Below are 50,974 nucleotides of genomic sequence, written 5' to 3'. Positions count from 1 at the left end.
GTTGAGGCAGCTTTCGCGGACTTGCGGGACACGGACTGGACGGATCGTCAGACCACGACCGACCGCTCGTCCGCCACCGACAATCCGTCGGCCACCAGCACGTCCTCAACCACGGACAAGACCTCGACGACGGACTCTCCTGAAGGCACCTCGACCGGCGACGGGACGTACGACGACGACCCACCACCCTTCTGAGGCCCACCCGCACGTGGGGAGCTCGCAGCTCATCTCGGTAGGTGCCGACCGTGAGGACTGAGCCAGGCGCGGTCCTCGCCGACCTCAGTCTTCTTCGGGCTCCGCTGACGCGCTATCGTCATCGGTCTCCGCGGCACCGTCGGAACGGTCGTCATCCGAATCCGACGAGGCAGCCGTCCCACCGCCACCATCCGCACCTGGATCTTCACGACCGTCCGCACCGGGTTCCTCATCGCCCTTCGCACCCGGAGTCTCCCCCTCGCGACGGCGAGCGCGATCGCGCAGTGCCTCTTCGATGAGAGCCGAGACGTCGAGGCCGCCCGGGGACGCGGTAGCGGCGTCGGGCTCGGACATACCCCCTGAGTCGGCCAGCACGTCGGGCAGAGCATCGGACAGATCGCTCGACTCGTCCTCGGAGGCGTTCGCCGCGTCGGGCTGATCCTCGGAAGCGTCCTCCCGCTGGAATCCAACCGGACGTCGGCCCGCGCCACCGCGCCCGGCACCGCGTCGACCAGCGGCACCACGTCCCGCGCTGCCGTCTCCACTGCCCTCGCGCCCAGTGCCGTCACGTCCCGCGCCGCCGTCTCCGTCCTCCATCGACTTCTCGATCTGACTGCGGATCCAGTCGCCGATCGATTCGATGTCGCCAGGTCCGCGCCCACTGGTGAGACGACGCATGACCTCGGGCGGAATCAAGCCTTGCAGACGTCGCAGCACACGAGGGTCGAGCCCACTCACCGACACATCCTCGGCAGTACTGCCATCGCCCAGCCCGGTCGGAAGTCCCAGCCGGCGCAGGATTGCGGCCAGATCGCCCGCCGCACGTTCCGGATCGGTCGGTGACTCCTCTCGTCGCACCCCGTCCTGCGCAGCCGCCTCGTGAGCCCGGGCCAAAGCGCCCTGCGCACGGAAGAGATCCGTCTGGGCCCTCGCAGTCTCCGCCTGAGACTTCGCGGCCTCCGTCTGCGCCTTCACGGATTCGAGCCTCGCCGTCGCCAGCTCTTCCTCTGCGAGGGCCACGCGACGCTGGATCCGGCGCAGGTCCAGGACCGCTTCGTGCTCAGCCAGCTGGCGCGCGGCGTCACGATCGCGCTCAACCGCCGCCCGGACTGCCGCAACCGCCTCACGCTCGTCCGCAGCTGCCTCACGCTCGTCCGCAGCTGCCTCACGCTCGTCCGCAACCATGTCCCGCTCGCGCCGCGTCGTCTGGTCCTCCTCGACCTGCAGGGCGATCCGCCGCAACCAGCGCACCGCGACGACACAGACGATCGCACACCCCACCACGACCAGCAGCAGAACGATCATCACCAGGATCTCGAGTGGACCGGTCGTGTTCACGGGGGTGTCCTCCTCAGGAGCGCGCGGGAGTCAGTGCGGGCGACTGTCCCGGTCCCACCAGTATGAGGGGTACGGCCCGAACGCCCCGCGATCACACGGGCGGACCGGCCACCAGCATCGCCGTGAAGATGGCCGCGACGACCACCAGCCCCAGCACCAGGGTGAGCACCGGGCGCGTGATCGCCCACGCGATGACCCGCTGCACGGATCCGCGGGGCTCGCGCCCGTTCGGGCCCAGCCCCCAGCCGCCGGCCAGTTTCCCGCGCCGCACGCTGCTGATCTCGAACGGGATCGTCGCGAACGGAGGGATGGCGCTCGCCAGACCCAGCAGGATCCAGCCCGCGCCCCACTTCTGCGAGATCCCCACGAACACGGTCGCGAAGCAGAACGCGATGAACATGAAGCCGTGGACGCCTCCGCCGATCGACACCATCACCTCGGTCGTCTTCGTCACGTACTTGAGGAACATGCCGATGAGCAGGAGGGCCCACGTGATGGCCTCGCCGATGGCGAACAGGGAGAAGAAGCGCTGCGGAGTCACCCCGCCATCGTTCCCGCCAGCCGCCACGGCCGCATTCCCCATCTGCATCGCGAGAATCCTCTGCTCACCCCGTGGTCGCCACGCTCAGCCCGTGGTCGCCACGCTCAGCCCGTGGTCACCACACGACTGAACCCCGGCGCCTCCTCACGGAAGCACCGGGGTCCGGTCGGGTCAGCCGGTCACGGCCTCGGGAGCCTCAGCTCCGGCACCGCGCCAAGCCGGCGCCGTCGCTCAGCTGCGACGACGGTTGCGCGTCGTGAGGACCAGTGCGGCACCACCCACCAGCAGGGCGCCTGCGCCAGCGACCAGGGGCAGCAGGTCGGAGCCGGTGCGCGGCAGGTCATCGCCGTCGCCGTCGCCTCCGCCGTTGCCGTCGTCACCGCCGCCGTTCCCGTCGTCGTCACCGCCGTTCCCGTCGTCGTCTCCTCCGTCGGCCACGACGGAGAAGGTGCCGCTCAGGTCGACCGCAGCCGAGGCCTCGGTCCCGGCCTGCTCCGCACCCGCGGTCGCGGCCTCGGACTCGAGACCCTCGACCGTCACGTCGTAGTCGCCCAGGTAGTCCGACGCAGAGCCGGCGTTCGTGCCGTAGACGCGCGTGCTGGCCACGCCGTCCTCGTCCGCGGTCCCGGTGAGGACCGCGGCCTCGGTGTTCTGGCCCGAGGCCGGGGTCACCTCGAAGTCCACCTCGTCACCCGGCAGCGCGCCGGTGACGGTGAGCTCGACGCCCTTGTCCTCGTCGACGAAGTCGGAGACCGCGATCTCCTCCGGGGTGATCGTCAGGCCCAGCTCATCCGTCGGCTCATCCGTGGGCTCGCCGGACGGGTCGTCCGACGGGTCATCCGTGGGCTCACCGGTCGGATCATTGGTGGGCTCGCCCGTCGGATCATCCGTGGGCTCCTCGGTCGGCTCGTCCGTGAGGTCGAACGCCACCGTGTGCGCCGCGAAAGCGATCGCCGGGGTGAAGATCCCCACCGACTCCTCCGACAGGTTCTCGATCGTGTCCGTGACCTGGTGGTAGTTCCGATCGTGCTGGACCCCCTCCGTGCCGCCGAACATCTCGACCTCCTCGGCGGTCTTGATGCCGTCCGCACCGGAGAACAGGCCCGAGGCCGGGATCCCGTTGTCGATGAACGCCTGGTAGTCGGACCGCCCGGAGAAGTCGGTGCCCACGTGCGGCTGCTCGATGCCGTCGAAGTAGTCGGTGAAGATCGCCTCCAGCTGCGCAGAGCCCTCCGGGACGTTGACGCCCGGGGGCACCGGAACGTCGGAGCCGTCGGAGTCCAGCGTGCCGACGACGTAGTTCTCGGACGCGATCATGTCGAAGTTGAGATACGACTGGATCTGGCCCAGCTCCGTCTCGGACAGGGAGTTCACGTAGTGGGTGGACCCCACGAGGCCCACCTCCTCCGCGCCCCAGAAGCCGAACCGGACCTTGTGGTCGACCTCGGTGGGCTGCGCGACCAGGGCCTCGGCGACCGCCAGCAGCGCTGCGGAGCCGGAACCGTTGTCGTTGGCGCCCGAGCCCTCGGGGACACCGTCCAGGTGGGCGCCCAGCATCTGGACGCTGTCCGGGTCACCGGCGGTCGTCTCCGCCATGACGTTCCAGGTCTCGACGGTCACGAACTCGGTCTCGAGCGTGAGGTCGCCGGACAGCTCGACCGGCGGCTCCGACTCGGACGCCGCGATGAGCGCATCTCGCAGCCGCTCGCCGTCCGCCTGGAGCAGTGCGACGGAGGGCGCACTGCCCTCGAAGCGCTCGCCCAGCGTGCCGTTGAGCGGCCCCGCCTCGTTGTTGTAGATGACGACGCCGGCCGCGCCGGCCTCGGTCGCGTTCACGGTCTTCTCGCCGAAGGCGCACTCGCCGCGCTGCACGAGCACGATCGTGCCCGCCACGTCGACGAAGTCGTCGACCGAGCAGCCCAGCTCGCCGCCTGTGCCGTCGCCGTACGCGTCATCCGCCGGGAGGGTGACCGTCGCCCCCTCGACCGGCGGGTCCGCCGCCTCTGTGTACGCGAGCGGTTCGATCTCGTAGGCCGTGCCGTCGACCGTCAGCTCCACGTCGCCGAAGGTCTGATCGTCGACCTCGAACATCTGCCGGGTGACGTCGTAGCCGCCCGTGGCCTCGAGGGTGTCCTCGACGTACTGCGATGCCGCCTCATAGCCGGGCGTGCCCATCGCGCGGTATCCGTCGTCCGCGTGCGCCAGCGAGATGTCCGACAGCTCCTGCAGGTGCGCCATCGTGTCCGCGCCGGTCACACCCATGTCCGTGTGCTCCGTGGGCCCGTCCGGGGCCTCCGGTGCGGCGAGGGCCGGCGCCATCGTGGCGACCCCCAGTGCCGCTGCGGCGGCGATCCCGATGGTCCCGCGCAGCGCCTGTCGACCCGCTCGCGCCTCTCCGGCGCCGCGCCGTCGGGGCGCTGCGCTCCAGTGTGCAGAGTCCATGGTCATCCTTCCGATGCCGTGTGCGACGGGGAAGTTCCCCGGTGCCACGGCGCACAGCAGTCTCACTGAACGCCCAGTGACCTGTGATCGCACTCACATGGGATCCACATGTAACGGAATGGTCACGACAGATGGTCACGGAACGATAACGACGTGTTGCGCGCGTCACCATTCCGATGCGACTGCCGCATGAATGGCGGCGACACCCGCTGCACCCGGGCCACGCGCTCCGCTCGTGCGCTCCACCCGCAGTGACCGGCTCCACATTTAAGTTCTTGCGCAACTATTGAATTAGATCCCGCTGATTCCTAGACTCGTTCCGACGACAGAGCAGACCTGACGACCGATGAGGCACACGGCCGCTGCGGCACTACGCCCCCGCCCCGCGGCAGGCCCCAGGAGACGACCACATGAACGACATGACGAAAGGGGCGAGCCCGGCGACCCCCCCGGAATCACCGGACGAACGCGAACCCATCACCGGCCCCATCTACACGGTGTCCGACACCCTGTCCGGACCGGACCGCGCCCTGGTGCGCCGCTGGCAGAAGCACCTGGCGAACGAGCGGCTGGAGGAGCGTCTCTACCGGACCCTCGCGCAGAGGCGCGAGGGCGAGGAGGCGGAGATCCTCACCGCACTGGCGAACGCCGAGGCCCGCCACCAGGAGCACTGGATCATGCTCCTGGGCGACTACGCGGACACCCGTCGCCGCCCCTCGTTCGGCACCCTCGTCCTCGCATTCCTGGGCCGGATCTTCGGCTCCGTCTTCGTGCTGGCGCTCGCCCAGCAGTCCGAGTCCCAGTCCCCCTACGCGACCGACCGCTGGGCCACCTCCCGCATGGCGGCGGACGAGACGATCCACGCCGAGGTCGTCCGCGCCCTCGCACAGCAGTCCCGCGCCCGTCTGTCCGGCAGCTTCCGGGCCGCGGTGTTCGGCGCGAACGACGGGCTCGTCTCGAACCTCGCCCTGGTCCTGGGCGTCGCCGCCGCCGGCATGACACCCAGCGCCGTCCTCCTCACCGGTGTCTCCGGCCTGCTGGCCGGCGCCCTGTCCATGGGAGCCGGCGAGTACGTGTCGGTGCGGTCGCAGCGGGAGCTGCTCGAGGCCTCGGCTCCGGATCCCGAGTCCACCCGAGCGCTCCCGCACCTCGACCTCGACGCCAACGAGCTGGCCCTCGTCTACCGGGCCCGCGGCATGGGGGCGGACGAGGCGGACGCCGCCGCGCACCGGCAGATCCGCTCCGCGCAGTCGCGCGTCCACCCGCGTCCGGTGGCCGGACACCGCCGGGAGCTGCCGTCGCCGCTGGGCGGTGCCGACGAGCACGAGGAGCTGGGCACCGGCATGGGCGCGGCCGTCTCGAGCTTCTGCTTCTTCGCCTCCGGTGCGATCATCCCGATCCTGCCCTTCGCGTTCGGGATGACCGGGACGACCGCCGTGATCCTCGCGGCCGCACTCGTGGGCGCCGCACTCCTCATCACCGGCGCCATCGTGGGCGTGCTGTCCGGCCGCGCACCCCTGCCGCGCGCGCTCCGCCAGCTGGCGATCGGCTTCGGCGCGGCCGGCGCGACCTACCTGCTGGGCCTGCTGTTCGGCGGCACGGTGGCGTGACGGGAGGGGCGCCCCTCCCCGCCCACCCGCATACGATGGGCCGCATGCACACACCTCTCGCGCTCATCGACGTGACGGCGGGGACCGTCAGGACCGCCCGCCTGGAGGACGCGCAGTTCCCGGTCGAGGATCTGGCGATCCACCGCGGCGAGGGCATCTTCGAGACGGTCCTCGTCTCCGTCGGCCCCTCTGCCGGTGACGCAGCCCCCGCCGCGACCGCAGCAGCAAGCACGGCACCCGCCGCACCTGCCGCCCCGCGCCCCCACCGCATCCACAGCGAGGAGGCGCACTTCGAGCGGTTCCAGCAGTCCGCGGCGATGCTCGAGCTGCCGGACCCGCCGCGCGCGCTCTTCGATGAGGCGGTCGCTGCCGTTATCGACCAGGTCGTCGCCGGCCTGGACGACTCCGTCACCGAGTTCTCCGTCCGCTACGCGCTGTCCCGCGGCCTCGACGCCCACGCGGACACCGCCGCACATGCGGCGGCGGGAACCCCCACCGGCGCCCGCGGCTGGGCATTCCCCATCTCCGTGACCCCGGTGCAGGCCGCTCAGCGCACGGACGGCGTCCGCGTCATCACCCTGGACCGCGGATACGACGCCTACCTGGGCGAACGGGCGCCGTGGCTGCTGATCGGCGCGAAGACCCTGTCCTACGCGGTGAATCAGGCCGCCGCCCGCCACGCCAAGGCCCAGGGTGCGGACGAGGCCCTCTTCGTCTCCCGGGACGGCCTCGTCCTCGAGGGTCCCACCGCCAACCTCGTCATCCGCCGCGGTGACGCGCTCCTCACCCCGGACCCCCGCGCCGGGCTGCTGCACGGCACCACCCAGCGTGCCGCCTTCACCGGCGCCGAGGCCGCGGGCCACCGCGTGCGGTACACAGACCTGACCGTCGAGGACGTCCTCGCCGCGGACGGCGCGTGGCTCCTGTCCTCGACGCGGACGGCGGTCCCGATCCTGTCCCTCGACGGTCGGGAGCTCACCGTCGACGCCCCGCTGACCGCGCAGCTGCACGACTGGATCCGCGCGGCGTGAGGCACGGCCCGCCCGCCTGAGGCGCTAGGCTGAATCCGCAGGCTCCCACGAGCCACGCAGGCTCACGCAGACACGACCACCAGCAGGAGGACGAGATGGGCAAGGTCGCTTGGCAGATCATCGGTGTGGGCGGAACCGCCCTGGCCGCTATGGCAACCCGCAAGGCGCTCACAGTCGTGTGGGAGAAGTCCACGAAGCGCTCAGTCCCGATGAACCCCAACGACGATGAGATCGGCCTGGGCGAGGCGCTCGCCTGGACGATCGTCTCCGGTGTGGGCGTCGCGGTCGTCCGACTGACGATCCAGCGCTATGCGGCGAAGAACATCCGCAGCCGCTTCGGCGATGAGGCACTGCCCAAGAACATGCAGAAGAAGACCTCCAAGCTGGAGGCCTGAGCCTCAGCGCTCACGCGCGCTCTCCTCAGCGGGGCAGGTACGACCGGACGACGGCGACCTGCTCCGCTGTCATCTGTCCGGGCGCGGACCCCTCGCCCACCGTCGCGAACGTCGCCGCGGACCCGAACTCGCCGCCGCACAGCCGGCTGACCCGCCCCAGCTCCCCCATCGCGATGCCGATGACCGGCACGTCCAGGCTCTCCGCCGCCCGCGCCGTCGCGCCCAGCAGCGTGAGGACGTCCGCCGTGGACTGCGGCGTCACCGCGATCTTCACGACGTCCGCCCCACTCCCGGCCATGACCGCGAAGGCCGCGTCCAACTCCTGCGCCGTGGGCGTCGCCTCCCACGCGTGCGCGGACACGACGGTCGACACCCCCGCGTCCGAGGCCGCCGCCAGCAGCCGTCCCGCCTCCTCCCGTCCCATCTCGACATCGACGGCGGCCGGCCGCAGGGCGATCGCGGCTTCGACGGCCTCGGCGTAGCGGTCGTCCGGGCAGTGGCCGCCCTCCGTCTGCGAGCGGACGGTCACGAGCACGGGCACGCCCGGAGCCGCGATCTCGTCGTAGGCGGTGCGCAGCTCCGCGGACCCGTCGACCTCCGGCGTGCCCGCCGCCTCCCGCACGCCCGCATCCAGCAGCCCCCCGGCCACGTGCTCGTCGATCCGCCACTCCAGCACGTCCACGCCAGCGGCGGCCGCAGCCGCACGGGCCCGGTCAGCGGCCTCGGCGGGGGTCGGGGCGAGGATCGGGACGATGATCGCGGGACCGGTCCCAGGGGAGAATGGGAGCGGGCTCAGTGGGGTGCGCGACGTCATGCGGGCACTCTACCCAGACACGGGCAGCACTCAGGATCCGACCGATCAGCGGGGAATCCGCGGCACCGACTCCCGCATCGTGGGAATCTCGCGCGGCCCCCATCCCCCGTTCTGCCGGTTCCTGGCAACGATCCGCAAGAATCCTTACAACCACCCTAACGATAGGGTAACAAGCACTTTCGGGTGTTTTTGCAGGTCAGATGGCGTGTCGCACATCACAGTCGCATGTTCAGCCACTTTCCAGCCCGGATTCCACATGGTTTTCCACATACCCGCGTCTAGACTGGGACACCGGAAATCGTGGCAATACGGCGACCCGCCGAGTCCGCCCTTCGGGTCGCCCCGGAGGGCCTCGCCGGTGCACCGGGCCCACTGTCCCCGATTGGAAGGATGCGGTCACGTGTCAGCAGTCCGCGCCTCGCACGTCTGGAAGGTCTTCGGGCGTAACGAGAAGGAAGTCGTCAAGCGCATCAAAGCGGGCGCCGACCGTTCAGAGGTCGCCGACCTCGGTACGGCCGCCGTCATCGATGCGAGCTTCGAGGTCAGCCGTGGTGAGATCTTCGTGGTCATGGGCCTCTCGGGCTCCGGCAAGTCGACCCTGATCCGCATGATCAACGGCCTCTGGGCCCCGTCGGACGGCACGATCGAGATCGCCGGCAAGGACATCAGCGCGATGGGGCCCACCCAGCTGCGCCAGGTCCGCCGCGACAGCATCTCGATGGTCTTCCAGCACTTCGCGCTCCTCCCCCACCGGACGGTGCGAGAGAACGCCGCCTACAGCCTCGATCTGCAGGGCGTCCCCCGCAAGGAGGCGCGGGAGCGCGCGGACGAGTGGCTCAACACCGTGGGCCTGGGCGGCTGGGGCGACAAGTACCCCAACCAGCTGTCCGGCGGCATGCAGCAGCGCGTGGGACTGGCCCGCGCCCTGGCAGCGGAGACGGACATCCTCCTCATGGACGAGGCGTTCTCCGCCCTCGACCCGCTCATCCGCCGCGAGATGCAGGACCAGCTGGTGGAGCTGCAGAGCACGCTGGAGAAGACGATCGTCTTCATCACCCACGACCTCAACGAGGCGATGTACCTGGGCGATCGGATCGCGGTCATGCGCGACGGCCGGATCGCGCAGATCGGCACCTCGGAGGACATCCTCACGCGCCCCACGGACGACTACGTCGCGAACTTCGTCCAGGACGTCGACCGCACGCGCGTGCTGACGGCCTCGTCGATCATGCAGGACACGACCGCAGTGGTCCGCCACTCGGCCGGCCCCCGCACCGCGATGCGCCTGTTCGAGCGCGAGCGGGTCTCCGGCCTCTTCGTCATCGACAGCACCCGGCACCTGCTGGGCGCGGTCGACGACCGCGCCGCTGTCCGCGCCGCCCGCGACGGTGCCACGGTCCTGAGCGACTACGTCGAGACGGACGGCATCCTCACCGTGGGACCGGACACCCCGCTGTCCGAACTCTTCGCGCCCTCGTCGACCGCCCGCGTCCCGCTGGCCGTCGTCGACGGGGACAACCGCCTGCTGGGCGTCATCCCCCGCATCGCGGTCCTCTCGTCGATGTCGCAGGTCGGTCCGTCGACAGGGGAGATGCCCGCCGTCACCCCGCTGCCGGCGAACGTCGAGCCGCAGGACGACGCCGAGGCCTTCACCGCCCAGGACGACGACGCGCCGGAGCCCAAGCCGGGCATCGCCGCGGCCGGGGCCGGCCACGTCGATGAGCCCGACGAGCCCCTGCCGGGTGATCCCGCCTCCGAAGGACCGACCGACGACACGATGGGAGCCGACCGATGAACGCCGTCGCTCTGAGTCTCCTCGACTTCCTCTACCCGCGGATCCCGCTGGGCGATTGGGCCGACAGCTTCATCACCTGGTTCGGCAACGTCTTCGGCTGGCTGCTGGACGCCTTCACGTGGCTCATGCAGAGCACGTACCAGCTCCTCTTCCAGATCCTCGCGTTCCCCAAGATCCTCGTCGACAACGGAGCGATCGCGGATTCGAGCGTCCTGCGCGCGCTCATCATCTTCGCGATGATCCTCGTCTTCGCGGGCATCGCCTGGATCGCCTCGAACTGGAAGGTCGCGCTCTTCACCGTCCTGGGCTTCTACGCCATCTGGGCCCTGGCCCAGTGGGAGAACGCCATGTCGACGCTGGCGCTCGTCCTCGTGGCGGTCATCGTCGCGCTCATCCTGGCACTGCCCCTGGGCGTGCTGGCGGCGAAGTCGCAGATCGTCTCCACGATCCTCAAGCCGATCCTCGACTTCATGCAGGCGATGCCCGCACTGGCCTACCTGGTCCCCGCGATCGTCATGTTCAGCGTGGGCGTCGTTCCCGGCGCGTTCGCGACCATCATCTTCGCGATGCCCCCGGGGGTCCGCCTCACGGAGCTGGCGATCCGCCAGGTCGCGGAGGACAAGGTCGAGGCCGCACAGGCGTTCGGCGCGACCCCCGCCCACATCCTCTTCAAGGTGCAGCTGCCCCTGGCGATGGCGACCATCATGGCCGGCATCAACCAGGTCATCATGCTCGCGCTGTCGATGGTCGTCCTCGCCGGCATGGCCGGCTCGGGCGGTCTGGGCGGCGAGGTCGTGGGTGCGATCAGCCGCCTGAACGTGGGCATCGGCGTCGAGGCCGGACTGGCGGTCGTCATCCTGGCCGTCTACCTGGACCGCGTCACCGCCGGTCTGGGCAGCAAGACCCCGCTCGAGCGCGCCAAGCGCGCGTCCTGAGCGACACATCCAACGTCACACAGAAAGGGAGTCCAGACATGAAGAAGTCAACACTCATGCCGCTCACCGGCGCTCTCGCCGCCGGCCTGCTCACCCTCACCGCGTGCGGTGCCACCGACGCCGACACCCCGGAGGCGGAGGCCTCGGAGGACACCGGCGGCGGCGAGTGGGCGGAGTGCAGCCCCGGCGCTGAGTCCGCTGAGGTCGACCTGGCGTCGGACGAGAACACGGACATCACGATCGGTGCGTTCAACGGCTGGGACGAGTCCTTCGCCGCCGCGCACCTGACGAAGCACGTCCTCGAGGAGGACGGCTACACCGTCGCCGTCGAGTCGTTCGACGCGGGCCCGGCGTTCACCGCCGTGGCCGGCGGCGACATCGACTTCGTCATGGACGGCTGGATGCCGATCACCCACGAGGACTACCTCGAGCAGTACGGCGACGACCTGGAGACGGCCGGCTGCTGGTACGACAACGCGAAGCTCACGATCGCGGTCAACGAGGACTCCCCGGCGCAGTCCATCGCGGACCTCGCGGACATGCAGGACGAGTACGGCGGCACGCTGTACGGCATCGAGGCGGGCGCGGGTCTGACCCGCGTCACCGAGGACGAGGCCATCCCCACCTACGGCCTCGAGGACTGGGAGTTCGCGATCTCCTCGACCCCGGCGATGCTGGCGCAGCTCCAGTCGTCCACGGATGCCGGCGAGAACGTCGCCGTCACCCTGTGGCGTCCGCACTGGGCCTACGACGCGTTCCCGGTCCGCGACCTCGAGGATCCCGAGGGCGCGATGGGCGAAGCGGAGACGATCTTCAACTTCGCGCGTCCCGGCTTCGCGGAGGACAACCCGCAGGTCACGCAGCTGCTGAAGAACCTCGTGATCGATGACGAGAACCTCGCCAGCCTGGAGAACGTCATGTTCTCCGAGGAGAACTTCGGTGGCGAGGACCTGGACGGCGCCGTCGAGGAGTGGGTCGGCGACAACGGCCAGTTCGTCGAGGACTGGAAGGCCGGCGCGCTGGGCTGACCAGTGGCGCAGACCGTCCCCGGGCGTCCCTGACGCCTGAGACGCACGACGCATGACGATGGCCGGGAGCGATTCGCTCCCGGCCATCGTCGCGTCCGGCTGCGGACATGCGCGGCCCTGTCATGCCCAGGGCGTGCGCGGCACCGTCACATCTTGAGCCACACGTCCGCGCCTGCGGTCAGCACCGCACCGGCGGCTTCCAGCTGGGCTGGCCAGTCCGCTCCCGAGGCCGCGGCCGGGTCCGCTGCCCCCTCACGATCCGCTGCGCCCTCACCCAGTCCGTCGCGCACGACGACCAGCTCGAAGCCGATCGCCAGGGCCGCGTACCCGGACTGCTCGAGCCCGCCGCGCACGTTCGAGCCCGCCAGGATGATGCGGTCGACGCCCAGGTCGTCGAGGCCCTCGGCCAGGTCTTCGACGCCCTCGAAGGCGTCCGGCACCGCGGAGACGAGCACGAGCTCGTCCTCCCGCGTCCCCACGAGGGAATCGATCCGCGGCGGGGCGACAGCGTCGTCCGACTCAGCCGCGGCCTCGGCGGCGGTGCCGTCGACCTCGACCGCGACGCTGTTCTGGACGGCCCGAGTGCTGTCCTGGGCCGCCTCGCCGTTGTCCAGGGCCGCCTGGGCGACGTGCACGATGACCCCGCCCGCGCCTCGGACGCGGCGACGAGGTCGAGCAGGGGCTGGGGAGGGGCTGCCGGGAAGCGGTCCGCGGCGGCATCGATGAGGAGAAGTGCGTCCATGCCCCCAAGGATCCCACGAACCGCGTCGCGGGTGCTTCCACCGCGTTCGCTACAGTGACAGCATGACGACGACGTTCAGAGACGCCCTGCGCACGGGCGCTCCGCAGGTGGGCCTGTTCACCCTCGAGTTCGCGACGCCGGGGATCGGGGCGATCTGCGCCCGCGCGGGACACGACTGGATCCTCCTCGACCTGGAGCACACGGGTTGGTCCCTGGATGAGGTCCGCGCGTCGATCGCCGTGGCCCGCCGCAGCGGCATCACCACGTTCGTGCGTGTCGCCGGGCACCGGAAGGACCTCGTCTCCACCGCGCTGGACGCGGGCGCGGAGGGGATCATGATGCCGTGGGTGGAGACCGCGGAGCAGGCTGCGGAGATGGTGTCGTGGATGAAGTACCCGCCGGTGGGCACCCGCGGCTCCGCCTTCGGGCTGGCGCACGACCTCTACGCGGGCGGCGATCCGGCCATCAGCCAGGCGACTGCCAATCGGTCGACGGTGTTCCTGCCGCAGATCGAGACTCCCGGCGCGGTGCGGAACGCGCGGGCGATCGGCGCCGTCGAGGGCGTGGACGTCCTCTTCGTGGGACCGCTCGACCTCACGACCAACCTGGGCGTGCCGGGTCAGTGGGACGCTCCCGTCTTCCTCGACGCGCTGGACGAGGTCGCGGCCGCCGGCCGTGAGACCGGGACCGCGCTGGGGCTCTTCTGCCCCACCCTCGACGTGGCCCGCCTCGCGTGGGACAAGGGGTACACCGTGCTGAGCGACGGCGCGGATCTGTCCGTGTTCGCCCGCGGAGCCGTGCAGGGCGTCAACGAGATCCGCGCCCACGCGACGGGGACGCCCGTCCCGCAGGCCGCGCCGCGACAGGGGTACTGACGCCGAAGCAGGGGTGCTGGCCGCGAGCGCTCAGCTCACCAGTCGGCGGGACTGCTGACCGTCACGCCCTCGACCTGCAGGTTCGACAGCGACGCGACCGCCTGGTCCCGGGTCTCCGTGTCATCCGTGTTGAAGTAATAGGTGACGCTCAGGTCGTAGAGCTTCCCGGAGATCGGATAGGCGATCGACGCGGCCACCGCGGTGGTGGGCTCGTCGCTGAAGCTCGCCATCGTCTCCTCGGAGCCCAGGTTCGCCTCGTACACCCACGAGTAGCCGGGACCCACCTGACCCATGTGCTCGGCGACGACCTGGGTCTCGTCGTCGGTGAACTGGTACTCCTGTGTCGACGACACGGATGCGGATGCGGAATCCGCGAACGCATCCGAGCACAGGACCGACAGCCGGGGTCCGTCGAAACCGCCCGTGGTGGGGAATGCGGCGAACGACGATCCCGTCGAATTCGACGTCCAGTCGTCCGGGAGGTAGAGACCCACCCGCGCGGGGCAGTCGCCGGAGAACGTGACGTTCTTCAGCTCCATGCCCTCGAGGGCGGGGTCGGTGGTCTCCGTGGGCTCGGGCTCCGGGCCCATCGTCGGCTGGGCGCCCACCCGCAGTGGCGCACCCGCCTCATCGGACAGGCGCACGCCCACCAGGCCGCAACCACTCACCAGCAGCACGGCGGCAGCGGCGGCCGTGCTGACGGCCCAGCGGCCGGCGGCACCGCGATTCACTGCGAACCCTCCCCCGGACGCTGCGGCTGGGGGCCGGAATGAGGGCCGGCCTGCGGCTGGGGACCCGAGTGTGCACCGGAGGGGGGGCCCGAGTGGGGTCCGGCCTGCGGACCGGGCGGGGCGACCGGCTGCTGGCCGGAGTGCGGACCGTGCGCGGGCACCTGCGGGGGTGCGGCCTCGGGCCCGGGGTGCGGTGGCTTGAACCGACGATAGGGACCGGAGTCGTAGCCCGGCGTCCCGGGAGCGGGGTGCTCGCCGCTGGGGCCCAGTGATTCGCCGGTGCTCGTGTCGACGAGCTCGCCGTTGACGTTCTGGATGCGGCGCTTCGACGTGCGGCGCGGCGTGCCCATGATGCGGCGCTCCTCCGAGTTGGGCTCGCGCGGCGGCAGCATCTGCCCGCCCGTCGAGCCGGAGTGCGACTTCTGGTCCTGGAACGGCTGGACCGGCCGCGACGCCGCCGCGGCCTTCGCGCCGTAGCCCTCCAGCTCGCCCGGGGGCGGAGCATCGCCCAGCACCGGCAGGACGAGGCGGACGGCCGTGCCCACGCCCTCCTGACTGAACAGCTCGACGGAGCCGCCGTGCCGGGAGATGATCGCGCGCACCAGCGACAGGCCCATGCCGGAGCCCGCCACCTGCCGGACCCGCGAGCCGCGGTGCAGCTCGTCCCACACGACCTGCTGCTCGTCGACGGGGATGCCGGTGCCGGTGTCCGCGACCTCGACGACGACCCAGCGGTGCTTGTCGATGACCTGCTCGTTCGCACGCAGCTCGACGGTGTCCGTGTCCGACGAGTACTTGATCGCATTGCCCAGCAGGTTGAGGATCGCGGACAGGAGCAGATCCTCCTCGCCCAGCACGTCCGGCAGCTTCCACGGTGCGCGCGCGACCGTCGCGACGATCATGCGGTCCTCCGCACCCGGGGCCGTGCGGGCGTCCTCGACGGCCTGGTGGACCAGCATGTCCATGTCGACCCGCTGGAAGTCGATCGCGCGGGACTCGACGTCCGCGAGCTTCCGCAGGTCCGCCAGCAGGCGCGCCACCCGGCGCGCGGACGTGTCGATCTGGCGCGCGGAGGCACTGATGACGGCCCGGTCGGGGACGTCGTCCTCGGCGGCGGAGCGCACCGTCGCGACGGACGTGCGCAGTGCGGTGAGCGGGTTCTTGAGCTCGTGGTCCAGGCGGATGAGCATCCGATTGCGCCGCTGCATCGCGTCCGCGTCCGCGCTCGCCTGGGTCTGTGCGACCTCCTCCTCCCGCGACCGGCGGATCCAGCGCAGCAGGAACCAGACGCCCACCGCGAGTCCGACCGCGACGAGGAGGATGAGGACCAGCAGGAGCCAGACCCGGATCTCGAAGACAAGATAGGAGTTCATGCGCTCACCTCAGCGAATCCGCGCCGGTGACGGACGCGACGAACCGATAGCCGCGGCCCTGGACCGTCGCGATCCAGCGGGGGTCGGCGGCGTCCTCCCCCAGGACCCTGCGCAGCTCCGCGACGCGCGAGTCGACCGCGCGCGTGCCCACCGCGTCGTCGAAGCCCCACAGGACCTCCAGCAGGCGGGACCGCTCGACCAGCTCGTCCGCGTGCATCATGAGGTACTCGAGCAGTGTGAAGCCCTTGGGGGTGATGACGAGCTCCCGCTCGCCCAGCCACGCGCGCCGTCCCACCCGGTCGAGGGCCAGTCCGAAGGTGGAGGTGAGGACCGAGGCCGTCGCCAGCGGCGGACCGTCGTTCCGTGTCCGGCGCAGAACGGCGCGGACGCGGGCCACCAGCTCGTGCGGGTCGAAGGGCTTGTTGAGGTAGTCGTCGGCGCCCTCCTCGAGCGCCATGGCCCGTTCGACGGCCTCGCCCACCTGGGTGAGGAGGACGACGGGCACCCAGTTCTCCTCACGGCGCAGCGTCCGCAGCACCTCGCGGCCGTCCGCCCCGGGCATGAGGACGTCCAGGACGCACGCGTCCGGGCCGTGCCGGCGGATCTCGTCGAGGGCGAGCTTGCCGTCGTTCGCGGAGATCACGCGGAAGCCGGCGCGCTCCATGAAGGGGACGACGGAACCCAGGACGTCCGGTTCGTCATCGGCCACAAGGACCAGGGGTGCAGTGGGGTCAGCGCCCCGCGTCGGGCTCGTCATCGTGGTGTGTCGTCCTGTCTGCCGCTGCGTCCTGTACTTCCGCGGCCGACGCGCTCTCCGCCGCCGCCCGCTCCCGCTCCGCCACGTCGCGCGCGTGGGCGCGCGCGACCGCGTCGTCCAGTTCGTCACGGTACAGCATGGAACGGCGCAGGTGCTTCGTCCGATAGCCCGCGCGGCCGATCATGTGGGCCGCGACCGGAACCGTGAACAGCTGGAACAGGACGATGAGGATCATCGTGGAGATCGGGCCCCAGTGCAGCGTCTGGAGGCCCACCGCGAACATGACGAGCACCAGCCCGAACAGCTGCGGCTTCGACGCCGCGTGCATGCGCGAGAGCAGGTCGGGGAACCGCAGGGCGCCGATGCCCGCCGCCAGGGACAGCAGGGCCGCGCCGATGATGCAGAGCGCGGAGATGACGTCGAGGATCATGCGCGCTCGCTCCCGTCCCCGGCCCCGCGTCGTGACTCCGGCACGCCCGGTTCCACTCCCTCGACGGTGCCGATCGATCCCGTGCGGTGGTCCTCGCGCCCCATCCTGCGGTAGCGGGAGGTCGTGCGCAGGTCCGCGCGGGACACGTACCGGGAGACGCCCACTGCACCCACGAAGCCGAACATCGAGATGACGAGCATGACCGGCAGCAGATCCGCCCGCCCCGTGAAGGCGAGCAGTCCGCCCAGCGCGCACATGATCGTCGCCAGCAGCGCGTCCGTCGCGATCATGCGGTCGAGGATGGACGGGCCGCGGACGATCCGGATGATCGCGATGATGGCGGCGGCCAGGAAGATCAGGCCCACGACGAGGCCGGTGATCTGAGCCAGCGGGGTGTCGAGAGTCGACTGCGGGATCACGTCATCGGCGGTCATCCGTTCCCCCTCGCTTCCTTCAGCTGGCGAGCACGACGCGCGCGCTCGCGGATCGTGAGGCTCTCGAGACGCGGCGGCTGGCCCCGCTCGCGGCGCGCGTCGTTGAGTGCCTCGATGTCGTGCGGCGACCCGATCGCGTAGATGAGCAGCGTCTCGATCTGGTGCGTCTTCTCCCGCACCTTCTCGATCTCCTCCTCATCGGCGCAGTTGAGCCCGTGGACGAAGACGACCGCGCGGGCCCGGTCGATCTCGATGACGAGCGACCCCGGGATCAGTCCGTTCACCATCGTGACGAGGGTGATGAGCAGGTCGGACCGCGTCGCCAGGTCGACGGCCACGACGGAGCCCGCGGAAACCGGTCTGGGCCGCACCGTCAGCCAGGCCACCTGGATCGAGGACAGGAGCACGTTGAGCATGAACCAGAACACGAAGACGGTGCCGTAGAGGAGGTTCAACCGACCGGAGAGCTGGATGGGCGGCAGATAGAACGCCCGCACGACCGTGAAGGCGACGACGAGGCCGCTCAGGATCGTCAGGACGCTCACGGAGTCCCACAGGAAGACCCACACGAGGATGAGCACGACCAAGTAGAGGAGCTGCTCGACGAAGCTCTGCCTCTTGCGTCTGCGCGCGCCCATCACTCGTCCTCCTCGGGCACGGGAGCGTAGCGGCCGTCGCCCACACCGTCCGCGCCCTCGCCGTCCAGCACGGTCGATGAGTACGAGGTCGGACCGATGAGACCGTCCGCGGCCCTGGTCGAGATCTGCCACAGCGGCTGCGCCAGGACCGTGAGGAGGCACGAGACGACGACCATGGCGGTCGTGGCGGCCACCATGAGGATCGGCGAACGGTTCCGCGAGGTCCAATGGCCCTTCTGCGCGAGCGCCAGGCGACGCTCCTTCGCCTCCTCGACGAGCGCGGGGGTGGGCTCGTCCGCGTCCGCCGCATCGCGCCAGAACGCCAGGTTCCACGACTTGCCGATCGCGTAGAGGGTCAGCAGCGAGGTGAGCGTGCCGATGCCCACGAGTGTCCCCACCAGCCAGTCGGAGGTGTGGAAGCCCGCGGTGAAGAGGGCGACCTTCCCGATGAAGCCGGAGAAGGGCGGGATGCCGGCCAGGTTGAGGGCCGGGATGAGGTAGAGGCCGCTGATGAAGGGCGCCAGCGTCGCGAGTCCGCCCAGTCTGCGCAGCGAGGTCGAGCCCGCGCGGAGCTCCAGGAGGCCGATCGCCAGGAACATCGCAGTCTGCGCGACGATGTGGTGCATCGTGTAGTAGATCGCCGCGGCCAGACCCAGATGCGTGCCCATCGCCACGCCGAACAGCATGTACCCGATGTGCGACACGAGGGTGAAGGACAGGATCCTCTTGATGTCCGACTGGGCGATCGCACCCAGGATGCCCACGAGCAGGGTGAGGCCGGAGACGACCAGCAGGGGCACGCGCAGATCGGAGGTCGCGAAGAGGACGGTCTCGGTCCGGATGATCGCGTAGATGCCCACCTTCGTGAGCAGACCCGCGAAGACGGCCGTGACCGGTGCGGGCGCCGTCGGATAGGAGTCCGGCAGCCAGAACGAGAGCGGGAAGACGGCTGCCTTGATGCCGAAGCCGATCAGCAGCGCGACGTGCAGGATCAGCTGGATGTCCGCCGGCAGCTCGGAGAGCCGCTCGGACAGGTGCGCCATGTTGACGGTGCCGGTCGCGGCGTAGATGAGCGCGATCGACGCGAGGAAGATGAGCGACGACACGAGCGAGATGACGATGTACGTGACGCCCGCGCGGATCCGCTCCGTCGTCGCGCCCAGGGTGAGCAGCACGTAGGACGCGGACAGCAGCATCTCGAAGCCCACGTAGAGGTTGAAGAGGTCGCCGGCCAGGAACGCGTTCGACACACCCGCGCACAGGATGAGGTAGGCGGGGTTGAAGATCGAGACGGGGGTGTCGTCGGAGACCTCCGCATCGGAGGAGTCCTGGCCCACCGCGTAGAGGTAGACGCTCAGCGTCACGATGCTGGAGACGACGAGCAGCAGAGCGGCCAACCGGTCGGCCACGAGTCCGATGCCGAAGGGCAGCGCCCAGCCGCCCACGGCCAGCACCTGCGGACCCTGCTGGTCGACCAGCAGCAGGAGCAGGACGGACACGACGGTCGTCGCGCTGAGCGTCGCGATCGTGATGCCGGCCTGCACCCGCGAGCTGCGCAGCGTGATGAGCGTGGCGCCCGCCGCCAGCAGCGGCAGGATGATCGGCAGAGCGAGCAGGAGACCGGAGACGTCGATCATCGATCGTCCTCCTTCTGCTGGTCCTGGGCCGCATGACCGCCGGTCGCGTTCTCGTGCGCCTCGCGGATCCGCTCGCGCTCCTGGGGCGTCCCGTCCTCGTCGAGGTCCGGCGCGTCGTCGTCCAGAGGGTCGAGGGCCTCGTCGCCGAACTCCGTGTCCTCGTACTCGCCACTGGTGCCGGCCTCCTCACCGGCTTCACGGGTGTCGTGCGCGACCCTCATGTCCTCGAGGTCGTCCTGGAGCGACTCGTCGCGGACGAACCGCCACGAGCGGTAGATCATCGCCAGCAGGAACGCGGTGAGGCCGAACGAGATGACGATCGCCGTGAGGATGAGCGCCTGCGGCAGCGGATCGAGCATCCCGTCGATCCCGGAGTCCGACCCGTCCGTGAGCGGCGGCCCGCCCGGTCGACCCGCGGCGAGGATGAGCAGCAGGTTCGTCGCGTTGCCCACCAGGAGGAAGCCCAGCAGCACGCGGGTGAGCGAGCGGTCGAGCATGAGGTAGATGCCGGCCGCGTACATCACACCCATCGTGAGCACCAGGAGGAGGGGAACGGTCACAGTCGGCCTCCCGCGCTCGTGCCGTCGACGTCCAGCCGGTCCGTCCGCCCCAGGATCTCCCGGATCCGGTCGTACTCGCCGCTCTCCACCTCGCCGGGCAGCTCGTTGGCGATGCGCTCCTCGTCCTCGACCAGCTGGATGTCGACCTCCGCCGCGAGGCTGCGGATGATGCCCACGACCAGGCCGATGACGATGAGGTAGACGCCCACGTCGAAGATGACGGACGAGCCGAAGCTCACGTAGCCCAGCACCGGCAGCTCCGTCGACAGGTAGAACGACTGGAGCGCGGCCTCGCCCCACAGGAATCCGGCCGCGGCCGTGCCGGCGGCCAGCAGCATGCCGATGCCCATGAGCAGACCCGAGGGCAGGCGCACCGCCTCTGCGAACTCGTACCGGCCTCCGGCCAGGTAGCGGGCGATGAATGCGATGCCCGCGACCAGGCCCGCGGCGAACCCGCCGCCCGGCGCGTTGTGGCCGGCGAACAGGAGGTAGATCGAGAAGACGAGGAACGCGTGGAAGAGCAGTCGCACCGCGACCTCGAGCACGATCGAGCGGTTGTGGGGCGCCAGGGTACGGCCCGCCAGCAGCCAGGCCGCGCGCTTGTCCTCCGCCTCCTTCGCGGCGGTGTCGTGGTCCGGCCGCGGCGGCACGGCCCTCGCCAGTGACTCCTGCGGGCTGGGCGTCGCCATGCTGCGGGGGCGGACGGTCTCCGTGACCGGCGCGAAGCGCGAGCGGCCCTTGCGGCCCCCGCTCAGCGGAGCGAGTCGATCGCCCTGGCCGGTCACGAAGACGAGGCTCGCGACGCCGATCGCGCACGCGATGACGACGGCCAGCTCGCCCATCGTGTCCCACGCGCGGATGTCGACCAGGGTGACGTTCACGATGTTCTCGCCATTGCCTCCGTCGTAGGCCAGCCGCGGGAAGTGGACGGAGATGGGGAGGTGCTGGCGGGCGCCGATCACGACGACCGTCACGACCATCATGACGACGGCGAAGAGGACGGCGATGACCGCTCGCAGCGCCGGGTTGAGCCGGCTGTCGCCGCGACCGATCCGGGCGGGGAGGCGACGGAGCACGAACACGAACACGACGATCGTCGTGGTCTCGACGAGGATCTGGGTCAGCGCGAGGTCGGGAGCGCCCTGCACCGCGAAGAAGACGACCATCGCGTATCCCGTGAGCCCGGAGACGACGACGGCGGCGAAGCGCTTCGTCATCTGCGTGAGCATGATCGCGGACATCACCATGATGGCGGCGGGGAACAGCTGCACGGCACTGTCCAGCCAGACGAACTCCGCCGGCCACACGTCGTTCATGAGCAGGGTGATCCCCAGCGTGGCGACCGCCACAACGTAGATGACGCCCTGGTAGAAGGGCATCGAACCGCGCTGGGTGCGCGCCGTGACGGATGCGGCCAGCCGCTCCAGACCCGCGATGATGGCGCGGTAGCCGGCGTGGAAGTCGAGGCCGTCGGGCATCGCCGCCTGGAACAGGCTCACCTGCTTCCGCAGCGCGAACATCGTGAGGCCCGCGGCGATCGTGAGCGCGGATAGCAGCAGCGCCGGTTCGAACCCGTGCCAGAGCGCTACGTGGTACGCCTCTTGCGGGTGGGAGGCGGGACCGATGGGCAGCGTCGACGACCACTGCGTCACCATCCGGTCGATGAGGCCCGCGGCGAACGCGCCCGCCACCGTCAGCACTGTGAGCACGGCCGGGGCCACCGTGAAGAGCGGACCGTCCGGCGCCGTGCTCGTGCACGGCTCGACGCCCGGCTTGGAGGCGAAGGCGCCCCACACGAAGCGCGCGGAGTACGCGACCGTCAGCACCGATCCCAGGAACACCCCGATGAGGGCGACGACGGCGAGCTTGCTGCCTTGGTCCAGGAGGGTGCCGTACACCGCCTCCTTCGCGATGAAGCCCATCGTGGGCGGCAGGCCCGCCATGGAGGCCGCCGCGACGGTGCCGAACACCGCGATGAGCGGGTAGGCGCGCCCGTATCCGGACAGCTTGCGCAGATCTCGCGTGCCCACGCGGTGGTCGATGATGCCCACCGTCAGGAAGAGGGTCGCCTTGAACATCGAGTGACCCAGCAGCAGGGCGAGCGCCGCGGTCGTGATGTCGCGGTGGCCGAACGACGCCATGACGGTCATGAAGCCCAGCTGCGACACCGTGCCGTAGGCCAGGATCAGCTTGAGGTCCGTCTCCTTGAGCGCCTGCCACCCGCCCAGCAGCATCGTGAGCAGGCCCAGCGCCACGAGGCCCTCGCGCCAGTACGGCATGTCCGCGAAGCCCGGGGCCAGGCGGAGGATCAGGTAGATGCCGGCCTTCACCATCGCCGCGGCGTGGAGGTACGCACTCACGGGGGTGGGCGCGGCCATCGCACCCGGCAGCCAGAAGTGGAACGGGACGAGCGCGGACTTCGAGAGCGCGCCGATGAGGACGAGGGCGATGGCGAACCCGGTGAGCGGCGTCCCGTCGAAGCCCGTCGCGACGATCTCCGACAGCAGGCCGGTGCCGTACTGGACCCCCAGGAGGATCATCCCGACGAGCATCGCGAGTCCGCCGAAGGTCGTGACGACGAGGGCCTGCAGCGCGGCTCTGCGCGACTGCTGACGGCCCGCGTACTGGCCGATCAGCAGGTAGGAGAACACCGTCGTGCCCTCCCAGAAGATGAAGAGGGTGAGGAGCTCATCCGCGACGACGAGTCCGTACATCATCGCGACGAACGCCATGAGGACCGCCGCGAAGCGTCCGATCCGCACCTCGTCCTCGTCGAAGTACCGGGCGCAGTAGAGGAACACGACGCCGCCCACGCCCGTGACGAGCAGGCTCATGATCCACGACAGCGGATCCATGCGCAGGACGACCGAGAGGAGCAGTTGGGGCATCCAGCCCAGCTCCTCGACTCGTGGCGGCGCATCCCCGAACACCTGGGGGATGAGTGTCAGCGAATAGGCGAGGCCTGCGAAGGGGGCGAGCGAGAGCAGGACGAAGCTGGAGCGGCCCAGGAGGCGGAAGAGGAGGGGGGCGACTGCGGCTGCGAGGAACAGGAATCCCAGCAGCACACTCATGGTCTCACCCCTCGCTGCCGTCTGCCTGTCGCGTATGACGATTGTTCCACAGGGGAAAGGGCCGCTCCGAATCGAGATTCCAGAATGCGGACGGCGGCTTGCGCGACGTTGACGCGAAGAGGATCATGCCCCGCCCCGCAACTGCTGAGCGGAGACGAAGAAGCCCGCCTCGTCCACCGCCGCGCCGCCCACGGCCGTCATGATCGCGGCGGCGCAGGCCTCGAGCGTGCGGATCGCGAACGCACGGATCCCCCGCAGCTCCTCGTCCGCATCGGGGAAGCGCCCCACATTGTCCGTGTCGACCCAGCGGAGGGTGTAGACGATCTGCGTCCCGGTCAGGTGCGGGACCAGCGACGGCGGGAGGTACTCGTCCTCGTGGACCTGGATCTCGATGATGCCCGCGCGCGGGCCCAGTTCCTCCTCGAGGGGGACCTCGACCGCGTAGGCGTCCAGCTCGACCGGCTCGGCCGGCGGCGCGCCGCGCCGGTCGAGCGGCGGGCGGGGGTGACGCACCTGCGGGGCGACGGTCGCCACGTGCCGCAGGAGCAGATCCGGTGGCAGCCAGTTGGTCGAGTACACGAACAGGTTGGGCGTCAGGTCCGCATCCGGGCGGAGCACGCGGACGTGCATCCCCGGCTCATCCGCCAGTCGGACGGCCAGGCGCAGGCGCCGGGCGACCGCGAGGATCTCGTCGAGCACACGACCCTCCTCGCGGCAGGGCAACCCCGCCGGGAAGGCAGAAGCCAGACCGTCGACGTCCGGCATCCACTCCGGCGGCGGTGTCGGCTCGCGATCGCGGGGGCACGACAGCGCGAAGACGGCACTCACATCCGCCGGGAGCACCAGTGCGCGGGCCATGGCCGCGTCGACGGGGAACGGCCCCGACAGCTGCGAGTGTCGGGAGAGTCGGTACGAGCGCGCCCCGCCCTCCCCGGCCAGGGCGTCGCCGGCGTCCAGGGCGGGCCGCAGGTTGCGCAGCAGACCGATGACGTCGGAGGGCTCGAGGTCGGGGTCCAGCAGGAGCAGGTGCGAACCGGCGAACGCCGCGAGGCGGGGGTCCGTCTGCGGATCGGAGGACATCGCGCTCACTCCGCCTGAATGTCCGACGACACACCCTGCTCGCTGTCCGACGCCGCAACCTGTTCAGTGCCGGACGCCGCCTGAGCGAACTCGGGCGAGAGGTAGAAGTCGCGGTGGGCGCGCGAAGCCGTGGGGCCGCGCTGGCCCTGGTAGCGGTTGAGGTTCCCCGCGGACCCGTAGGGCGAGGAGGAGGCGGACGACATCTGGAAGAAGCACAGCTGCCCGATCTTCATACCGGGCCACAGCGTGATGGGCAGCGTCGCCACGTTCGACAGCTCGAGCGTCACGTGACCGGTGAAGCCGGGGTCGATGAAGCCCGCCGTCGAGTGGGTGAGCAGACCCAGGCGCCCCAGCGAGGACTTCCCCTCGAGTCGCGCGGCGACATCGTCCGGCAGTGTCACCCGCTCGAGGGTCGCCGCCAGCACGAACTCGCCGGGGTGCAGGACGAAGGGCTCGCCCGGATCCACCTCGATGAGGCGGGTGAGCTCCGGCTGGTCCGTCGCCGGATCGATGACCGAGTACTTGTGGTTGTCGAACAGGCGGAAGCCGCGGTCCAGGCACACGTCGACGCTGGCCGGCTGGACGAGTGCGGGATCGAACGGGTCCAGCCGCACCCGGTCCGCGGCGATCTCTGCCCTGATGTCACGATCTGAGAGGAGGCTCACCCGGCCACAGTACCGCGCGGCGAATGCCCGGGTCGACGCCCCCGGCGACGCCCCCCGGACACCGGATCCGCCGCCCGTGCGTCGCCCCTCTCGACGTCCACTCAACCCCCGGAATTCACAGTTCCGACTCAGATTCTCTCGATCGAGGGCCGCACATGCTATACAGTTGCTTCGAGTACGCCCGCGCACGTTGGTGCCTTCCCCTTTCAGCCAGAGGGTGCCGGGAGGATATCGCTGACTGCGCGGTCGTGTGCCACACCGACCGAAAGGCCTCACTGTGAAGACTTCCAAGAGTCTTGTACTTGCCCCCGCAGTAGCCGCCGCGATCTCCGGCATCATCGCCGTTCCTGCTGTCGCATCCGCTGCTTCCCCCAACCCGTCTGAGAGCTCCGACTCGATCGAGCTCCCCGACCACATCCCCACGGGCGGTCCCGCGACCGTCCAGCCCACCGACGGTGCCCAGGACTCCTCCGCCCCGGAGACGTCCACGCCGGACTCCACCGCCACGACCCAGGCAGCCTCCGAGGCCGCCCCCGAGGCGATCCTCGAGACCGACCAGGTCTCGCAGAAGGACATCGCGGACAAGAACAAGGGCATCCGCTTCTCCGGCACCGGCTTCACGGAGGAGGGCAAGGCGACCGTCACCGTCGTCGGCACGGACGGCTCGTACTACACGCCCCCGTCGGAGCTCACCGTCACGGAGGCGGGCGAGGTCAACGGCCGCTACTTCTTCACGACGACGGAGGGCGCGAAGGTGCCGGAGGGCACCTACAAGCTCTACCTCACCGATCTGGAGTCGGAGCAGCGCTCGCAGTCCGTCGAGTTCGAGGTCGTGGAGAAGGTCGACGAGACGCAGGCACCCAGCCCGTCCGCCACCCCGTCCCAGACGGCTGAGCCGACGCAGACGGCGGGGCCCACGGAGACGGCCCAGCCGACCCAGACGCCTGCACCCACCAAGACCGCGACCGCGGAGCCCACCAAGACCGCAGAGCCGGCTCCCACACCCACCCGGACGGCGGAGCCCACGCAGAAGCCCACGCCTACGGAGACCGCGGAGCCCACGCAGAAGCCCACTCCGACGCAGCAGCCCACGAAGACGGCCGAGCCGACGCAGACGCCTGCGCCCACGGAGACCGCCACGCACGAGCCCACGCAGACGGCGGAGCCCACGCAGACCGCGGAGCCGACGGAGACGGCCGAGCCCACGGAGACGGCCACGCCGTCCCAGACGCCCGAGCCCACGGAGTCGGCGACGGAGGACCCGCAGGTCACCGTCGATCCGGACCTGTCGATCGATCCCACCGAGCTCACCTCGGACGCGTTCTCCGACTCGGACGGCGGCGTGACGATCACGCTGTCGGACGCGGCACCGGAGGCCGAGGTCACGATGACGGTCACCCACGCGCAGGGCCAGGTCTCGCGCTTCGAGGTCGACAAGACCGCGAACGAGGACGGCACCGCCGTCTTCCGCCTGCACCCGGAGGGCAAGGCCGTGCTGGGCACGTACAACGTGTCCGTCGCGATCGAGGACTTCGACGAGGAGCTCACCGGCGCGTTCCAGGTCGTCACGAACGGCTCGGACGTCGAGCGCGACGACGACGAGGACGACGCCCAGGGCGGCGGCTCGGACGACTCCGGCGACGACTCCGGTGACAACGGATCCGGCGACAGCGGCTCCGGCGGCGGGTCCGACGACTCGCGCTCCGGCAACGCTGCGGATCTGCCCCGCACCGGCACCGAGCTGACGGGTGTGGCGCTGGGCGCCGGCCTGCTGGTCGTGGGTGCCGCCGCGGTCGTCCTCACGCGCCGTCGCGGCGCGCAGTCCGACCCCGCGGAGTTCTGATCCGATGACCGCAGGCGGAGAGTCGTCCCGTCGCACCGCGTCCTCCCTGGACCTGAGCGACATCCGGCTCTCCGGCGACCCTCTCAGCACCCAGCCGCTGCACGGCGGTGACGCACTCGTCCTCATGGGGCGCGAGGACGACGTCACCGCCGTGCTGCGTGCGGTCGGGACCCGCACCGGGGTCCGGCCCGTGCCCGCCCCCGCGGCAGCCGGCCGCGGGGCGCGCGAGCGCGTGGGCCGCTGGCTGCGAGCGCACTCCGGTGTCACGGATCCGGCCCTCCAGCAGGAGGTGCTCACGCGCGTGGGCCTCGCCTCCGAGGTGGGGCCGCGCACGCGTCTGTCCGACCTCGACGCCACCGGCCGCGCACGCGTCCGGATCGCCGCGGTCGCGCTCGTGGGCGCCCATGCGCCCGCCACCACGCACATCGTCCTCGACGCGCCGCTGGCCGGCGTCCCCGGCCACCAGCGCGCGGGGCTGCGCACCATCCTCGCCCGCGAACTCACCGCGCACTCCCTGGGCGCCGTCCTCTCGACGGACTCGCCGGTCGACGCGCTGGTGCTGGACGCCCGCATCATCGAGCTCGACGCGGAGCAGGTGGCGCAGGAGGGCGATGTCACGACCATCCTGGGCAAACCCCGCGGCGGCCTGTCCGCCGCGCTGGGCGGAGCGAACGTCATGTCCGGCCTGGCCCGGCGCGGATGGCTGAGCATCGGCCACTCGCAGGTGCGCCGCCGCACGGAGCTGGACGGCCCCGTCTACCTCGCCATCCCCACGGACGCCGTCACCCTGTCCGTCGACGAGTTCGATCCCGCCTTCCGCGGCGAGTTCGTCTTCGAGACGATCGTCATCGGCGTCCGCGACGACGGCGACACCCTGCAGGTCCGCCTCTCCCCCGTCGACAACGAGGCCGGTCTGCCGCTGGTCGTCGACGTCCTCGACGCCTCCCCCCGCCGCGCCTGGGCTGCGATCACACCGGACCAGGGCGGCGAGCCGCAGCAGGCCGACCAGCCGGCCGACGACCAGCCCAGCCGCACGGACCAACCCGGCGCATCAGCACAGCTGGCCCCGGCCTCGGGCGCGTGGGCGGTCCTCCACCCGGGCCTGGGCCCGGACCTCACCACCCAGCTGAGCCGCATCCGCATGGGATCGCGCCTGTGGGCGGAGGTGGACACCCAGCGGATCCACGTATGGTCGGTCGAGGTGTGAGCGACGAAGGGACCGGCACGGTGGAATCTGAGACTGCGGGGCGACGCGCGCGGCGACTGGCGATCGCCGGGCTGCTCGTCATCGTCCTGACCGTCGCGGCGGTCCCAGTCCTGGGCTTCGTCGCCTACGGTCCGGCGCGCACGGTCTCCGCCTACTTCGGCGCACTGGAGCGCGGCGATGCGACTGCGGCCGTCGACCGCCTGCTGCTGGGCGACGTGACGGACGGCTGGGCGCTCACGGATGCCGCCCTCCAGGGGGCGCCGTCGCTGCCCACCCGCGTGAACGTCACGCACGTCGAGGTCGACGGGGACACCGCCACTGCGCACGTCCGCTACGACCTGGCCGGCACCACCCGCTCGCAGGACGTCGCGCTGGTGCGCCGCACAGGGCTGTGGGGCCTGTTCCCCGAATGGCTCATCGATCCCGGTCAGCTGCCGCGGCTGGATCTCGTCGTCGACGGCGCCTCGACGCTGCATCTCAACAGCGCGGACGTGCCCGTCCCCCGTGAGGGCCTGCCGGTCCTGTACCCGGTCGAGTACAGCGCCGGGTTCGCGGAGGAGTGGTTCCGCTCGGACGTCCAGAACGCCGTCGTCGACGGCACCGCGCCCGAGGTCGAGGTCCGGTTGGCGGCCGAGCCCACCGACCGGCTCCTCACCGAGGTCCAGCGGCTGGTGCGGGAGCACCTCGAGGAGTGCGCGACCGCGACGACGCTCATGCCCGCCGGGTGCACGTTCGGGCTGGACTCGGTCAACGAGTTCCAGGACGACGTCCAGTGGGAGATCGTCGAGTACCCGGACGTCAGCCTGTCCTCGGAGCGCCGCCGCCTCGTGACGGAGCCCGCGGAGGGCACCGCGCACATCACGGGCCACTACCGCGACATCGTGACGGCGGCTCAGATGGACATCGACGAGGACGTCCCCTTCACCTTCACCGCCTCCGTGTCCATCGTCGACGGGCAGCCGCGGATCCAGCCGTTGGCCGCGAGCCTGTCCGGCGACGCGTCGACGGACGACGGCGGGAACCTGGGCGAGCGGTGACCCGCGGGGTGCGCCGCGCGCTCAGGTCGTGCCCATCGCTCAGTTCGTGCCGCGGAGGTCCAACTGCAGCCTCGACTCACCGGCGGGGTCCAGCACGACGGGGATGCCCCAGTCCTGCTGGTAGAGGTGGCAGGCCGCGTGCAGCGGGATCTCGCCGCCGGGCTCGCCGTCGCAGGCCGCCGCCCGCACCGTGATGTGGAGGACGCCGGAGGAGACCTCCGGGTTGAGCGTGAGGGACCGGGTGAGTCCGTCCTCGCCGCCCGCGCCTGCGGTGATGAGCTCCGGCGGTGTCGAGGAGACCTGCAGATGCGTGGGATCGCCCCACCGGTCGTCCAGCTTCTGTCCGGCGGGCACGGTGAAGCCGATCTCCAGATCGAGGGATGCGTCGTTGATCGTCGTCGTGGGGCGCTTCGTGCGCTGCGCACCCTCGGCCACGACGAGCGCCTCGCGCGGGATCGCGATGGCCGTCAGCCGGTGGGCCGCGGACTCCGCGATGAGCAGGTGGGGCTCCGCGGCCTCGGCGTCGTCGCCCTCCGTGTGCTCCGGCAGGACGACGAGGATGTCCGAGGGCTCCTCGAGGCCGCGCGCAAGCGTGGACACGGTCTCCGTGACTGGGTCATAGCGGCGGATGGCGCCGTTGTACGTGTCCGCGATCGCGACAGAGCCGTCGGGCAGCTCGGCGACGCCCAGCGGGTGCTGGAGGCGGGCCTCGGCGGCGGGTCCGTCCTGGAAGCCGAAGTCGAAGAGGCCCACGCCCACCTGCGTCGTGACGGTGCCGTCGCGGGGGTCCAGGCGGCGCAGGGCGGAGGTCTCCGAGTCGGCCAGCCACACGGTGCCGTCGGCGGACAGGGACAGGCCGGACGTCTGCGCGTACCAGGCGTCCTCACCGGGCGCGGTCGCATCGCGCAGGCCCTCGTTCATCGTGCCGGACAGCTGGCGGATGACACCGGTGGCGGGGTCGAAGTCCCAGATCGTGTGGTTGCCGGCCATCGCGACGATGACGCGCTCTGTCGCCGGCGCCCAGAGGACGTCCCACGGGCTGGAGAGGCGGATCGTTGGGCCGTCGGCCTCGAACGGCGCCTGCGCGCCGGGGCTGCCCACGACGTTGTCGTTCGCGCCCACCATGAACTGCTCGCCGGTGCCGGCCAGCGTCGTGACGACGGGGGCGTCACCGGTGAGGCGCACGCCGCGCAGCAGGTGGTTGACGGTGTCCGCGACGACGAGGTCGTAGCCCACCTGCTCGGCGACCGCGCGCGGCAGCTCCGTCATGCCGCCGGGCTCGGAGAACCGCGCGGTGTCCCCCGCGCCGTCCTCGCGCCCTCGGCCGCCCGAGCCGATCCTCTGGATGATCTGCGTGCCGGTGGGGTCGTACTCGACGAGCGAGTGGTGGCCGGAGTCTGCGACCAGGAGGTTGCCCTCGTGGCCGGGGATGTCGCTGAGCCGGATGACCTCGCCGGGGTAGGACAGGTCGCGCTCGACCGGTGCCGGCGGGACGTAGGGGCCGTCGCCGCGGTGCAGGGTGCCCTTCGCGGCGTGCTCCTCGACGAGCTCCTCGATGAGGGACGCGAGGCCCGCCGAGTGTCCCTCGCCGGACATCGACGCGACGATGTAGCCCTCCGGGTCGATGAGGGTGAGGGTGGGCCACGCGCGGGCCGTGTAGGCCTGCCACGTGACGAGGTCCGGGTCGTCCAGGACGATGTGCTCGACGCCGTAGCGCTCGACGGCGCGGTCGACCGCCTCGACGGTGCGCTCGAACTCGAACTTGGGGCTGTGCACGCCGATCGTCACGAGGACGTCGCCATACTTCTCCTCGATGGGGCGCAGCTCGTCCAGGACATGCAGGCAGTTGATGCAGCAGAAGGTCCAGAAGTCCAGCAGGACGATCTTGCCGCGCAGGTCCTCGAGGCTCAGGTCATCGCCGCCGGTGTTGATCCACCGCCGGCCGGTGAGTTCCGGAGCGCGCAGGCGGACGCGATCGCGCGGAGTGGCCGGGGACGACGGAGCTGCCGCGGCGGGTGCGCTGGAGGCCGACGAAGCCGCGAGGTTCTGCTGAGTGGTCATGGACCCGATTCTCCCATCTGCCGGCGCCCGACCGCCGAACGAGCGTCATATGCCGTCCGGACGTCACACATGTGGCGGGTGACACGCGCGGACGCCTGAGCAACTGTGGAGGGAACGGGGCCCGCGGCGGGGCTATTCCCGCACTGGGACAACCGCGGCGAGGGAAGCATGCGGCTCCGACCAGACCCCCCGCCACGATGGCAGGAGTGAGAGGGCCCGCGTGTCCGCGAGCCCCTCTCACCTCACTCAGGGGGACGCGGGTCTCACACCTGCTCGCCGACGGGCCTGAGGATGTCGACCTCGGGCTTCTGCGCGAGGAGATCCTTCATCCGCGCGGAGAACTCCTTGTAGTCCTCACTCTCGCCGTGACGACGCAGCGCGTCGCCGGAGTCATAGGTCTCGAGGAGAACATACGTCCGCTCGGCCTTCGCGTGCTTCTGCAGGTCGAAGCGCAGACAGCCCGGGTCGGCCATGTACTTCCCGCGGAACTCGCTGATGGTGTCCTCGAAGGTCTGCTCCGACCCGGACACGACGACGAACTTCGCCACAACGTTGATCATGCTGACTCCACTTCCTCGGAAAGCTCCGTGCACTCTGTCTGCTGTTCGGTCGACTGGGAACGATCAGACTGCTTCGTCCACTCGATCGTCACTCTGCCACTGTGCGACACCGCTTGTCTCCGCGTACGCGCGCTGACGCGCCGATTTCTGTGCCGAGAACCTGCGCCCCACCGCACCTCAGCGGATGTCGCTGAGATGTCATATCCCCGTCATCGGACGGCCCCCTGCCCGCGGTCACGCAATTGTTAGGGTCCGAAGGGACCCCGCACGGTCGAGGGCTCCCGGGGTCGCCCTCACGACAACGGAGAGGACATCACCATGAAGGCATGGCATTTCGTCGGAACCCACAAGCCGTTCGAGCGCGTCGACATCGAAGAGCCCACCGCCGGGCCGGGGAAGGTCGTCGTCGATGTGCAGGCGGCCGGCCTGTGCCACTCGGACGTGGGCATCCTCGAGGACGAGAAGTGGCTCGACCTCATGACCGTCCCCGTCGTCCCGGGGCACGAGACCGCGGGCGTCATCTCCGAGGTGGGCGAGGGCGTCACCGACTGGAAGGTGGGCGACAAGGTCGCCGTCTGGCCGATGATCGGCCCCTTCGGCTACGGCGTGAACGGCGGCTGGGAGGCCCGCGCGGAGGCGGACCAGGACCAGCTCGTCGCGATCCCGGAGGGCGTGTCCTTCGAGCAGGCCGCCGCCGCGACCGATGCGGGGATGACCTCCGCCGGTGCCGTGTTCGGCAAGGGCGAGGTGAAGGCCGGGATGAAGGTCGGCATCATCGGCTACGGCGGTCTGGGACAGATCGGCGCGCGGCTGGCCCACCTCGAGGGTGCGGAGGTCTACGTCGCAGAGATCAAGGAGGACGTGTGGGACCACGCCCGTGAGAACGGTGCGGTGAAGGTCGCGAAGTCCATCACGGAGTTCAAGGACGACCAGCTGGACGTCATCATCGACTTCGCCGGCTTCGGCACGACGACGGACGAGGCGATCCGAACGGTGAAGTTCCAGGGCCGCGTCGTGCTCGTGGGGATGGGTCGCCTCGAGGCGACGATCGACACGAACGCGCTCATCCTGGGGCAGGTCGAGCTGGTGGGCTCCAACGGCGGGTCGAAGGAGAACATCGCGACCGTCCTCAAGTGGCTGGCCGAGGGCCAGATCGAGCCGACCCTCACGACGATCGACTTCGAGGAGATCGCGGACGGTGTGGGCCGCCTGGAGCGCGGCGAGGTGACCGGCCGCCTCGTCGCCCGCGTCGCGGAGGGCTGACAGGCGGATGTGCAGGTGACGCGGGGCGGCCGGGGCGGCTCTGAGACAATCGCGGCATGACTGATCTGACTGCCGCTGCGCCGTCCCCGGACGCCCGCGACATCCGCGCCCGCCTCGCCGAGGTCGTGGAGACGGTGCGGTCCGCCTCCTCCGCCGCCCACGGCGACCCGGACGCGGCCCGCGTCATGCTCGCGACGAAGACCCAGCCGGCCGCCCGGATCCGCGCCGCGATCGAGGCCGGCGCCCGCCTCATCGGCGAGAACCGCGTCCAGGAGCTGCAGGAGAAGGCACCGGAGCTCGCCGACCTCGACCACGAGGCGCACCTCATCGGGCCGCTTCAGCGCAACAAGGTGAATCACACGCTGCGTGCGGGTGCGCGCTGCGTCCAGTCGATCGACACGACGGCCGTCGCGCAGAAGCTCTCCGACCGGATCGCGACGCTGACGGACCAGGGGCACGACGCCCTCGTCGCCGAGGCCCCGGGCACCCTCCGCACGGACGCCGCCACCGCGGACCACCCCGTCCTGGACGTCCTCATCCAGGTGAACACGTCCCGGGAGGACACGAAGTCCGGCGTGGCCCCGGCGCAGGCGGCGGAACTCGTCGAACAGGTCCGGGCCATGCCCCACCTGCGCATCCGCGGGCTCATGACGATCGGACTGCCGGGAGAGACGGACGACGCGATCCGCCCGTCGTACGCGGAGCTGCGCGGACTGTCGCAGCGACTGCGCGAGGACGGCACCCTGCCCGCGGACGCGACTGAGCTGTCCATGGGCATGAGCGCGGACTACGCGCTGGCGATCGAGGAGGGCGCGACGCTGGTCCGCGTGGGCTCGACCGTCTTCGGCGCGCGGGAGTAGAGCCCGCTCACTCCTGGGTGGGCAGGCCCTTCGCGTTCTTATCGATGTTGCGGATGAGGATCGACGTGTCCGCGTCGCCCCAGCCGTCGTCGATGAGCTGCTGCAGCTTCTCGTGGACGAGGGTCGCGGCCGGCAGGTCGACGCCCTGCGACTCCCCGCCCGCCAGCGCCAGGCCCACGTCCTTGTGCATGAGCATCGCGGAGAAGCCGGCGGCGAACTCGCGCTCGGACGGCGAGGACTCGACGACGCCCGGCACGGGGTACCAGTTGCGCAGCGGCCACGAATCGCCGGACGACACGGAGGCGATGTCGAAGAAGACCTTGGGGTCGAGGCCGAAGCGCTGCGCCAGCACCGCGCCCTCGACGACGCCCTGCAGGCTGATCGCCAGCTGCATGTTGTTGACGATCTTCGCCGCCTGACCCGCGGCCTCACCGCCGGCGTGGAAGATGTTGCCGGCCATCGCCTCGATGACGGGCTTCGCATCCGCGACCGCGTCGTCCGCACCGCCCAGCATGAACGTGAGGGTGCCGGCCTGCGCGCCACCGATGCCGCCGGACACGGGGCCGTCGATGAAGCGGAAGCCTCGGTCGGCCGCCTGCTTGTGCAGCTCGCGGGCGGAGTCGAAGTCGATCGTCGAGGAGTCGACCAGCAGTGTCGACGTCTGCGCGGATTCGAGGACGCCGCCGGCGTCCAGGTACACGCTGCGGGCGTGCTCGCCCTTGGGCAGCATGCTGAAGACGATGTCGGCACCGGCCACGGCCTCGGCGATGGAGCCGGCCGGCTTGATGCCGTCCTCCGCAGCGGCGGTGACAGCGGCCTCGACGACGTCGAAGCCGGTGACCGCGTGACCGGCCGCGACGAGGTTCTTCGTCATGGGACGTCCCATGTTGCCCAGACCGATCCACCCGATGTTCGCCATGATGCCTCCTTGCATGCTGTGCGTCCGCGCTGATTGCGCCCGCACTCCGTCTGCGTTCGTGGTGCCCTCACCCTATTCCCTGTGATGAGGACCACGGGAGTCCGGGGCGGTGGAGGTTGCGCACCGGGGGTGTGCGCGCATGCAGATCCGCGGCACCTGGACGGCACCCTCCGTTCACCCGGGCGACCTAGCATGAACGCGGGCGCGGCCTGCGCCGCGGCATCGACTCGCGACTCCGAGGAGACACATGACCCAGCGAAGCGGCGGACCGGTCGTCCCGGCGGACACGGTCGAGTCAGTGCCGGTCGGGTCGGAGCCGCAACAGCTCGCGGCTCCCACGCCTCAAGTTGTACGGGCCTGGCTGCTCCACCACCTGCAGTTCACGGTGGGCGCGGACCCGCAGCGGGCGTCGACGCTGGACTGGCGGCTGGCGCTGTCGCACACGATCCGCGACCGGGCGCTGGCCCCGTGGCTCGAGGCGCAGCGGCGCACCCGCGAGGAGAGCCGCAAGCGGGTGCACTACCTGTCGATGGAGTTCCTCATCGGCCGCCTGCTGGAGGACACGACGATGAACCTGGGCCTGCGGGACGTCGTCGTGGAGGCGCTGGACGGGCTGGGGCTGCCCTTCACGGACCTGGCGGACGACGAACCGGACGCCGCCCTGGGCAACGGCGGGCTGGGCCGCCTGGCCGCCTGCTACCTCGAGTCGATGTCGACGCTGGGCCTGCCCGCCTACGGCTACGGCCTGCGCTACGAGCACGGCCTCTTCAAGCAGGGCTTCGAGGACGGGCGCCAGATCGAGACCCCCGAGGACTGGCTGGTCGTCGACAACCCGTGGAACTTCACCCGCCCGGAGACCGCCCACCCCGTCGCGCTCCACGGCCACGTCGAGGAGGTCGACGGCCGCCCGGTCTGGCGGCCCCGCTTCCACGTGCTGGCCGCCGCCCACGACACCCCGATCGTGGGCTTCGGGGGCCGCTGGGCGAACACGCTGCGGCTGTGGGCGGCCCACAACACGGCCGCGCTCTTCGACCTCGACCGGTTCAACGCGGGCGACTTCGTCGCGGCCGCGGAGCCCGAGGCCCTGGCCCGGTCCCTGGGCCGCGTCCTGTATCCGAACGACGAGACGCACCGCGGCAAGGAGCTGCGACTGGCGCAGGAGTACTTCCTCACCTCCGCATCCGTGCAGGACATCCTCGCCCGTCACCTGGACGAGGGCGGCGACCTGCGGTCGCTGCCGGACCGCGTCGCGATCCAGATGAACGACACGCACCCGGCGATCGCGGGCCCGGAGCTCATCCGCCTCCTCGTCGATACCCACGGGTTCGACCCGGACCCCGCCGTGGACCTCACGACCCGGGTGCTGGGCTACACGAACCACACACTGCTGCCGGAGGCGCTGGAGCGCTGGCCGCTCGACCTCATGCGCAAGGTGCTGCCGCGCCACCTCCAGATCATCGAGCGCCTGGACACCCGCGACATCGAGCTGCGCGGCCCACGGCCGGAGGGCGCCGGACTCATCCGCGACGGGCACGTCCACATGGGCGACCTCGCGTTCCTCTCCAGCCACCGCGTCAACGGCGTCTCCGCACTCCACACGGAGCTCGTGACGAAGGACCTCTTCCCCGTCCTGGACTCCCGGACCCCCGGCCGCGTCGTCAACGTCACGAACGGGATCACGCCTCGGCGCTGGCTGGCACTGGCGAACCAGCCGCTGGCCGCCCTCGTGACGGAGACGATCGGGTCCGGCTGGGAGACGGACCTCGAGCGCCTGCGCGGCCTCGAGGACCACGTGGACGACCCCGGCTTCCGCGAGGCGTTCGGTCGGACGAAGCGGCAGGCGAAGGTGCGACTGGCGGACTGGCTGCAGGACGCGCACGGGATCAGCACCCCGCTGGACGCCCTGTACGACGTCCAGATCAAGCGGATCCACGAGTACAAGCGCCAGCTGCTGAACATCCTCTGGACGATCGCGCGCTGGCAGCGGATCCGCCGCGATCCCGACGCCGGGTGGGTGCCGCGCGTCAAGGTCTTCGGCGGCAAGGCGGCCCCCAGCTACACCGTCGCGAAGGGGATCATCCGCCTGGCCAACGACGTGGCCGCCCGGATCAACGACGACCCCGTCACCCGCGACCTGCTGCAGGTCGTGTTCCCGCCCAACTACAACGTGTCCATGGCGGAGCGGCTCATCCCGGCGACGGACCTGTCGGAGCAGATCTCGACGGCGGGCATGGAGGCCTCGGGCACGGGCAACATGAAGTTCGCACTGAACGGGGCCCTCACGATCGGCACGCTCGACGGCGCGAACGTGGAGATCCGCGAGCAGGTGGGGGCGGACAACTTCTTCCTCTTCGGCCTCACGGCGGACGAGGTGGCCCATCACCGGACGGTGCCGGACCACGGCCGGACCGCGATCCAGGCGAGCCAGACGCTGCAGGACGTGCTGCAGGAGATCGCGGAGGGCACCTTCAGCCCCGGCGACCAGCACCGCCACGGGCAGCTGCTGGACCTCCTGTGGAACAGCGACTGGTTCCTCGTCTGCTCCGATTTCGAGGACTACGACGCCGCCCAGACCCGGGTCGACGAGGCGTACGGGGACCCGGACGAGTGGCAGCGCCGCGCGATCCTCAACGTCGCGCGGATGGGGATGTTCAGCTCCGACCGTGCGATCCGTCAGTACATGGACCTCGTCTGGGACGCGGAGTCGGCGCTATGACACCCCTGCCGCAGGATCCCGCGTCCGGCTGGTCCCTGGACCCCGCATACGGCTGGTCCCTGGACCCCGCGGTCGCGCGGCTGCTCGACGGCGCGCTCACGGACGACCCCGCCGCCCCCGGGCTGCGGCTGGACCGTCTCCCCGCGGACCCGTTCGCGGTGCTGGGCCCCACCCCGGACGGACACGGCCTGGTCGTGCACGTGCCGGGCGCGCAGCGGGTCCAGGCGGTCAACGACGACACGGCGCAGGACCTCACCCGCGTCTCCCCCGGCGCGGACGTCTTCGCAGGGCCGCTGGTCCCCTACTACCGGCTGCGCATCGAGTGGCCGGCGGGCGTCGTCGAGGAGCGCGAGGACCCCTACCGGTTCGGCCCCGTCCTGGGCGAGATCGACGAGCACCTCATCGGGGAGGGCTCCCACCGCCGCCTGTGGGAGGCGCTGGGCGCACATCTGACGACCCATGAGTCCGTCGCCGGCCTGCACGTCGCCGTCTGGGCGCCGCACGCGCGCAGGGCCGCACTCGTGGGCGGCTTCAACTCCTGGAACCCCACCGCGCACCCGCTGCGCCCGCGCGGTGCGACCGGGGTCTGGGAGCTCTTCGTGCCGGGTCTGGGCGAGGGCACCGTCTACAAGTACGCGCTCACGGGTCCCGACGGCGAGCGCCTGCCGCTCAAGGCCGACCCGGTGGGCTTCGGCGCGGAGCTGCCGCCTGCGACCGGATCCGTCGTGCGGCCGCTGGGGCAGCATCGCTGGACCACGGCCTCGGCGGCGGCCCGGCAGGCGGACGGTCAGCCGGCGGACGCGCAGGCAGCCGGCCGGAACGCGGCAGACCAGCCGATGAGCATCTACGAGGTCCACCTGGGCTCGTGGCGCAGGGCGGACGGCGGACGGCCGCTGTCGTATGTGGAGCTGGGCGAGGAGCTCGTCGACTACGTCGCGGATCTGGGGTTCACCCACCTCGAGGTCATGCCGGTCTCCGAGCACCCCTTCGCGGGGTCGTGGGGCTACCAGCCGGTGGGGCTCTTCGCCCCCACCTCGCGCCACGGCACGCCGCGGGAGTTCGCTCAGTTCGTCGACCGGGCGCACGCCCGCGGGCTGGGGGTCCTGGCGGACTGGGTGCCGGGGCACTTCCCCACGGACGCGCACGGGTTGGGCCGCTTCGACGGGACCGCGCTCTACGAGCACCGCGACCCGCGCGAGGGGCACCACCCGGACTGGCAGACCCTCATCTACAACTACGGCCGGCCAGAGGTGCGGAACCTCCTCGTGTCGAACGCGCTGTACTGGCTGGAGGAGTACCGGCTGGACGGGCTGCGGGTCGACGCGGTCGCCTCGATGATCTACCGCGACTACTCGCGGCAGGACGGCGAGTGGATCCCCAACGCGGACGGCGGGCGGGAGAACTACGAGGCGATCGAGTTCCTGCGGCACACGAACGCCGTCGTGCGCGACCTGCACCCGCACGCGGCCATGATCGCGGAGGAGTCGACCGCGTTCCCCGGCGTCACCGGGCCGGCGGAGCACGGCGGGCTGGGGTTCGGCTACAAGTGGAATCTGGGCTGGATGAACGACTCGCTCGACTACTTCGGCCGCGACCCGCTGTTCCGCCGCTACCACCACGACCAGCTGACGTTCGGCCTCACGTACGCCTTCAGCGAGCGGTTCGTCCTGCCCATCAGCCACGACGAGGTCGTCCACGGCAAGGGCTCCCTGTACGGGCGGATGCCGGGGACGCACGCGGACAAGCTGGGCGCGGTCAAGGCGTTCCTCGCCTACATGTGGGGGCACCCGGGCAAGAAGCTGCTGTTCATGGGCCAGGAGTTCGGCCAGCCGGCGGAGTGGAACCACGACGCCGCCCTGGACTGGGGCGTCCTGGCCGATCCCGGGCACCGCGGCATCCAGCACGTGGTCCGCGACCTCAACCGCCTCCACCGCGAGCAGCCGGCCCTGCACCGGTACGACGCGGATCCCCGCGGGTTCCAGTGGCTGCTGGTCGACGCGGCGGACGACCAGGTGTTCGCGTGGCTGCGCCGCGGTGCGCCCGGCGATCCGCACGTCGTCGTCGTGCTCAACCTCGCCCCGGTCCCGCGGACCGGCTACCGCGTCGCGTTCCCCGTGCCGGGACGCTGGCGGGAGGCACTCAACACGGACGCGGCGGTCTACGGCGGCGGCGACCGGGGCAACCGGGGCGCCATCGACACCGAACCCGTCCCCCAGGGCACGGAGGCCCAGTCCGCCCTGCTCACCCTCGCACCCGTCTCGGCCGTCTACTTCGTGGAGGATCTGTCATGACCGCAACCCCGCAGGCACGGACCCCGCAGACGCGGCGTCCCGGCGGAGCACCGCCCCGACTCACCAGCCAGGCGATGGCGTTCGTCCTGGCGGGCGGGCGCGGCAGCAGGCTCGAGGAGCTCACGGACCGGCGGGCGAAGCCGGCCGTCCACTTCGGCGGCAAGACCCGCATCATCGACTTCCCGCTGTCCAACGCCCTCAACTCCGGCATCCGCAAGATGGCGGTCGCGACCCAGTACAAGGCCCACTCCCTCATCAAGCACCTGCAGCTGGGCTGGAACTTCTTCCGCGCGGAGCGCAACGAGTACCTCGACATCCTCCCGGCCAGCCAGCGCGTCACGGAGTCGAAGTGGTACATGGGCACAGCGGACGCGGTGCGGCAGAACATCGACATCGTCGACGATTACCAGGTGCAGTACGTCATCGTCCTGGCCGGCGACCACGTGTACAAGATGGACTACGAGATCATGCTGCGCCAGCACGTGGAGACCGGCGCGGACGTGACGGTGGGCTGCCTGACGGTCCCGCGGACGGAGGCCTCGAGCTTCGGCGTCATGCACACGGACGAGACGGGCCGGATCGTCGAGTTCCTGGAGAAGCCCGCAGACCCGCCCGGCATGCCCGGCGACCCGGACAGCTCCCTGGCCTCGCTGGGCATCTACGTCTTCGACTGGGACTTCCTGCGCGACCTGCTGCTCACGGACGCGGAGGACACGAGCTCCGGCCACGACTTCGGCTACGACCTCATCCCCCAGGTCACGAAGGGCGGCAACGCGTACGCGCACCGCTTCAGCGAGTCGTGCGTCATGTCCGGGCTGGAGACGGAGCCGTACTGGCGCGACGTGGGCACGATCGACACGTTCTGGCAGGCGAACATCGACCTGACGGAGTTCGTGCCGCCGCTGGACCTCTACGACAGCCAGTGGCCCATCTGGACGTACGCGGAGCTCACGCCCCCGGCGAAGTTCATCCACGACGACGACGGCCGGCGCGGGCAGGCGATCCAGTCGCTCATCGCCGGCGACTGCATCATCAGCGGGTCGAACGTCCACAACTCGCTGCTGTTCACCGGGGGGCGCGTGCACTCGTACTCGTCACTCGACCACGCGGTCCTGCTGCCGGGGGTGTCCGTCGCCCGCAACGCGCGGCTGAGCCGCTGCGTCATCGACAGCCGCGTGCAGATCCCCACCGGCCTCGTCGTGGGCGAGGACCCGGAGGAGGACGCCCGCTGGTTCCGCGTCACACCGGGCGGGGTCACGCTCATCACCCAGCCCATGCTGGACCGGCGGGCGGCCGCCGGTGAGTGAGTCGCGGGGAACCCCACCGCCGCCGAGGCCGCAGCACCTGCCCGTGCCGAGGAACCTGCCCGTGTCGGAGTCGCCGAGGCCGTCGTCCCGTCGCGTGCTGTCCGTCGCCTCTGAGTGCGCGCCGCTCGTCAAGACCGGCGGGCTGGCCGACGTCGTGGGCGCCCTGCCGGCCGCCCTGGCGGCCGGCGGCTGGGAGTCGCGGGTCCTGCTGCCTGCCTACCCGGGCCTGCTGCAGCGGGTGGGGGCCACGACCTCGGCGTTCGTCGACGACGATCTATTCGGCGGTCCCGCCGAGGTCCGCCGCGCCCGGCACGCGGGCCTCGACCTGCTCCTGCTGGACGCACCGCACCTCTTCGACCGGACCGGTGGGCCGTACGAGGTCGACGGGCGGGAGCATCCGGACAACGCGGCGCGGTTCGCGGCGCTGTCGTGGGTGGGCCGCAGCATCGCGCTCACGGGCACGGACGACGGGTGGCGGCCGGACGTCGTGCATGCGCACGACTGGCAGGCGGGGCTGACCCCGTCGTACCTCCACTACGCGGGGTCGGCCGTCCCCACCGTCCAGACGATCCACAACGTCGCGTTCCAGGGACTGGTCGGCGCGGACCAGCTGGACCGGCTGCGGCTGCCCGTGTGGGACTTCCACCCGGAGGCGCTCGAATACTACGGGCGGGTGAGTGCGCTCAAGGCGGGCCTCGTCCACGCGCACGCCGTCACGACCGTGAGCCCCACGTATGCGCAGGAGCTGACCGGGGAGGAGTTCGGATTCGGCCTCGAGGGCGTCATCACCGCCCGCCGCGACCGCGGTGAGCTGCACGGGATCCTCAACGGCATCGACGAGAACGTGTGGGATCCGGCCGCCGATCCGCACGTGCGCCCGTATGCGGCGGACGGATCGCTGCCGGTCGCGACCGCGAGCGACGTCGCCACCGGGAAGGCCCGCAACCGCCGCGTCTTGCTGCGGGAGTTCGGTCTGGACAAGCCGGCGGGGCCGCTGGCGGTCGTCGTGACGCGGTTGACCCATCAGAAGGGGATCGACCTGCTGCTCGAGGCGCTGCCCGGGTTCCTGCGGGCCGGGGGCGCCGTCGCCGTGCTGGGGTCCGGCGATCCGGCCTGCGAGCGCGGTCTCCTCGATCTGGAAGCGCGCTTCCCGCGGGCGGCGGGGGTGCGGATCGGCTACGACGAGCCGCTGAGCCACCGGCTGTACGCCGGCGGCGATCTGGTCCTGGTGCCGTCCCGGTTCGAGCCGTGCGGGCTCACCCAGATGTACGGCCTGCGCTACGGTGCGGTCCCGGTCGTGACGGCGACGGGCGGGCTGCGGGACACCGTCGTGGACGCGGGTGCGCAGACGCTCGCGGACGGGACGGCGACCGGGTTCCACCTGGACGGCACGACGGGGCCGGGGCTGGCCTCGGCTCTGGAGCGGGCGACGCAGCTGTACGCGGACCCGGTGGAATGGGCCCGGCTGCGCGAGCGCGGCATGCGCTCCCCCGTGGGCTGGTCGACGTCCGCGGCCCGGTACGCGGACCTCTTCGAGTCGCTGGTCTGATGGACGTGCGCAGGGGCCGACCGTGGCCGCTGGGGGTGACCCTGGAGGCGGACGGCGCGAACGTCGCCGTCTGGGCGCCGGAGGCGACCGCGGTCGAGCTCTGCGTGTTCGACGGGGACACCGAGGAGCGCATCCCGCTCCCCTTCCGCGACGGAGGTGTCTGGCACGCGCACGTCTCCGGGATCCAGGCGGGCGACTGGTACGGCTTCCGCGCCCACGGTCCGCACCGGCCCGCGGACGGACTGCGCTTCAACCCGCACAAGCTGCTGCTGGACCCGTACGCCCGCGCCCTCGAGGCACCGCTCGTCTGGGATCCCCTCCTGGACGACCGGACCCCGGCGGAAGGCTGGGAACCGGACGACGCGCAGACCGGCGACTCGCACCTGGGCGACGGGGTCCCCGGACTCCTCGACGAACGCGACAGCGCACCGGTGGTGCCCAAGTGCCTCGTCGTCGACCACGGCCGGGCCACCTCCCCCGATCCTTTCGCCAACCGCCCCGGCCACGACCTCGGCGAACTCGTCATCTACGAGGCGCACCTCAAGGGGCTGACGGCGACGCACCCGGACGTGCCGCAGGAGCTGCGCGGGACGTACGCGGGCGCGGCGCACCCGGCGATCCTCGAGCATCTGACCGGGCTGGGCGTGAACGCGGTCGAGTTCCTGCCGCTGCAGGCGTTCCTCGACGACCGGTTCCTGGTGGAGCGCGGGCTCACGAACTACTGGGGGTACCAGCCGGTCGCGTGGCTGGCGCCCGAGCCTCGGTACGCCCGCGCAGACGCGGATGCGGAGCTGCGGGCGCTGGTGCACGCGCTGCACGCGGCCGGGATCAGCGTGATCGTCGACGTCGTCTTCAACCACACTGGTGAAGGGGACGCGACGGGTCCCACGCTGGCGCACCGGGGCCTGCACGCGCGCGGCTACCACCGGCTGCGCGCGGACGGCGGGTGCGTCGACGACACGGGCACGGGGAACACGGTGGCGGCCGATGAGCCGATGGTGCTGCGGCTGATCCTCGACAGCCTGCGGCACTGGGTGCGACGGTACGGGATCGATGGATTCCGGTTCGACCTCGCGACAACGCTGGGGCGCACGCGGGACGGGTTCCGCGCGGACGCCGCGTTCTTCCAGGCGCTCGCGCAGGACCCGGTACTGGCGGGCACGCACCTCATCGCCGAGCCGTGGGACCTGGGCCCGGACGGCTACCGCCTGGGCGGGTTCCCGGCCGGCTGGTCGGAGTGGAACGACCGGTTCCGCGACGGCGTGCGGCGGGTGTGGCGCGGTGCGACCCCCGGCGAGGCGGATCTGGGCTCCCTGCTGCTGGGCACCGCATCGCACTTCGATCACGGCGACCGGGCGGCGACCGCGTCGGTCAACTTCGTGACCGCGCACGACGGTTTCACACTGGCCGACGTCGTCTCCTACTCACGCAAGCACAACGAGGCGAACGGGGAGGACGGCCGCGACGGGCACGAGGAGAACCTCTCCGACAACCTGGGCGTCGAGGGGCCCACGGACGATCCGGCGATCCGGGCGGCGCGGGGCGGGCGGGTGCGGGCGATGCTCGCGTCGCTGCTCGTGTCGCAGGGGGTGCCGATGCTGCTGGCCGGCGACGAGATCGGCAACAGCCAGGACGGCAACAACAACGCGTACGCGCAGGACGGGCCGATCGGCTGGCTCGACTGGTCCGCTCCCGACCGCAGTCTGCAGGAGGTCGTGCGCCTGCTCATCGACGTGCGGCGTCGGCATCCAGTGCTGCGGCAGCGCAGCTTCCTGCACGGCCGCACCCGCTCGGACGGCCTGCGCGACATCGTGTGGCTGCGCCCCGACGGCACCGAGCCCGCGGAGTCCGACTGGCACGACCCCACCGGCGCCTGCATCGTCGCCGTGATCCGCGGGGCGGCGGACGATCCCGAGGCCCGGGAGACGGACGACTGCGTCCTCCTCATCCTCAACACGGGCGAGGAGGCGCGGGACGTACAGCTGCCGGACCCGGGTGCCGGGTACCGCTGGGACCTCGAGATCGAAACCGCCGAGGCCGGGGACGCCGAGGCCGAGGCAGCACCCGCCGACAGCGTTCCGCCCTCCAGCCCCTACGTCGCAGCAGCCCAGTCGGTCGTCGTGTTCGCAGCGGTGCCTGCGGACGACCAAACGCCGACGGACGGACCCGCAGGAAAGGACACCCCGTGACCGACCCCGCCGCAGCTCCCGCCGCCTCTCCTTCCGCAGAGTCGTCCCCGTGGTGGCGCAGCGCCGTCATCTACCAGGTCTACCCCCGGTCGTTCGCGGATGCGGACGGGGACGGGGTCGGCGACCTCCCGGGGATCACCGCGCGCCTCGACCACCTGCGCGACCTGGGGGTCGACGCGGTGTGGGTCTCCCCGTTCTACCCGTCCCCGCAGGCGGATGCCGGCTACGACGTCGCGGACTACTGCGACGTCGACCCGCTGTTCGGCACGCTCGCAGATGCGGAACGCCTCATCGACGCAGCACACCAACGGGGGCTCAAGGTCATCATCGACGTCGTCCCCAACCACACGAGCGACCGGCACCCGTGGTTCCAGCGCGCGCTCGCGGCGGCACCGGGCGACGAGGTCCGCGACTGGTACCACTTCCGCTCGCCGGACCCGGACGATCCGGAGGCCCCGCCCAACGACTGGCCCTCGGAGTTCGGCGGCTCCGCATGGTCGAAGACGCCCGACGGCCAGTGGTACCTGCACCTCTTCGACTCCTCGCAGCCGGATCTCAACTGGGAGCATCCCCCGGTGCGGGAGGCGTTCCGCGACATCCTGCGCTTCTGGCTGGACCGCGGGGTGGACGGCTTCCGCATCGACGTGGCGCACGGGCTCGTGAAGGCGCCCGGCCTGCCCGATTCTGGGCTCACCCGCGAGGAACTGGCGACAAGTGCCCTGCCCACGCACACCGCGCCGTACTTCGACCAGGACGGGGTCCACGAGATCTACCGCGACTGGCGCGGGATCCTCGAGGGATACCCGGGCGAGCGCCTCATGGTCGCCGAGGCCTGGATCCGCCCCTACGACCGCATCGCCCGCTACGTGCGGCCCGATGAGCACCACCAGGCGTTCAACTTCGGATTCCTGGGCACCGCGTGGGATGCGCAGGAGTTGCGCGAACACATCACCCGGTCCTACGCGGCGAACGATCCGGTCGGCGCACCTACGACGTGGGTGCTGTCGAACCACGATGTCGTCCGGCATGCGACGCGCTTCGGCTGGCCTGCGGAGTCGCTGGTCACGCAACTGGACGGGACGATGCCGGAACCGGTCCGCGAGACGGGGCTGCGCCGCGCACGCGCCGCGACGACGCTCATGCTCGCGCTGCCGGGCAGCGCCTACCTGTTCCAGGGTGAGGAGCTGGGCCTGTTCGAGGTCCTCGATCTGGACCCGTCCGTCCGGCAGGACCCCACCTTCCACCGCACGGACGGCGATCGGCTGGGCCGCGACGGCTGCCGCGTCCCCCTGCCGTGGGAGGCGGAAGAGCCGGCGTTCGGCTTCAGCCCCACGGGCGAGGCGTGGCTGCCGCAGCCGGACGGGTTCCAGGAGCTGGCGGTCGACCAACAGGCTGGCGTCGCAGGTTCGACGCTCGAGCTCTACCGCGCTCTGCTGGCGGTCCGCCGCGAGCGCGGCCTGGGCACCGGCGAGATGCGCTTCGTCGACGAACCCGTCGTTGAGGCGACCGTGGACTCGCAGTCCGTCGTCGCCTTCGACGTGACGACGCCGGCAGGCACGACCCGTGTGCTCCTGAACCTGGGCCCAGCACTCCCCCTGCCGGAGGACGCGACCGTCCTCGTCGCCAGCGGCCCGCTGCAGGACGGCACGCTGCCCACCGACACCGCTGTGTGGCTCGCGGTCTGAACCGATCCGCCCGGCAGCGGGATCACACCCGTCATTCCGCGCGGGCACGACCCCTCGGGTCCTGGTGCATACCCGGTCAGGCGTGCGTCAGTGCGGTCCCGGCACCGTCACCCGGACGGCCTCGATCCTGCCGTCGTGGGAGTCGGCCGTGACGGAGGGCGTGTAGCTGTCGGCTGTGGAGATGAAGAGGGTCCGTCCGTCCTCGCCGCCCAGGACGCAGTCGATCGCGCAGCGTCCGCCCACGTCGATGCGATCGGTGATCTCGCCGCCCTCCAGCACCCGGAGGAACTCCCCGGTGTCGATCGAAGAGATCCAGATGCCGCCCTCCAGATCGACGCAGCTGCCGTCCGGCGTCGTGCCCTCGGGGAGAGCCGCCCATGTGCGTCGATTGCCCAGGTCCCCGTCGTCGAGGATGTCGAACGCGGTGAGGACGTGTCCCCACGTCTCGCCCAGCACCAGGGTCCGCGTGCCGGGGAGGACGTTCGCGCTGTTGGGGAACACGAATCCGTCTGCCGCCAGGCGCGCACTCCCGTCGGTCTCCACGACGTAGAGCGGTCCCGGCTTCGGGTCCTCGCCGCCGTAGATGTCGTATCCGAACGCCCCCACGTAGACGCGGCCCGATTGCTCGTCGACCATGAGGTCGTTGAGGAGCGAGTCGCTGATTCCGCTCAGGTCAGCGAAGACCTCCGTCGTGCCGTCGGGGAGGATCGTGCGCAGCGTGCGCTCGTCCATGGCGGTGACGATGAGGCGTCCGTCGGGCAGCCAGCCCAAGCCGGACGCCTGGCAGTCCAGCGTCGTCAGTCGGGTCGGCTCCGAGTCGCGCGCCGGGTCGAGGACGAAGACCTCGCCGGTGTGCATGTCGGAGAACCAGAGTCTCCCGTCATGCCATCGGTTGCCCTCGGGGAAGCGCATCCCGCTCACGACGTCGTTCAGTTCCCACTCCACCACGGTGCCCACTCCTTCGTCGGTTCGTGCGTTCGCGGCTGGGACGGGCCCCGCCCACGCGCTCCCCATTCTGCCGTCCGCGCGGCAACTCGCCACACCCCTGTGCGCTGGCGCAGATAGTATGCGCACATGCAGACACCTCGTGCACGGGCCTCGTCCGGGGGCACGGCCGACCCGGCCGCGGCCTCGGGAACCGTCCCCGGCCCCGCGGCCGGCGCGGGCCTGCGGATCGCACCGGACGACCTGCTGGCGCTGCTGGCCGTCGCCCGGCTGGGCAAGTACACGGCGGCGGCCGCGAGCATGGGCGTCAACCACACGACGGTGTCGCGCCGCATCGCGGCGCTGGAGAAGGCCGTGGGCGACCGCGTGCTGGCAGCCTCGCCGGACGGGTGGGAGCTGACCGCCCGCGGTCGCCACCTGCTGCCCGCCGCCGAGGCCGTCGAGGCCGCCCTGGCCTCGGCCTCCCAGCCGGATCCGGCCACCGCGAAGTCCACCGGCGCCGTCATCGGCACCGTGCGGGTGGCGACGACGCCGGGGTTCGCGAACTGGGTCGCGCTGCCGGCGATCGCGGAGCTCCAGCGGCAGCACCCCGGCCTGCAGGTCGAGATCACGACCGTGACCCAACCCGCGCGCCGGTACCGCTCCGGCGTCGACATCGAGGTCGTCGTGGGCCGGCCGGACGCGCCGCAGTCGCTCACGCACTTCCTGCGGCCGTACTCCCTGGGCCTCTTCGCGACGGAGGAGTACCTCGAGGCGCACGGGACGCCGCAGACGCCCGCTGACATGGCCGATCACCGGCTCATCTACTACCCTGAGCACTCCGTGGGGGTCGCCGAGCTCGCCCACGCGACGCAGGGCCTGCCCGAACCCGCCGGCTTCCTGCGGTCCAACTCCGTCCGCCTGCACGTCCATGCGACCGTCCTGGGGATGGGGGTGGGCCTCCTGCCCACGTACATGGGTGACACGTGGACGCACGGCTTCGGGCCGGCCGTCGAGGCTCCCCGCTCCGACGCCGAGGCCGCCCCCACCTCCGCACCCCGGCTCGTGCGGGTGCTGCCGGACTTCGAGCGCCGCATGGAGTACTGGGCCGCCGTGCGGCCCGAGGCGCTGCGCAGCAACGCCGTCGAGCACGTGTTCCACGCCCTGCGCCGCAGCGCCCGGGCGTTCTGAGGCGCGCGGCTCAGGCAGCCACAGCGGCCTCCTCGAGTGCGGTCGCCAGGTACCGCGCCGACGCACTGTCCGCTGATGCCGCAACCTCAGCCGGGGTCCCCGCAGCGACGACCTGCCCGCCGTCGTCCCCTGCGCCGGGGCCCAGGTCGATGACGTGGTCGGCCTGGGCGATCACCCGCATGTCGAGCTCGACCATGACGACGGTGTTCCCGGCGTCCACGAGGGACTGGAGATGTGTGACGAGTCGGTCCGCGTCAGCGCTGTGCAGGCCGGAGGTCGGCTCGTCGAGCACGTAGAGGGTGTCGCCGCGCTGGGCCCGCTGGAGCTCGCTGGCGAGCTTGACCCGCTGAGCCTCACCGCCGGACAGCTCCGTGGCCGGTTGCCCCAGGCGCAGGTAGCCCAGCCCCACGTCGACAAGAGCCGTGAGGGAGCGCACGATGTCGAACTCGCCCTCGAAGAACTCCCGCGCCTCCTCGACGCTCAGGGCGAGGATCTGAGCGATGTTCAGCCCGCGCCAGGTGATCTCGAGCGTGCTCGACTGGTAGCGGGTGCCGTGGCAGTCCGGGCACTCGGCGTAGACGGACGGGAGGAAGAGCAGCTCGACCATCACCGAGCCCTCGCCCTCGCAGGTCGGACACCGCCCGCCCGCGACGTTGAAGGAGAAGCGGCCGGGCTTGTATCCGCGCGCCTGCGACTCCGGGGTCTGGGCGAAACGGCGGCGCACGTGGTCGAACAGGCCGGTGTAGGTCGCGACGTTCGAGCGGGGCGTGCGGCCGATCGGCTTCTGATCGATGTTCACGACGCGCCGGATACCCGTGAGGTCGCCGTCCACAGACCCCTCCAGCTCGTCGGGTTCGTCGGCGAGCAGCAGAGCATCGTCGTCGGGTGCGGGTTCGTCCGCGGGGACGGGACGCCCCAGGTGCTCACTGACAAGGGTGGGCAGCACCTGGCTCACCAGGCTGGACTTGCCCGATCCCGACACTCCGGTGACAGCGGTGAGGACGTGCAGGGGGATCTCGACGGAGACGTTCCGCAGATTGTTGCGGGTGACGCCCTCCAGCCGCAGCAGCCCCTGCGGCGTCCGCGGCACATGGGGCGGAAGCCCGCTGGCGCCCACCAGGTACCCGCGGGTGACGGATTCCTCGACATCGGCCAGCCCGTCGGTCGGTCCGCTGTAGAGGACCCGACCGCCGCGCTCACCCGCGCCGGGTCCGATGTCGACGAGCCAGTCCGCGTGGCGCATCACGTCGAGGGAGTGCTCGACGACGAAGAGGCTGTTCCCTCGTCCCCTCAGCCCGTCGAGGATGCCCAGCAGCGCGTGCACATCCTGCGGGTGGAGCCCGGCTGAGGGCTCGTCGAGGACGTAGACGACGCCGAACAGTTCGGACGTCAGCTGGGTCGCCAGCCGCAGACGCTGCAGCTCTCCGCCCGAGAGCGTCGGGGTCGTCCGGTCCAGCGAGAGATACCCCAGTCCCAGATCGATGATCGGACGGATGCGGTCGAAGAGCCCGGCTCCCAGACGGGAGGTCGCCGCCAGCTTCTCGACGGACCGGTCGTCCGCCTCTGCGACAGCCGTCTCGAGCAGTGACGTCAGGTCATCCAGGGGGAGCTGGGAGAACTGTGCGATGTCCAGCCCCTCGAACGTCACGGACAGCGCTTCTGGCTTGAGTCGCTTGCCGTGGCACGCGGGGCAGGGTGCCGCGGTGAGGAACTCCGCGACCTTCCTCTTCATCGACGCACTCTTCGTGTTCGCGAAGGTGTCGAGCACGTAGCGACGGGCGCCCGTGTAGGTGCCGGAATAGGTCGGTTCCACTCCTGCCGCGATCGCAGCGCGCGCCTCGTCGAGGGAGAGCCGGGAGTGCACCGGCACGAACGGGGTCTCGTCCGTGTACAGGATCCAGTCCCTCTGCTCCTGGGGCAGATCCTGCCACGGCACGTCGACGTCGTAGCCCAGGGCGACCAGCACGTCTCGCAGCTGGTGACCGTGCCAGGCCGTCGGATGGGCGGCGATCGCGCGCTCGCGGATCGTGAGCGCGGGGTCGGGGACCATCCTCTCCTCGGGCACGTCGTAGACGCGACCGATCCCGTGGCATTCCGGGCAGGCGCCCTCGACCGTGTTCGTCGAGAAGTCCTCGGCGTAGAGCATCGGCTGCCCGTCCGGGTACTCCCCCGCCCGGGAGTACAGCATGCGCACCAGGCTGGAGAGCGTCGTGATGCTGCCGACCGTCGACCGGGCGCTGCGACCGCCCCGCTGC

General features: G+C 71.0%; 41 protein-coding genes. 20 read left to right on the top strand and 21 right to left on the bottom strand.

Annotated elements, in window-relative coordinates:
* Nucleotides 1–195 (top strand): hypothetical protein (locus HGBR_RS20570; protein WP_026077583.1); only part of this gene is annotated, 195 nt, incomplete at its 5' end.
* A gap of 84 nt (nt 196–279) precedes the next feature.
* Here HGBR_RS20570 and HGBR_RS12695 read toward each other — a convergent pair.
* The 3 genes from HGBR_RS12695 to HGBR_RS12685 form a co-directional block, all read right to left on the bottom strand.
* Nucleotides 280–1,533, bottom strand: coding sequence for a hypothetical protein (locus tag HGBR_RS12695; protein ID WP_026077582.1), 1,254 nt, complete (start codon nt 1,531–1,533; stop codon nt 280–282).
* A 91-nt stretch (nt 1,534–1,624) separates the two neighbouring features.
* Nucleotides 1,625–2,122, bottom strand: coding sequence for a DUF3817 domain-containing protein (locus HGBR_RS12690; RefSeq protein ID WP_019159722.1), 498 nt, complete (start codon nt 2,120–2,122; stop codon nt 1,625–1,627).
* A gap of 183 nt (nt 2,123–2,305) precedes the next feature.
* A complete protein-coding gene (locus tag HGBR_RS12685; RefSeq protein ID WP_019159721.1) occupies nt 2,306–4,516 on the bottom strand; it encodes a M20/M25/M40 family metallo-hydrolase in 2,211 nt (736 codons plus the stop codon).
* Nucleotides 4,517–4,926: 410 nt separating this feature from the next.
* Here HGBR_RS12685 and HGBR_RS12680 point away from each other — a divergent pair, with 410 nt between their 5' ends.
* The 3 genes from HGBR_RS12680 (at nt 4,927) to HGBR_RS12670 (ending at nt 7,552) form a co-directional block, all read left to right on the top strand.
* Entirely contained in the window at nt 4,927–6,126 is a 1,200-nt protein-coding gene (locus HGBR_RS12680; protein ID WP_019159720.1) for a VIT1/CCC1 transporter family protein, read from the top strand.
* Nucleotides 6,127–6,170: 44 nt separating this feature from the next.
* Nucleotides 6,171–7,157, top strand: a complete 987-nt coding sequence (locus HGBR_RS12675) for an aminotransferase class IV (RefSeq protein WP_147522482.1) — start codon at nt 6,171–6,173, stop codon at nt 7,155–7,157.
* Nucleotides 7,158–7,252: 95 nt separating this feature from the next.
* Nucleotides 7,253–7,552, top strand: coding sequence for a DUF4235 domain-containing protein (locus HGBR_RS12670; RefSeq protein WP_019159718.1), 300 nt, complete (start codon nt 7,253–7,255; stop codon nt 7,550–7,552).
* A gap of 25 nt (nt 7,553–7,577) precedes the next feature.
* Here HGBR_RS12670 and aroD read toward each other — a convergent pair whose 3' ends face one another.
* A complete protein-coding gene (aroD, locus tag HGBR_RS12665) occupies nt 7,578–8,366 on the bottom strand; it encodes a type I 3-dehydroquinate dehydratase (RefSeq protein ID WP_019159717.1) in 789 nt (262 codons plus the stop codon).
* Between the two features lie 400 nt (nt 8,367–8,766).
* Between aroD and HGBR_RS12660 the strand changes: the two genes are divergently transcribed.
* The 3 genes from HGBR_RS12660 to HGBR_RS12650 are packed head-to-tail and all read left to right on the top strand — an operon-like array spanning nt 8,767 to nt 12,124.
* A complete protein-coding gene (locus HGBR_RS12660) occupies nt 8,767–10,161 on the top strand; it encodes a quaternary amine ABC transporter ATP-binding protein (protein WP_019159716.1) in 1,395 nt (464 codons plus the stop codon).
* The gene (locus tag HGBR_RS12655; protein WP_019159715.1) at nt 10,158–11,096 is read left to right on the top strand and encodes an ABC transporter permease; all 939 of its coding nucleotides are present in this window, start codon (nt 10,158–10,160) and stop codon (nt 11,094–11,096) included. The genes HGBR_RS12660 and HGBR_RS12655 overlap by 4 nt, the downstream gene beginning before the upstream one ends.
* 38 nt (nt 11,097–11,134) lie before the next feature.
* Nucleotides 11,135–12,124 carry a glycine betaine ABC transporter substrate-binding protein gene (locus tag HGBR_RS12650; protein ID WP_019159714.1) on the top strand — a complete coding sequence of 330 codons (990 nt, stop codon included), beginning with the start codon at nt 11,135–11,137 and terminating at the stop codon, nt 12,122–12,124.
* Between the two features lie 146 nt (nt 12,125–12,270).
* Here the strand turns inward: HGBR_RS12650 and HGBR_RS17915 are convergent, their stop codons facing one another.
* The gene (locus HGBR_RS17915; RefSeq protein ID WP_019159713.1) at nt 12,271–12,759 is read right to left on the bottom strand and encodes an isochorismatase family protein; all 489 of its coding nucleotides are present in this window, start codon (nt 12,757–12,759) and stop codon (nt 12,271–12,273) included.
* A gap of 169 nt (nt 12,760–12,928) precedes the next feature.
* Between HGBR_RS17915 and HGBR_RS17910 the strand changes: the two genes are divergently transcribed.
* A complete protein-coding gene (locus HGBR_RS17910; RefSeq protein WP_019159712.1) occupies nt 12,929–13,741 on the top strand; it encodes an HpcH/HpaI aldolase family protein in 813 nt (270 codons plus the stop codon).
* A 35-nt stretch (nt 13,742–13,776) separates the two neighbouring features.
* Here the strand turns inward: HGBR_RS17910 and HGBR_RS12635 are convergent, their stop codons facing one another.
* The 11 genes from HGBR_RS12635 to dcd all read right to left on the bottom strand — a co-directional run bounded on the left by HGBR_RS12635 (nt 13,777) and on the right by dcd (nt 25,117).
* Nucleotides 13,777–14,472 (bottom strand): hypothetical protein, encoded by a 696-nt coding sequence (locus HGBR_RS12635; RefSeq protein ID WP_019159711.1) that lies wholly within the window; start codon nt 14,470–14,472, stop codon nt 13,777–13,779.
* The gene (locus tag HGBR_RS12630) at nt 14,469–15,845 is read right to left on the bottom strand and encodes a sensor histidine kinase (RefSeq protein WP_019159710.1); all 1,377 of its coding nucleotides are present in this window, start codon (nt 15,843–15,845) and stop codon (nt 14,469–14,471) included. The genes HGBR_RS12635 and HGBR_RS12630 overlap by 4 nt, the downstream gene beginning before the upstream one ends.
* Nucleotides 15,846–15,849: 4 nt before the next feature.
* On the bottom strand, nt 15,850–16,602 hold the full coding sequence (locus HGBR_RS12625) for a response regulator transcription factor (RefSeq protein ID WP_019159709.1): 753 nt from the start codon (nt 16,600–16,602) through the stop codon (nt 15,850–15,852).
* Nucleotides 16,577–17,032 (bottom strand): monovalent cation/H(+) antiporter subunit G, encoded by a 456-nt coding sequence (gene mnhG, locus HGBR_RS17905; protein WP_019159708.1) that lies wholly within the window; start codon nt 17,030–17,032, stop codon nt 16,577–16,579. Before mnhG ends, HGBR_RS12625 begins: the two co-directional genes overlap by 26 nt.
* Nucleotides 17,029–17,466 (bottom strand): MrpF/PhaF family protein, encoded by a 438-nt coding sequence (locus tag HGBR_RS19605; RefSeq protein ID WP_019159707.1) that lies wholly within the window; start codon nt 17,464–17,466, stop codon nt 17,029–17,031. The genes mnhG and HGBR_RS19605 overlap by 4 nt, the downstream gene beginning before the upstream one ends.
* On the bottom strand, nt 17,463–18,104 hold the full coding sequence (locus tag HGBR_RS12610) for a Na+/H+ antiporter subunit E (RefSeq protein ID WP_019159706.1): 642 nt from the start codon (nt 18,102–18,104) through the stop codon (nt 17,463–17,465). The genes HGBR_RS19605 and HGBR_RS12610 overlap by 4 nt, the downstream gene beginning before the upstream one ends.
* A complete protein-coding gene (locus HGBR_RS12605) occupies nt 18,104–19,741 on the bottom strand; it encodes a Na+/H+ antiporter subunit D (protein WP_019159705.1) in 1,638 nt (545 codons plus the stop codon). The genes HGBR_RS12610 and HGBR_RS12605 overlap by 1 nt, the downstream gene beginning before the upstream one ends.
* Nucleotides 19,738–20,301 (bottom strand): Na(+)/H(+) antiporter subunit C, encoded by a 564-nt coding sequence (locus HGBR_RS12600; protein ID WP_019159704.1) that lies wholly within the window; start codon nt 20,299–20,301, stop codon nt 19,738–19,740. Before HGBR_RS12600 ends, HGBR_RS12605 begins: the two co-directional genes overlap by 4 nt.
* Nucleotides 20,298–23,372 carry a Na+/H+ antiporter subunit A gene (locus HGBR_RS12595; protein ID WP_026077577.1) on the bottom strand — a complete coding sequence of 1,025 codons (3,075 nt, stop codon included), beginning with the start codon at nt 23,370–23,372 and terminating at the stop codon, nt 20,298–20,300. Before HGBR_RS12595 ends, HGBR_RS12600 begins: the two co-directional genes overlap by 4 nt.
* Nucleotides 23,373–23,495: 123 nt before the next feature.
* The gene (locus HGBR_RS17895; protein WP_019159702.1) at nt 23,496–24,452 is read right to left on the bottom strand and encodes a hypothetical protein; all 957 of its coding nucleotides are present in this window, start codon (nt 24,450–24,452) and stop codon (nt 23,496–23,498) included.
* A 5-nt stretch (nt 24,453–24,457) separates the two neighbouring features.
* Complete coding sequence (gene dcd / locus HGBR_RS12585; protein ID WP_019159701.1) at nt 24,458–25,117, bottom strand: dCTP deaminase; 660 nt, start codon at nt 25,115–25,117, stop codon at nt 24,458–24,460.
* 277 nt (nt 25,118–25,394) lie between these two features.
* Between dcd and HGBR_RS19965 the strand changes: the two genes are divergently transcribed.
* The 3 genes from HGBR_RS19965 to HGBR_RS17885 are packed head-to-tail and all read left to right on the top strand — an operon-like array spanning nt 25,395 to nt 29,204.
* On the top strand, nt 25,395–26,960 hold the full coding sequence (locus HGBR_RS19965) for an LPXTG cell wall anchor domain-containing protein (protein WP_026077576.1): 1,566 nt from the start codon (nt 25,395–25,397) through the stop codon (nt 26,958–26,960).
* Between the two features lie 4 nt (nt 26,961–26,964).
* Entirely contained in the window at nt 26,965–28,167 is a 1,203-nt protein-coding gene (locus HGBR_RS17890) for a hypothetical protein (RefSeq protein WP_019159700.1), read from the top strand.
* A gap of 20 nt (nt 28,168–28,187) precedes the next feature.
* Nucleotides 28,188–29,204, top strand: coding sequence for a hypothetical protein (locus HGBR_RS17885; RefSeq protein ID WP_147522481.1), 1,017 nt, complete (start codon nt 28,188–28,190; stop codon nt 29,202–29,204).
* Between the two features lie 39 nt (nt 29,205–29,243).
* On the opposite strand, the gene HGBR_RS12565 is transcribed toward HGBR_RS17885, so the two are convergent.
* Both HGBR_RS12565 and HGBR_RS12560 read right to left on the bottom strand, forming a co-directional pair.
* On the bottom strand, nt 29,244–31,265 hold the full coding sequence (locus HGBR_RS12565; protein ID WP_019159698.1) for an NHL domain-containing thioredoxin family protein: 2,022 nt from the start codon (nt 31,263–31,265) through the stop codon (nt 29,244–29,246).
* 263 nt (nt 31,266–31,528) lie between these two features.
* Complete coding sequence (locus HGBR_RS12560; RefSeq protein WP_019159697.1) at nt 31,529–31,825, bottom strand: putative quinol monooxygenase; 297 nt, start codon at nt 31,823–31,825, stop codon at nt 31,529–31,531.
* Between the two features lie 318 nt (nt 31,826–32,143).
* Between HGBR_RS12560 and HGBR_RS12555 the strand changes: the two genes are divergently transcribed.
* Nucleotides 32,144–33,088, top strand: coding sequence for a zinc-binding dehydrogenase (locus HGBR_RS12555; RefSeq protein ID WP_019159696.1), 945 nt, complete (start codon nt 32,144–32,146; stop codon nt 33,086–33,088).
* Nucleotides 33,089–33,144: 56 nt separating this feature from the next.
* Nucleotides 33,145–33,948, top strand: coding sequence for a YggS family pyridoxal phosphate enzyme (locus tag HGBR_RS12550; RefSeq protein WP_019159695.1), 804 nt, complete (start codon nt 33,145–33,147; stop codon nt 33,946–33,948).
* Between the two features lie 7 nt (nt 33,949–33,955).
* Here HGBR_RS12550 and mmsB read toward each other — a convergent pair whose 3' ends face one another.
* Nucleotides 33,956–34,867 (bottom strand): 3-hydroxyisobutyrate dehydrogenase, encoded by a 912-nt coding sequence (gene mmsB, locus HGBR_RS12545; RefSeq protein WP_019159694.1) that lies wholly within the window; start codon nt 34,865–34,867, stop codon nt 33,956–33,958.
* A 247-nt stretch (nt 34,868–35,114) separates the two neighbouring features.
* Here mmsB and HGBR_RS12540 point away from each other — a divergent pair, with 247 nt between their 5' ends.
* The 6 genes from HGBR_RS12540 (at nt 35,115) to HGBR_RS12515 (ending at nt 46,604) form a co-directional block, all read left to right on the top strand.
* The gene (locus HGBR_RS12540; protein WP_019159693.1) at nt 35,115–37,583 is read left to right on the top strand and encodes a glycogen/starch/alpha-glucan phosphorylase; all 2,469 of its coding nucleotides are present in this window, start codon (nt 35,115–35,117) and stop codon (nt 37,581–37,583) included.
* On the top strand, nt 37,580–39,874 hold the full coding sequence (glgB, locus tag HGBR_RS17880) for a 1,4-alpha-glucan branching protein GlgB (RefSeq protein WP_019159692.1): 2,295 nt from the start codon (nt 37,580–37,582) through the stop codon (nt 39,872–39,874). Before HGBR_RS12540 ends, glgB begins: the two co-directional genes overlap by 4 nt.
* Nucleotides 39,871–41,181, top strand: coding sequence for a glucose-1-phosphate adenylyltransferase (glgC, locus tag HGBR_RS12530; RefSeq protein WP_019159691.1), 1,311 nt, complete (start codon nt 39,871–39,873; stop codon nt 41,179–41,181). Before glgB ends, glgC begins: the two co-directional genes overlap by 4 nt.
* A 61-nt stretch (nt 41,182–41,242) precedes the next feature.
* Nucleotides 41,243–42,730, top strand: coding sequence for a glycogen synthase GlgA (gene glgA / locus HGBR_RS12525; protein ID WP_019159690.1), 1,488 nt, complete (start codon nt 41,243–41,245; stop codon nt 42,728–42,730).
* Nucleotides 42,730–44,919, top strand: a complete 2,190-nt coding sequence (glgX, locus tag HGBR_RS12520; protein ID WP_051013424.1) for a glycogen debranching protein GlgX — start codon at nt 42,730–42,732, stop codon at nt 44,917–44,919. Before glgA ends, glgX begins: the two co-directional genes overlap by 1 nt.
* Nucleotides 44,916–46,604: a glycoside hydrolase family 13 protein gene (locus HGBR_RS12515; protein ID WP_019159688.1), complete on the top strand. Its 1,689-nt coding sequence runs from the start codon at nt 44,916–44,918 to the stop codon at nt 46,602–46,604. The genes glgX and HGBR_RS12515 overlap by 4 nt, the downstream gene beginning before the upstream one ends.
* Nucleotides 46,605–46,691: 87 nt before the next feature.
* Here the strand turns inward: HGBR_RS12515 and HGBR_RS12510 are convergent, their stop codons facing one another.
* Complete coding sequence (locus tag HGBR_RS12510; protein WP_040365097.1) at nt 46,692–47,549, bottom strand: SMP-30/gluconolactonase/LRE family protein; 858 nt, start codon at nt 47,547–47,549, stop codon at nt 46,692–46,694.
* A 129-nt stretch (nt 47,550–47,678) separates the two neighbouring features.
* Between HGBR_RS12510 and HGBR_RS12505 the strand changes: the two genes are divergently transcribed.
* Nucleotides 47,679–48,719 (top strand): LysR family transcriptional regulator, encoded by a 1,041-nt coding sequence (locus tag HGBR_RS12505; protein ID WP_019159686.1) that lies wholly within the window; start codon nt 47,679–47,681, stop codon nt 48,717–48,719.
* 10 nt (nt 48,720–48,729) lie between these two features.
* Here HGBR_RS12505 and HGBR_RS17875 read toward each other — a convergent pair.
* Nucleotides 48,730–50,974: excinuclease ABC subunit UvrA (locus tag HGBR_RS17875; RefSeq protein ID WP_019159685.1), on the bottom strand; the 2,245-nt coding region annotated here is incomplete at its 5' end.

The organism is Brevibacterium senegalense (assembly GCF_000285835.1).
In the GTDB taxonomy this organism is placed as follows: Bacteria; Actinomycetota; Actinomycetes; order Actinomycetales; family Brevibacteriaceae; genus Brevibacterium; species Brevibacterium senegalense.
Note: the sequence above shows the minus strand (reverse complement) of the source record. Positions and strands in the feature narration are given on the sequence as shown.

Bases quoted from the DNA above. Each gene is read 5' to 3' on its own strand.
- HGBR_RS17895 (WP_019159702.1), bottom strand. From the start codon at position 24,452: ATGTCCTCCGATCCGCAGACGGACCCCCGCCTCGCGGCGTTCGCCGGT.
- HGBR_RS12625 (WP_019159709.1), bottom strand. From the start codon at position 16,602: ATGACGAGCCCGACGCGGGGCGCTGACCCCACTGCACCCCTGGTCCTT.
- HGBR_RS12505 (WP_019159686.1), top strand. From the start codon at position 47,679: ATGCAGACACCTCGTGCACGGGCCTCGTCCGGGGGCACGGCCGACCCG.
- HGBR_RS12690 (WP_019159722.1), bottom strand. From the start codon at position 2,122: ATGCAGATGGGGAATGCGGCCGTGGCGGCTGGCGGGAACGATGGCGGG.
- mmsB (WP_019159694.1), bottom strand. From the start codon at position 34,867: ATGGCGAACATCGGGTGGATCGGTCTGGGCAACATGGGACGTCCCATG.
- HGBR_RS12565 (WP_019159698.1), bottom strand. From the start codon at position 31,265: ATGACCACTCAGCAGAACCTCGCGGCTTCGTCGGCCTCCAGCGCACCC.
- glgB (WP_019159692.1), top strand. From the start codon at position 37,580: ATGACACCCCTGCCGCAGGATCCCGCGTCCGGCTGGTCCCTGGACCCC.
- glgC (WP_019159691.1), top strand. From the start codon at position 39,871: ATGACCGCAACCCCGCAGGCACGGACCCCGCAGACGCGGCGTCCCGGC.
- HGBR_RS12560 (WP_019159697.1), bottom strand. From the start codon at position 31,825: ATGATCAACGTTGTGGCGAAGTTCGTCGTCGTGTCCGGGTCGGAGCAG.
- HGBR_RS12675 (WP_147522482.1), top strand. From the start codon at position 6,171: ATGCACACACCTCTCGCGCTCATCGACGTGACGGCGGGGACCGTCAGG.
- HGBR_RS12595 (WP_026077577.1), bottom strand. From the start codon at position 23,372: ATGAGTGTGCTGCTGGGATTCCTGTTCCTCGCAGCCGCAGTCGCCCCC.
- HGBR_RS12685 (WP_019159721.1), bottom strand. From the start codon at position 4,516: ATGGACTCTGCACACTGGAGCGCAGCGCCCCGACGGCGCGGCGCCGGA.
- HGBR_RS12550 (WP_019159695.1), top strand. From the start codon at position 33,145: ATGACTGATCTGACTGCCGCTGCGCCGTCCCCGGACGCCCGCGACATC.
- aroD (WP_019159717.1), bottom strand. From the start codon at position 8,366: ATGACGTCGCGCACCCCACTGAGCCCGCTCCCATTCTCCCCTGGGACC.
- HGBR_RS19605 (WP_019159707.1), bottom strand. From the start codon at position 17,466: ATGACCGCCGATGACGTGATCCCGCAGTCGACTCTCGACACCCCGCTG.
- glgX (WP_051013424.1), top strand. From the start codon at position 42,730: ATGGACGTGCGCAGGGGCCGACCGTGGCCGCTGGGGGTGACCCTGGAG.
- HGBR_RS12555 (WP_019159696.1), top strand. From the start codon at position 32,144: ATGAAGGCATGGCATTTCGTCGGAACCCACAAGCCGTTCGAGCGCGTC.
- HGBR_RS17890 (WP_019159700.1), top strand. From the start codon at position 26,965: ATGACCGCAGGCGGAGAGTCGTCCCGTCGCACCGCGTCCTCCCTGGAC.
- HGBR_RS12680 (WP_019159720.1), top strand. From the start codon at position 4,927: ATGAACGACATGACGAAAGGGGCGAGCCCGGCGACCCCCCCGGAATCA.
- mnhG (WP_019159708.1), bottom strand. From the start codon at position 17,032: ATGATCCTCGACGTCATCTCCGCGCTCTGCATCATCGGCGCGGCCCTG.
- HGBR_RS12605 (WP_019159705.1), bottom strand. From the start codon at position 19,741: ATGATCGACGTCTCCGGTCTCCTGCTCGCTCTGCCGATCATCCTGCCG.
- HGBR_RS12630 (WP_019159710.1), bottom strand. From the start codon at position 15,845: ATGAACTCCTATCTTGTCTTCGAGATCCGGGTCTGGCTCCTGCTGGTC.
- HGBR_RS12540 (WP_019159693.1), top strand. From the start codon at position 35,115: ATGACCCAGCGAAGCGGCGGACCGGTCGTCCCGGCGGACACGGTCGAG.
- HGBR_RS12650 (WP_019159714.1), top strand. From the start codon at position 11,135: ATGAAGAAGTCAACACTCATGCCGCTCACCGGCGCTCTCGCCGCCGGC.
- HGBR_RS12655 (WP_019159715.1), top strand. From the start codon at position 10,158: ATGAACGCCGTCGCTCTGAGTCTCCTCGACTTCCTCTACCCGCGGATC.
- HGBR_RS17910 (WP_019159712.1), top strand. From the start codon at position 12,929: ATGACGACGACGTTCAGAGACGCCCTGCGCACGGGCGCTCCGCAGGTG.
- HGBR_RS12670 (WP_019159718.1), top strand. From the start codon at position 7,253: ATGGGCAAGGTCGCTTGGCAGATCATCGGTGTGGGCGGAACCGCCCTG.
- HGBR_RS12610 (WP_019159706.1), bottom strand. From the start codon at position 18,104: ATGGGCGCGCGCAGACGCAAGAGGCAGAGCTTCGTCGAGCAGCTCCTC.